At 42.3% G+C, this 57,671-nt stretch carries 56 protein-coding genes, 3 tRNA genes and 2 pseudogenes (2 of these 61 only partly in view); 46 read left to right on the forward strand and 15 right to left on the reverse strand.

What is annotated here, in order from left to right:
* The 12 genes and pseudogenes from parE to J1C81_RS05860 form a co-directional block, all read left to right on the forward strand.
* On the forward strand, window positions 1–988 hold the 3' portion of the coding sequence (gene parE, locus J1C81_RS05805) for a DNA topoisomerase IV subunit B (protein ID WP_002915140.1). It extends 962 nt beyond the left edge of the window; the window shows 988 of its 1,950 coding nt (coding positions 963–1,950); the start codon falls outside the window, past its left edge; the stop codon is at window positions 986–988.
* The gene (locus J1C81_RS05810; RefSeq protein WP_002915141.1) at window positions 989–2,041 is read left to right on the forward strand and encodes a hypothetical protein; all 1,053 of its coding nucleotides are present in this window, start codon (window positions 989–991) and stop codon (window positions 2,039–2,041) included.
* A gap of 91 nt (window positions 2,042–2,132) precedes the next feature.
* Window positions 2,133–2,972 (forward strand): aminoglycoside 6-adenylyltransferase, encoded by an 840-nt coding sequence (locus J1C81_RS05815; RefSeq protein WP_032909713.1) that lies wholly within the window; start codon window positions 2,133–2,135, stop codon window positions 2,970–2,972.
* Window positions 2,953–3,687, forward strand: a complete 735-nt coding sequence (locus J1C81_RS05820) for a CPBP family intramembrane glutamic endopeptidase (RefSeq protein ID WP_032909714.1) — start codon at window positions 2,953–2,955, stop codon at window positions 3,685–3,687. Before J1C81_RS05815 ends, J1C81_RS05820 begins: the two co-directional genes overlap by 20 nt.
* Window positions 3,688–3,740: 53 nt before the next feature.
* The gene (parC, locus tag J1C81_RS05825) at window positions 3,741–6,191 is read left to right on the forward strand and encodes a DNA topoisomerase IV subunit A (RefSeq protein WP_002915144.1); all 2,451 of its coding nucleotides are present in this window, start codon (window positions 3,741–3,743) and stop codon (window positions 6,189–6,191) included.
* 168 nt (window positions 6,192–6,359) lie between these two features.
* A pseudogene (locus J1C81_RS05830) lies at window positions 6,360–7,385 on the forward strand (branched-chain amino acid aminotransferase); the annotation flags it as partial.
* A gap of 106 nt (window positions 7,386–7,491) precedes the next feature.
* Window positions 7,492–7,722 (forward strand): DUF2969 domain-containing protein, encoded by a 231-nt coding sequence (locus tag J1C81_RS05835; RefSeq protein ID WP_002895433.1) that lies wholly within the window; start codon window positions 7,492–7,494, stop codon window positions 7,720–7,722.
* Window positions 7,723–7,771: 49 nt separating this feature from the next.
* Window positions 7,772–7,852 (forward strand) — tRNA-Tyr (locus J1C81_RS05840).
* A gap of 49 nt (window positions 7,853–7,901) precedes the next feature.
* Window positions 7,902–7,973: transfer RNA gene (locus J1C81_RS05845), tRNA-Gln, on the forward strand.
* Window positions 7,974–8,136: 163 nt separating this feature from the next.
* A complete protein-coding gene (gene rpsA, locus J1C81_RS05850; protein ID WP_002897515.1) occupies window positions 8,137–9,339 on the forward strand; it encodes a 30S ribosomal protein S1 in 1,203 nt (400 codons plus the stop codon).
* A gap of 87 nt (window positions 9,340–9,426) precedes the next feature.
* Window positions 9,427–9,498 (forward strand) — tRNA-Arg (locus tag J1C81_RS05855).
* Between the two features lie 59 nt (window positions 9,499–9,557).
* Entirely contained in the window at window positions 9,558–9,974 is a 417-nt protein-coding gene (locus tag J1C81_RS05860; protein WP_002915146.1) for an NUDIX hydrolase, read from the forward strand.
* Window positions 9,975–10,019: 45 nt separating this feature from the next.
* Here J1C81_RS05860 and J1C81_RS05865 read toward each other — a convergent pair whose 3' ends face one another.
* A complete protein-coding gene (locus J1C81_RS05865; protein WP_002895436.1) occupies window positions 10,020–11,006 on the reverse strand; it encodes an L-lactate dehydrogenase in 987 nt (328 codons plus the stop codon).
* A gap of 194 nt (window positions 11,007–11,200) precedes the next feature.
* Here J1C81_RS05865 and gyrA point away from each other — a divergent pair, with 194 nt between their 5' ends.
* From gyrA to radC, 3 genes and pseudogenes are all read left to right on the forward strand, one after another.
* Window positions 11,201–13,660 carry a DNA gyrase subunit A gene (gyrA, locus tag J1C81_RS05870; protein WP_032909715.1) on the forward strand — a complete coding sequence of 820 codons (2,460 nt, stop codon included), beginning with the start codon at window positions 11,201–11,203 and terminating at the stop codon, window positions 13,658–13,660.
* 15 nt (window positions 13,661–13,675) lie between these two features.
* A pseudogene (locus J1C81_RS05875) lies at window positions 13,676–14,431 on the forward strand (class A sortase).
* A 155-nt stretch (window positions 14,432–14,586) separates the two neighbouring features.
* Window positions 14,587–15,270, forward strand: coding sequence for a RadC family protein (gene radC, locus J1C81_RS05880; RefSeq protein ID WP_002915150.1), 684 nt, complete (start codon window positions 14,587–14,589; stop codon window positions 15,268–15,270).
* A 69-nt stretch (window positions 15,271–15,339) separates the two neighbouring features.
* On the opposite strand, the gene J1C81_RS05885 is transcribed toward radC, so the two are convergent.
* The 7 genes from J1C81_RS05885 to J1C81_RS05915 form a co-directional block, all read right to left on the reverse strand.
* A complete protein-coding gene (locus J1C81_RS05885; protein WP_002904536.1) occupies window positions 15,340–16,032 on the reverse strand; it encodes a gamma-glutamyl-gamma-aminobutyrate hydrolase family protein in 693 nt (230 codons plus the stop codon).
* Window positions 16,033–16,056: 24 nt separating this feature from the next.
* Window positions 16,057–16,704 (reverse strand): redox-sensing transcriptional repressor Rex, encoded by a 648-nt coding sequence (locus J1C81_RS05890; RefSeq protein ID WP_002915151.1) that lies wholly within the window; start codon window positions 16,702–16,704, stop codon window positions 16,057–16,059.
* 123 nt (window positions 16,705–16,827) lie between these two features.
* On the reverse strand, window positions 16,828–17,049 hold the full coding sequence (locus J1C81_RS05895; RefSeq protein WP_032909716.1) for a DUF4649 family protein: 222 nt from the start codon (window positions 17,047–17,049) through the stop codon (window positions 16,828–16,830).
* A 123-nt stretch (window positions 17,050–17,172) separates the two neighbouring features.
* Window positions 17,173–17,520: a DUF1831 domain-containing protein gene (locus J1C81_RS05900; RefSeq protein ID WP_002902952.1), complete on the reverse strand. Its 348-nt coding sequence runs from the start codon at window positions 17,518–17,520 to the stop codon at window positions 17,173–17,175.
* 1 nt (window position 17,521) lies between these two features.
* The gene (locus J1C81_RS05905) at window positions 17,522–18,634 is read right to left on the reverse strand and encodes a cysteine desulfurase family protein (protein ID WP_032909802.1); all 1,113 of its coding nucleotides are present in this window, start codon (window positions 18,632–18,634) and stop codon (window positions 17,522–17,524) included.
* Window positions 18,635–18,644: 10 nt separating this feature from the next.
* A complete protein-coding gene (locus J1C81_RS05910) occupies window positions 18,645–19,601 on the reverse strand; it encodes a ribose-phosphate diphosphokinase (protein ID WP_002915154.1) in 957 nt (318 codons plus the stop codon).
* Between the two features lie 136 nt (window positions 19,602–19,737).
* Complete coding sequence (locus J1C81_RS05915; protein WP_032909803.1) at window positions 19,738–20,301, reverse strand: CYTH domain-containing protein; 564 nt, start codon at window positions 20,299–20,301, stop codon at window positions 19,738–19,740.
* A 95-nt stretch (window positions 20,302–20,396) separates the two neighbouring features.
* On the opposite strand from J1C81_RS05915, the gene J1C81_RS05920 reads away from it, so the two are divergent.
* The 5 genes from J1C81_RS05920 to mutY all read left to right on the forward strand — a co-directional run bounded on the left by J1C81_RS05920 (window position 20,397) and on the right by mutY (window position 24,990).
* Window positions 20,397–21,068: a GTP pyrophosphokinase gene (locus tag J1C81_RS05920; protein WP_002915163.1), complete on the forward strand. Its 672-nt coding sequence runs from the start codon at window positions 20,397–20,399 to the stop codon at window positions 21,066–21,068.
* The gene (locus tag J1C81_RS05925; RefSeq protein ID WP_302479835.1) at window positions 21,052–21,870 is read left to right on the forward strand and encodes an NAD kinase; all 819 of its coding nucleotides are present in this window, start codon (window positions 21,052–21,054) and stop codon (window positions 21,868–21,870) included. Before J1C81_RS05920 ends, J1C81_RS05925 begins: the two co-directional genes overlap by 17 nt.
* On the forward strand, window positions 21,867–22,754 hold the full coding sequence (locus tag J1C81_RS05930) for an RluA family pseudouridine synthase (RefSeq protein WP_002915164.1): 888 nt from the start codon (window positions 21,867–21,869) through the stop codon (window positions 22,752–22,754). Before J1C81_RS05925 ends, J1C81_RS05930 begins: the two co-directional genes overlap by 4 nt.
* A gap of 23 nt (window positions 22,755–22,777) precedes the next feature.
* Entirely contained in the window at window positions 22,778–23,755 is a 978-nt protein-coding gene (gene pta / locus J1C81_RS05935; protein ID WP_002909705.1) for a phosphate acetyltransferase, read from the forward strand.
* 65 nt (window positions 23,756–23,820) lie between these two features.
* Complete coding sequence (mutY, locus tag J1C81_RS05940) at window positions 23,821–24,990, forward strand: A/G-specific adenine glycosylase (RefSeq protein ID WP_002915165.1); 1,170 nt, start codon at window positions 23,821–23,823, stop codon at window positions 24,988–24,990.
* A gap of 35 nt (window positions 24,991–25,025) precedes the next feature.
* Here the strand turns inward: mutY and J1C81_RS05945 are convergent, their stop codons facing one another.
* From J1C81_RS05945 to J1C81_RS05965, 5 genes are all read right to left on the reverse strand, one after another.
* Window positions 25,026–25,373, reverse strand: a complete 348-nt coding sequence (locus J1C81_RS05945) for a thiol reductase thioredoxin (protein WP_002915166.1) — start codon at window positions 25,371–25,373, stop codon at window positions 25,026–25,028.
* A gap of 124 nt (window positions 25,374–25,497) precedes the next feature.
* Window positions 25,498–27,216, reverse strand: a complete 1,719-nt coding sequence (locus J1C81_RS05950; RefSeq protein ID WP_002915167.1) for a phospho-sugar mutase — start codon at window positions 27,214–27,216, stop codon at window positions 25,498–25,500.
* 236 nt (window positions 27,217–27,452) lie between these two features.
* A complete protein-coding gene (locus tag J1C81_RS05955; protein ID WP_002915168.1) occupies window positions 27,453–28,016 on the reverse strand; it encodes an ECF transporter S component in 564 nt (187 codons plus the stop codon).
* Window positions 28,000–28,551 carry a phosphopantothenoylcysteine decarboxylase gene (gene coaC, locus J1C81_RS05960; RefSeq protein WP_032909717.1) on the reverse strand — a complete coding sequence of 184 codons (552 nt, stop codon included), beginning with the start codon at window positions 28,549–28,551 and terminating at the stop codon, window positions 28,000–28,002. The genes J1C81_RS05955 and coaC overlap by 17 nt, the downstream gene beginning before the upstream one ends.
* 11 nt (window positions 28,552–28,562) lie before the next feature.
* Window positions 28,563–29,246: a phosphopantothenate--cysteine ligase gene (locus J1C81_RS05965; protein ID WP_002915171.1), complete on the reverse strand. Its 684-nt coding sequence runs from the start codon at window positions 29,244–29,246 to the stop codon at window positions 28,563–28,565.
* A gap of 213 nt (window positions 29,247–29,459) precedes the next feature.
* Here J1C81_RS05965 and J1C81_RS05970 point away from each other — a divergent pair, with 213 nt between their 5' ends.
* The 26 genes from J1C81_RS05970 (at window position 29,460) to J1C81_RS06095 (ending at window position 55,910) form a co-directional block, all read left to right on the forward strand.
* The gene (locus J1C81_RS05970; RefSeq protein WP_002915172.1) at window positions 29,460–31,130 is read left to right on the forward strand and encodes a formate--tetrahydrofolate ligase; all 1,671 of its coding nucleotides are present in this window, start codon (window positions 29,460–29,462) and stop codon (window positions 31,128–31,130) included.
* Window positions 31,131–31,206: 76 nt separating this feature from the next.
* On the forward strand, window positions 31,207–31,740 hold the full coding sequence (locus tag J1C81_RS05975) for a GNAT family N-acetyltransferase (protein ID WP_235787737.1): 534 nt from the start codon (window positions 31,207–31,209) through the stop codon (window positions 31,738–31,740).
* Complete coding sequence (locus J1C81_RS05980; protein WP_002915174.1) at window positions 31,737–32,348, forward strand: DUF5052 family protein; 612 nt, start codon at window positions 31,737–31,739, stop codon at window positions 32,346–32,348. The genes J1C81_RS05975 and J1C81_RS05980 overlap by 4 nt, the downstream gene beginning before the upstream one ends.
* Before the next feature lie 3 nt (window positions 32,349–32,351).
* Window positions 32,352–33,005 carry a DNA alkylation repair protein gene (locus J1C81_RS05985; RefSeq protein WP_002915175.1) on the forward strand — a complete coding sequence of 218 codons (654 nt, stop codon included), beginning with the start codon at window positions 32,352–32,354 and terminating at the stop codon, window positions 33,003–33,005.
* Entirely contained in the window at window positions 33,002–33,526 is a 525-nt protein-coding gene (locus J1C81_RS05990) for a GNAT family N-acetyltransferase (protein WP_002915176.1), read from the forward strand. Before J1C81_RS05985 ends, J1C81_RS05990 begins: the two co-directional genes overlap by 4 nt.
* Before the next feature lie 522 nt (window positions 33,527–34,048).
* On the forward strand, window positions 34,049–35,125 hold the full coding sequence (locus J1C81_RS05995) for an aspartate-semialdehyde dehydrogenase (RefSeq protein WP_002915184.1): 1,077 nt from the start codon (window positions 34,049–34,051) through the stop codon (window positions 35,123–35,125).
* 82 nt (window positions 35,126–35,207) lie between these two features.
* The gene (gene dapA, locus J1C81_RS06000; RefSeq protein WP_002912489.1) at window positions 35,208–36,143 is read left to right on the forward strand and encodes a 4-hydroxy-tetrahydrodipicolinate synthase; all 936 of its coding nucleotides are present in this window, start codon (window positions 35,208–35,210) and stop codon (window positions 36,141–36,143) included.
* 60 nt (window positions 36,144–36,203) lie between these two features.
* The gene (locus J1C81_RS06005) at window positions 36,204–36,803 is read left to right on the forward strand and encodes a hypothetical protein (RefSeq protein ID WP_002900332.1); all 600 of its coding nucleotides are present in this window, start codon (window positions 36,204–36,206) and stop codon (window positions 36,801–36,803) included.
* Window positions 36,804–37,047: 244 nt separating this feature from the next.
* On the forward strand, window positions 37,048–37,386 hold the full coding sequence (locus tag J1C81_RS06010) for an ATP cone domain-containing protein (protein ID WP_002895476.1): 339 nt from the start codon (window positions 37,048–37,050) through the stop codon (window positions 37,384–37,386).
* Between the two features lie 141 nt (window positions 37,387–37,527).
* Window positions 37,528–38,379 carry a ribosome biogenesis GTPase YlqF gene (ylqF, locus tag J1C81_RS06015; RefSeq protein WP_002915185.1) on the forward strand — a complete coding sequence of 284 codons (852 nt, stop codon included), beginning with the start codon at window positions 37,528–37,530 and terminating at the stop codon, window positions 38,377–38,379.
* The gene (locus J1C81_RS06020) at window positions 38,366–39,130 is read left to right on the forward strand and encodes a ribonuclease HII (protein ID WP_002915186.1); all 765 of its coding nucleotides are present in this window, start codon (window positions 38,366–38,368) and stop codon (window positions 39,128–39,130) included. The genes ylqF and J1C81_RS06020 overlap by 14 nt, the downstream gene beginning before the upstream one ends.
* A 17-nt stretch (window positions 39,131–39,147) precedes the next feature.
* Window positions 39,148–39,990, forward strand: a complete 843-nt coding sequence (locus J1C81_RS06025) for a PRD domain-containing protein (protein WP_002915187.1) — start codon at window positions 39,148–39,150, stop codon at window positions 39,988–39,990.
* Complete coding sequence (locus J1C81_RS06030; RefSeq protein WP_002915188.1) at window positions 39,966–40,529, forward strand: sugar O-acetyltransferase; 564 nt, start codon at window positions 39,966–39,968, stop codon at window positions 40,527–40,529. The genes J1C81_RS06025 and J1C81_RS06030 overlap by 25 nt, the downstream gene beginning before the upstream one ends.
* Window positions 40,530–40,651: 122 nt before the next feature.
* Window positions 40,652–41,494, forward strand: coding sequence for a DNA-processing protein DprA (gene dprA, locus J1C81_RS06035; protein WP_002915189.1), 843 nt, complete (start codon window positions 40,652–40,654; stop codon window positions 41,492–41,494).
* 84 nt (window positions 41,495–41,578) lie between these two features.
* Complete coding sequence (topA, locus tag J1C81_RS06040) at window positions 41,579–43,672, forward strand: type I DNA topoisomerase (protein ID WP_002915190.1); 2,094 nt, start codon at window positions 41,579–41,581, stop codon at window positions 43,670–43,672.
* A gap of 58 nt (window positions 43,673–43,730) precedes the next feature.
* Complete coding sequence (locus J1C81_RS06045; protein WP_002915191.1) at window positions 43,731–44,225, forward strand: hypothetical protein; 495 nt, start codon at window positions 43,731–43,733, stop codon at window positions 44,223–44,225.
* 93 nt (window positions 44,226–44,318) lie between these two features.
* A complete protein-coding gene (gene trmFO / locus J1C81_RS06050; RefSeq protein WP_002915192.1) occupies window positions 44,319–45,653 on the forward strand; it encodes a methylenetetrahydrofolate--tRNA-(uracil(54)-C(5))-methyltransferase (FADH(2)-oxidizing) TrmFO in 1,335 nt (444 codons plus the stop codon).
* 115 nt (window positions 45,654–45,768) lie between these two features.
* Window positions 45,769–46,593: an alpha/beta hydrolase gene (locus J1C81_RS06055; protein WP_002915193.1), complete on the forward strand. Its 825-nt coding sequence runs from the start codon at window positions 45,769–45,771 to the stop codon at window positions 46,591–46,593.
* A gap of 32 nt (window positions 46,594–46,625) precedes the next feature.
* Complete coding sequence (locus tag J1C81_RS06060) at window positions 46,626–47,366, forward strand: esterase family protein (RefSeq protein ID WP_002915194.1); 741 nt, start codon at window positions 46,626–46,628, stop codon at window positions 47,364–47,366.
* 12 nt (window positions 47,367–47,378) lie between these two features.
* On the forward strand, window positions 47,379–48,545 hold the full coding sequence (locus J1C81_RS06065; RefSeq protein ID WP_002915196.1) for an ATP-grasp domain-containing protein: 1,167 nt from the start codon (window positions 47,379–47,381) through the stop codon (window positions 48,543–48,545).
* 222 nt (window positions 48,546–48,767) lie between these two features.
* Window positions 48,768–49,736, forward strand: a complete 969-nt coding sequence (locus tag J1C81_RS06070; protein ID WP_002915197.1) for a thiamine pyrophosphate-dependent dehydrogenase E1 component subunit alpha — start codon at window positions 48,768–48,770, stop codon at window positions 49,734–49,736.
* An 18-nt stretch (window positions 49,737–49,754) separates the two neighbouring features.
* Window positions 49,755–50,747 (forward strand): alpha-ketoacid dehydrogenase subunit beta, encoded by a 993-nt coding sequence (locus tag J1C81_RS06075; protein WP_002915198.1) that lies wholly within the window; start codon window positions 49,755–49,757, stop codon window positions 50,745–50,747.
* Window positions 50,748–51,221: 474 nt separating this feature from the next.
* Window positions 51,222–52,265 (forward strand): dihydrolipoamide acetyltransferase, encoded by a 1,044-nt coding sequence (locus J1C81_RS06080; RefSeq protein ID WP_002915199.1) that lies wholly within the window; start codon window positions 51,222–51,224, stop codon window positions 52,263–52,265.
* Window positions 52,266–52,343: 78 nt separating this feature from the next.
* Complete coding sequence (lpdA, locus tag J1C81_RS06085) at window positions 52,344–54,050, forward strand: dihydrolipoyl dehydrogenase (protein ID WP_002915201.1); 1,707 nt, start codon at window positions 52,344–52,346, stop codon at window positions 54,048–54,050.
* 66 nt (window positions 54,051–54,116) lie between these two features.
* Window positions 54,117–55,106: a lipoate--protein ligase gene (locus tag J1C81_RS06090; RefSeq protein ID WP_002895497.1), complete on the forward strand. Its 990-nt coding sequence runs from the start codon at window positions 54,117–54,119 to the stop codon at window positions 55,104–55,106.
* A gap of 165 nt (window positions 55,107–55,271) precedes the next feature.
* Entirely contained in the window at window positions 55,272–55,910 is a 639-nt protein-coding gene (locus J1C81_RS06095; protein WP_002915202.1) for a hypothetical protein, read from the forward strand.
* A gap of 87 nt (window positions 55,911–55,997) precedes the next feature.
* Here J1C81_RS06095 and xerS read toward each other — a convergent pair whose 3' ends face one another.
* Window positions 55,998–57,068, reverse strand: a complete 1,071-nt coding sequence (gene xerS / locus J1C81_RS06100; RefSeq protein WP_002915203.1) for a tyrosine recombinase XerS — start codon at window positions 57,066–57,068, stop codon at window positions 55,998–56,000.
* Between the two features lie 177 nt (window positions 57,069–57,245).
* Window positions 57,246–57,671: the 3' portion of a MepB family protein gene (locus tag J1C81_RS06105; RefSeq protein ID WP_002915204.1), read on the reverse strand. It continues 15 nt past the right edge of the window; 426 of the gene's 441 nt are visible here — the last part of the coding sequence; its start codon lies off the right edge, out of view; it ends in the stop codon at window positions 57,246–57,248.

Here is a 57,671-nt window from a genome sequence, read left to right on the forward strand (position 1 = left end):
CGAAGGTTTGGCTGCTGTCCTGTCCATCCTGGTCCCTGAGGCTCACCTGCAGTTTGAAGGCCAGACCAAGGACAAGCTGGGCAGCCCTTTGGCTCGTCCGGCCGTGGACTCCATTGTCTCTGACAAGCTGACTTTCTTCCTCTTGGAAAATGGTGAGCTGGCTTCCAATCTCATCCGCAAAGCTATCAAGGCCAGAGATGCTAGGGAAGCGGCCCGCAAGGCGCGTGACGAAAGCCGGAACGGCAAGAAGAATAAGAAAGACAAGGGCTTGCTGTCTGGTAAGCTGACTCCGGCCCAGTCCAAGAACCCAGCCAAGAACGAACTCTATCTGGTCGAGGGAGACTCTGCCGGTGGCTCTGCCAAGCAAGGCCGTGACCGTAAGTTCCAAGCCATCCTGCCCCTGCGCGGTAAGGTTGTCAATACTGCTAAAGCTAAGATGGCTGACATTCTCAAGAACGAAGAAATCAACACCATGATTTACACGATTGGAGCGGGTGTTGGTACAGACTTTACCCTTGAGGATGCCAACTATGACAAGATCATCATCATGACCGATGCGGACACCGACGGTGCCCATATCCAGACCTTGCTGCTGACCTTTTTCTATCGCTATATGCGCCCGCTGGTCGAGGCTGGCCGCGTCTATATCGCCCTGCCGCCTCTCTACAAGATGTCCAAGGGCAAGGGCAAGAGCGAAGTCGTCGAGTATGCCTGGACTGATGGCGAGCTGGACGACCTGCGCCGCAAGTTTGGCAAGGGAGCCATGCTTCAGCGTTACAAGGGGCTCGGTGAAATGAACGCTGACCAGCTCTGGGAGACCACCATGAATCCCGACACCCGCACCCTTATCCGCGTCACCATTGAAGACCTGGCCCGCGCCGAACGCCGTGTCAATGTCCTCATGGGCGACAAGGTCGAACCACGCCGCAAGTGGATTGAGGATAACGTCAAGTTTACGCTTGAGGAGAGCGGGGAGATGGTGTTTTAGATGAGAATGATAGAGAACTTTCAGCGCTGGAAGGTTAATCTCTCCGGTTGGATGGATATATCTATAGATAAGATCTATAGATATTCGGAACCTAATTATAGTTATAGAGATTCTAAACGAAAAATAGAGAATTTAGAAGTTTTAAAAATACTTGATAATCAAGATGATATTAATTTAAGACAGAAAAATGATGCAATTAAGTATTTCTTTCGTGTGATACCGACAGCTTTTATACTGTATATATTTTTATTTGTTATATTTCAAAATCTTAAATTTTCTGATAAAGATATCATTTTTTTGAGCGTTTTCGCTTTTGTTATAATTGTTTTATTTTTAATAGTATTATTTGGGACTATCAGATCCATAATTCCTGAACTTGTTATATTTATAGAATGGCTCATTTCTAGGTTTTCTAAACAGTATAGAACAAAGATTAAATGGCTCAGAAAATTACCGTCACTATTGCCGTTGACTATATGGCCACTATTTTTTTCTGATATTCTAAAAAACACATCAAAGCAATATGGTCTTGGAGAGAATTTAGTTCTTACGATAACACTCGTTTCGATATCATCGTTTATTTTATGGTTGTATTTACATGATTTGATTAAAAGTCAACCTGTTTTTCAAGTTGAAGCTTTAATTGTTAGCCCGGCTATGATTTTATCTGTTCTTGCAATCTCTACCCTCATTTTTGATATTGATTGGAAAAATAAGTTACCGTGGACTCTGTCAGTTATTTTTTTCACAATATCAAGTACGTTTTTAGACTTATCAATTAGCAATAGACGTGAAAAAGAATACGCAATAGCTCAAGAAATTTTCCAAGAGCAACTGCTTTTAGAAAAACCAAGATACAAAGAGTTGAAGAAGTGCTACTACCATGGCGGTGAAAAATACAAAGAAAAATTATTAAGTACGGAAAAGTTTTTAAGACTTATAAAAAAACGTGAAAAGTATTTAATTCAAAGGGATAAAAATAATAGATACAGCTATAAATCAGGGTTTAATCCACAAAATAATTTCTCCCCTACCAGACATTATCTTCCATAGGTCTAAAAAAGAAATTTCCAATGAACAATTTCTTATCTAATCGCCAAAACTGAGTGTTTGTATGTACTCCACTGGAAAGGCAGGTATTCCCATGAGAACTGAACCCGAAATGCTAGATTTAATTTTGCAAACCGCAAAAGTGTTACAAGTTGACGCTGTCGCCATGTCCGGCTCGCGGACAAATCCAAATGCTCCCAGGGACGAGTTCCAAGACTATGATGTAGTCTACATTGTAGAGGATTTGGATGGTCTGGTGGCTGACCTTGCTTGGTTGGAAAGGTTTGGCAAGCGCATGATTGAGCAGCATGTCCTACTAGACCATCGCCGCCTCTATCTCATGCTCTTTGAAGATGGCAATCGGATAGATTTGACTCTTTGCCCAAAGGAGCACATCAAAGAGTGGGTGGATAGCGAAGCGGATTTTACAGTGCTGGCTGACCCACAGGGGCTTTTTGACTCTTATGCACCGACACCCAAGCGCTACTGGACGGCACCAGCTAGTGCGACTGACTTTGACAAATCCTGCAATGAATTTTGGTGGGTGTCAGCTTATGTGGTCAAGGGCATTTATCGAAATCACCTTGTCTATGCGACGGATCATTTGTATGGAATCTGCCAGCAAGAATTGCTCAAGCTTTTAGCTTGGCAAGTGGAAGCAGATAAGGGGACGGTCGATGTTGGCAAGAACTATAAGTACCTCTTTCAGTATTTGCCTGCTGAGAAAGAGAAAGAGAAAGAATTTACAGCCTTGCTTGACTTTTCCGACAAGAAAAAAATCACCAAGTCTCTCTTAGCTACCATGCACTTTTTCCACAAAGAAGCCCAAGCCTTCTCTCTCAAAACCGGCTTCCACTATGACAAAGTAACCGCAGAGAAGATGATTGAGTATGCTGAAGAGAGGCTCGAAACAAATGAAACATTTACAAAATAATAAGATAACAAAATTTTTACTGATTAGTTTTCTCATTTCTTGGGGATTTGGTTGGGGATTGCTCGCTTTTCTGACGCAAATGAGCCTCTTAAGTCTAACAAGTCCACTAGGAGTTTTTCTCCATTTACTAGGAGGTTTCGGTCCAACCATTGCAGCTATTTCTTGTTTGCCTCAAAAATCCATTAAAAGCATAGTCTCTTTTATCTTAGGGGACTCAAAGAAATATATTTTGTTATTTCTTTTACTAATTTTCGTGCAGACAGGTGTCATTGCTTTCTCGTCTAAGGAGCTTAATCCAGCTTTTCCACTAGGGAATTTGTTTGTTGTTTTTTTGAGTGCAGTCTGTGTTTATGGTGGCGAAGAAGAATTGGGATGGCGAGGCATCTTGCAACCAACTTTGGAAACTAGATTCTCCTTTTGGATTTCCGGTTTGATAACAGGTTGTATTTGGGCAATATGGCATGTACCTTTATGGTTTGTGATTGGAAGTTCCCAAAGTAGAATGCCTTTTATATTATTCAGTCTATTTGCAATTTATCTCAGTATTCTTCTAGCAGCTGTTTTCAAAAAGACTAAGTCGATTCTTTTTTGCGCCATTTTTCACGGTCTAATTAATACCTTACTTAGCTTATTTGTTATTAAAATTAATCTTTTATTCATTCTAGGATTAGTAGGATTGCTCTTCTTTTCTCACTACCTACAAAGAAACAGTTAAATTTATAAAATATAGATTTACTTTACAATAAAACACTAAAAAAGAGAATTATTATGTCCAACATTCAAAACATGTCCCTTGAGGACATCATGGGAGAGCGTTTTGGTCGCTACTCCAAATACATTATTCAAGAGCGGGCCTTGCCGGACATTCGCGATGGCTTGAAGCCTGTTCAGCGCCGTATTCTTTATTCGATGAACAAGGACGGCAATACCTTTGACAAGGGCTACCGCAAGTCAGCCAAGTCAGTCGGGAACATCATGGGGAATTTCCACCCCCACGGTGACAGCTCCATCTACGATGCCATGGTTCGTATGTCTCAGGATTGGAAAAACCGCGAGATTCTCGTTGAGATGCACGGAAACAACGGTTCCATGGACGGTGATCCGCCGGCGGCTATGCGTTATACTGAGGCGCGGCTGTCTGAGATGGCTGGCTATCTTTTGCAGGATATCGAGAAAGATACCGTTCCTTTTGCTTGGAACTTCGATGATACTGAGAAGGAGCCGACTGTTCTGCCGGCAGCCTTTCCTAACCTTTTAGTCAATGGAGCAACTGGGATTTCCGCTGGTTATGCGACGGATATTCCACCTCATAATCTAGCCGAAGTCATTGACGCGGTTATCTATATGATTGACCATCCGTCTGCCAAGGTGGACAAACTCATGGAGTTTCTGCCTGGTCCAGACTTCCCGACAGGAGCTATTGTCCAAGGCCGTGATGAGATCAAGAAAGCCTATGAGACTGGGAAAGGTCGCGTCGTGGTGCGCTCTAGAACTGAGATTGAAAAGCTGAAGGGCGGAAAAGAGCAAATCGTCATCACCGAGATTCCTTACGAGATTAATAAAGCGGTCTTGGTCAAGAAGATTGACGATGTGCGGGTCAACAATAAGGTGGCCGGCATTGCCGAGGTGCGGGACGAATCAGACCGTGACGGTCTTCGCATTGCCATTGAGCTCAAGAAAGACGCCAATACCGAGCTGATTCTCAACTACCTCTTTAAGTACACTGATTTGCAAGTCAATTACAACTTCAACATGGTAGCTATTGACAATTTCACGCCGTGTTTGGTGGGAATTGTGCCAATCTTGACCAGCTACATTGCTCACCGCAAGGAGATTATTCTGGCTCGCAGCCGCTTTGACAAGGCTAAGGCTGAAAAACGGCTGCATATCGTGGAAGGACTGATTCGGGTTATTTCCATCTTGGACGAGGTGATTGCCCTGATTCGTGCTTCCGAAAACAAAGCAGATGCCAAGGAAAATCTTAAAATCAGCTATGATTTCACTGAGGAGCAGGCTGAGGCTATCGTCACTCTCCAACTCTACCGTTTGACAAATACAGACGTAGTGGTTCTGGAAGAGGAAGAAGCAGAGCTGCGCGAGAAGATTGCCATGCTGGCAGCTATTATCGGCGATGAGCGAACTATGTATAACCTCATGAAGCGGGAGCTCCGCGATGTCAAGAAAAAGTTTGGCAATCCGCGTCTCAGCGAGCTGCAGGATACAGCAAACGCCATCGAGATTGATACAGCTAGTCTCATCGTTGAGGAAGAGACTTATGTCAGCGTGACTCGTTCTGGTTATATCAAGCGGACAAGTCCGCGTTCCTTCTCAGCTTCAACCCTAGAGGAGATGGGCAAGCGTGACGATGACCGACTGATTTTCCTTAGTCCAGCTAAGACGACTCAGCACATGCTGATCTTCACAAGTCTAGGAAATGTTATTTACCGGCCTGTTCATGAGCTGTCAGACATCCGCTGGAAAGAAATCGGAGAACACCTCAGCCAGACCATCAGCAACTTTGATACAAAGGAAGAGGTTATCTATACAGAATTGCTGGATAGCTTTGAGGAGGGCACTTACTTTGCAGCGACCAAGTTAGGTCAGATCAAGCGTGTAGAGCGCAAGGAATTCAGTCCTTGGCGGACCTATAAGTCCAAATCGCTTAAGTTTGCTAAACTGAAAAATGAAGACGACCAGGTTATTGCTCTGGCGCCGATTAAGCTGGATGATGTTATGCTCGTGACCAAGAATGGCTATGCACTGCGCTTCAATATTGAGGAAGTTCCTGTCATCGGAGCTAAGGCGGCTGGGGTTAAAGCCATCAATCTCAAGAAGGACGATGTCCTAGCGGCAGCCTTTATCGCCAATACGGACTCACTTTACCTCCTGACTCAGCGCGGTTCGATCAAGCGTATGGCAGTCGCAGATATTCCTGTTACCAGTCGGGCAAATCGCGGTCTTCAAGTTCTGAGAGAGCTTAAGACCAAGCCGCATCGTGTCTTTGCAGCTGGACCAGTCTTTGGTGAAACAGTGGACTTTGACCTCTTCACAACAGAAGCAGAAGCCAGCGAGGAGCAGATTTTGCAGGTGCTTTCTAATAAAGGAACGGCCTATGAAATCAATCTGGCCGACTTCAGCTTGTCTGAGAGAACTAGCAACGGTAGCTTCATTTCTGATACCATTTCAGACGAAGAAGTCTTCTCAGCTTATATCAAGTAATCATCAAACCAGTTCGCGGGAGCTGGTTTTTTCAATTTCTATGAGTTTGATAGCGGAACAAAAGATCAGATAACAAAATTTTCTGAAAATTGAAAATAATACTTGAAAATATCTCAAAAAGGTGTAAAATAGGGAGTATCTAAAAATGAAGTTTGGAAGAAGAGGAGAAAGACCATGACTGTAAATCTTGACTGGGAAAATCTAGGATTCTCATATATGAAACTGCCTTATCGCTACATAGCATACTATCGCAATGGCCAGTGGGAAGAAGGAACGTTAACAGAGGACGCTACGCTCCATATCTCTGAGTCGTCTCCTAGCCTTCACTACGGCCAGCAGGCTTTTGAAGGTCTAAAGGCCTATCGGACTAAGGATGGCAGTATTCAGCTTTTTCGTCCGGATAAAAATGCAGATCGTCTGCAACGAACAGCTGACCGCTTGCTCATGCCGCAAGTTTCTACAGAAATGTTCGTGGACGCAGTTAAGCAGGTTGTCCGAGCTAATGAAGAATATGTTCCGCCTTACGGAACAGGCGGAACCCTTTATATTCGACCTCTCTTGATTGGTGTCGGCGATATTATCGGCGTGAAACCAGCTGAAGAATACATTTTCACTATCTTTGTAATGCCGGTAGGCAATTACTTCAAAGGCGGTCTGACTCCGACTAACTTCATTGTCTCAGATGACTATGATCGCGCGGCACCGCACGGAACTGGTGCGGCAAAAGTAGGTGGCAATTACGCTGCTAGCTTGCTACCTGGAAAGATTGCCAAGGACAAGCATTTCTCAGATGTGATTTATCTGGATCCGGCAACCCATACCAAGATTGAAGAAGTGGGCTCTGCTAATTTCTTTGGTATTACCAAGAATAATGAGTTTGTAACGCCGCTCAGTCCCTCAATCTTGCCATCCATCACCAAGTATTCTTTACTCTATCTGGCAGAACATAGACTGGGGCTTAAGCCGATTGAAGGGGATGTTCCTCTGGCGGACTTGGGTAAATTCACTGAAGCAGGTGCTTGCGGAACAGCTGCAGTTATCTCTCCTATCGGAGGTATCCAGCACGGCGATGATTTCCATGTCTTTTATAGCGAGACAGAAGTCGGTCCAGTCACTCGCAAGCTGTATGACGAATTAACTGGTATCCAGTTTGGTGATGTTGAAGCGCCAGAAGGTTGGATTGTAAAAGTATAATTTAAAAACTGTCCTTGATTGGGCAGTTTTTTCTGTGATTCTAGCCTAAGATAGCTTGCGAAGTCAGCTATTTTCGTGTACAATAGAAATTTGAAAGAGGTAAGTTATGAGTAAAAAAGACAAAAAGATTGAAATTCAAATCACAGACAGCAAAGTGAAGGTCGGAGCAGACCAATTTGACGGTTATAGTCTTGCTATTGGCAAGAAGGTTATCGGCGAGATTGCTGAACTAGATGGCCAGTTTGCAATCATCAAAAATGGAAATGCTGAAAGTTTTTATAAAAAACTTGAAAGAGCCGTGGAAACTTTAATTGAAACCTATAATTTAAGCAAATAGGGCTTGCATTTTCATTGTATCAATGTTATAATAGATAGCGTTGATTGTCGGAGAGATAGCGAAGAGGCTAAACGCGGCGGACTGTAAATCCGCTCCTTCGGGTTCGGGGGTTCGAATCCCTCTCTCTCCATCAGCGTTCATTGTGACGATGATAAAGTGACTTTTGTCAGCGCTCTTTTTGGGGTATAGCCAAGCGGTAAGGCAAGGGACTTTGACTCCCTCATGCGTTGGTTCGAATCCAGCTACCCCAGTTCTTAGGTAATAGATCTGATAAAATAATAAAATGTCTTCTGGTATTTTATTTCTTTATAGGATGGAAATCGTTAACGATAGATCAATGTCATTTGCGGGTGCTTAGGAAAATAAATAAGTAGTATGTCAAGCGAAAGCTTGATTGTTGGAGGATTTTTTTAGATGAATGAATTTGAAGATTTGCTAAACAGTGTTAGCCAAGTTGAGCCAGGTGACGTCGTTACTGCTGAAGTATTGACTGTTGACGCTAACCAAGCTAATGTTGCAATCGCTGGAACTGGTGTTGAAGGTGTTTTGACTCTTCGTGAGTTGACAAATGACCGCGACGCTGATATCAACGACCTTGTAAAACCAGGTGAAACACTTGAATTGCTTGTTCTTCGTCAAGTAGTGGGTAAAGATACAGACACAGTAACTTACCTGGTATCTAAAAAACGTTTGGAAGCTCGCAAAGCTTGGGACAAATTGGTTGGTCGTGAAGAAGAAGTTGTCACTGTTAAGGGCACTCGTGCTGTTAAAGGTGGACTTTCAGTTGAGTTTGAAGGACTTCGTGGATTTATCCCTGCTTCAATGCTTGATACTCGTTTCGTTCGTAACACTGAGCGTTTTGTAGGTCAAGAGTTTGATGCTAAGATTAAAGAAGTAGATCCAAAAGAAAACCGCTTCATCCTTTCACGTCGTGAAGTTGTAGAAGCTGAAGCTGCAGCAGCACGTGCTGAAGTCTTTGGTAAGTTGAATGTTGGTGATATTGTAACTGGTAAAGTTGCTCGCATCACTAGCTTCGGTGCTTTCATTGACCTTGGCGGAGTTGACGGACTGGTTCACTTGACTGAATTGTCACATGAGCGCAACGTATCACCTAAGTCTGTTGTATCAGTTGGTGATGAAATCGAAGTGAAAGTTCTTGATTTGAACGAAGAAGAAGGACGCGTATCCCTCTCTCTTAAAGCAACTACACCTGGACCATGGGATGGCGTTGAGCAAAAACTTGCTGCAGGCGATGTGATTGAAGGAACTGTAAAACGTTTGACTGATTTCGGTGCTTTCGTTGAAGTATTGCCAGGTATCGATGGATTGGTTCACATCTCACAAATTTCACACAAACGTGTTGAAAGCCCTAAGGATGCCCTTAAGGTTGGTCAAGAAGTAACTGTTAAGGTTCTTGAAGTGAATGCTGCTGATGAGCGTGTATCACTTTCTATCAAGGCTCTTGAAGAACGTCCAGCTCAAGAAGAAGGACAAAAAGATGAGAAACGCCAATCACGTCCTCGTCGTCCAAAACGTCAAGAAAAACGTGACTTTGAACTTCCAGAAACTCAAACTGGATTCTCAATGGCTGATTTGTTTGGCGATATTGAATTGTAATTTGATAAAAGAAGTTGAGATTTCTCAACTTCTTTTTCTGATTTTCACTTGTATTTTCAGAGAAAATCAGTTATAATGAATTAGTTGCCACCCTTAGTGTAATGGATATCACGTAAGATTCCGGTTCTTGAGATGGGAGTTCGATTCTCTCAGGGTGGATGACTTAAAATTGGACTCTTCGCAGTCTTTTTTTGCTCTTTTTTGGAGGAAAATATGCAATGACAGTAAAACTAATCGCTCATACCTTAATTGAGAAAGACGGGAAGTATTTACTTATCAAGCGCTCTAAAATAAAGCTCGGCCTTCCTAATGTCTATCCATCTTATTGGGATATTCCAGGTGGAAGTGTAGAAGAGAATGAACTTCCCAGAGAGGCGGCTCTACGCGAGGCTATGGAGGAGGTTAATCAAAAGATTCGGATTGATAGGATTATCCATGAAGATAGTCAGTTTGATGCTAGCAAAGATACTGTTTTTACACGTTTAGTTTATGTGGGTAGGATTACGGAGCAGCGTGATATTATATTAGATCCAGAAGAGCATTCAGACTTTGTCTGGATTACTTCTCTGAAAGACCTAGAGGATGAGCTCATCGTACCTTATTTGATTGATATTTTTGCTGACAAATCTGTATAAAGCAACAAAAAAACATCCCCTTTTATCAGGAGATGTTTTTTATAATTAGTTTTTAGATGCTTCTTGGAATTCTGGATTCTTCCAAGCTTCATCAATAATTGCTTGCAATTCTTTAGCAGAAGCTTGCATTTTTTGAGTCTCAGCATCGTTAAGTGGTATGTTTACTGGACGTACGATACCGTGAGCACCAACGATAGCAGGTTGACCGATGAAGACATTTTCAACACCATATTGGCCTTCTTGGAAGACTGACAATGGCAATACTGCATTTTCATCGTCAAGGATAGCTTTTGTGATACGAGCCAAAGCAACCGCGATACCGTAGTAAGTTGCTCCTTTTTTATTGATGATTGAGTATGCTGCGTCACGGACGGAGATGAAAAGATCAACCAAGTCTTGTTCGTTCAAGTCGCGGTTAGCTTGCAACCATTGCTCCAATTTCACACCTGCAACGTTAGCGTGTGACCAAACAGCAAACTCAGAGTCACCGTGCTCACCCATGATGTAGGCATGGACAGAACGAGCATCAATACCAATCTTTTCAGCAAGAGCTTGACGGAAGCGAGCTGAGTCAAGTGAAGTACCTGAACCGATAACACGCTCTTTAGGGAAACCAGAGAATTTCCAAGTTGAGTAAGTCAAAACGTCAACTGGGTTAGCAGCAACGAGGAAGATACCGTTGAAGCCTGATTCTACGACTTGAGTAACGATAGATTTGTTGATAGCCAAGTTTTTACCAACAAGGTCAAGACGAGTTTCACCTGGTTTTTGAGGTGCACCTGCAGTGATAACAACGAGGTCAGCATCCGCACAGTCTGCATAAGTAGCAGCGTAGATTTTTTTAGGTGAAGTGAAAGCGAGGGCGTGGCTAAGGTCTTCAGCATCACCGACAGCCTTTTCAAATAATTGAGGGATTTCAATGATACCAAGTTCTTGAGCAATACCTTGGTTTACAAGAGCAAATGCGTAAGATGAACCTACAGCACCGTCACCAACAAGGATGACTTTTTTATGTTGTTTAGTAGCAGTCATTTCTAAACATCTCCTTATTTTTTTAGGGAACATTTCCCGTACACATTCATTCTACCACTTTTGACATATTTTGTCACGGTCAACTTGTATATCTAGTGATGTAAACGTTTTTACAAACGGTTCAAAATACTGAAAAATTAAAGAAAATGTGGTATAATAAAGGGTAGTTTAATATGAAAGAAAGGCATTTTTTAATGCAAGACAGAAACTTAGTAAATGTTAATCTGACTAGTGAAATGAAGACTAGTTTCATTGATTACGCGATGAGCGTTATCGTGGCTCGGGCGCTTCCAGATGTTCGTGATGGTCTAAAGCCAGTTCACCGTCGGATTCTCTATGGTATGAATGAGCTGGGCGTGACACCTGAGAAGCCTCACAAGAAATCAGCTCGTATCACAGGGGATGTCATGGGTAAGTATCACCCGCATGGTGACTCCTCTATTTATGAAGCGATGGTGCGGATGGCTCAATGGTGGAGCTATCGCTATGTGCTCGTAGATGGCCATGGAAACTTCGGTTCTATGGACGGAGATGGGGCCGCTGCTCAGCGTTATACAGAAGCACGAATGAGCAAGATTGCTCTGGAGATGCTTCGTGATATTAATAAAAACACTGTTGATTATATTGACAACTATGATGCTAGCGAGAGAGAGCCCGTAGTTCTTCCTGCTCGCTTCCCTAACTTGCTTGTGAACGGTGCGACAGGGATTGCAGTTGGGATGGCGACCAATATCCCACCTCATAATCTTGGTGAGTCTATTGATGCAGTTAAGCTTGTTATGGACAATCCGGATGCAACAACTCGCGATATCATGGAAGTCCTTCCTGGACCAGATTTTCCTACAGGTGCACTGGTTATGGGTAAGTCTGGTATTCACCGGGCTTATGAAACAGGGAAGGGTTCAATTGTTCTTCGTTCTCGCACTGAAATCGAAGAGATGAAAAATGGCCGTGAGCGAATTGTCGTAACCGAGTTTCCATACATGGTTAATAAGACTAAGGTCCATGAGCATATTGTTCGTCTGGTGCAGGAAAAACGCATTGACGGTATCACTGCTGTTCGTGATGAGTCCAACCGTGAAGGGGTCCGTTTTGTCATTGAGGTACGTCGTGATGCCTCTGCTCATGTTATTCTAAACAATCTTTTCAAGCTGACTCAGATGCAGACCAATTTCAGCTTCAATATGCTGGCTATTCAAAATGGTGTGCCGAAGATTCTGTCTCTGCGTGAGATTTTGTTGGCATATATTGAGCACCAAAAGGAAGTGGTGACTCGACGGACGGCTTTTGATAAAGAAAAGGCAGAAGCTCGAGCTCATATCTTGGCTGGTTTGCTGATTGCTCTTGATCACATTGATGAAGTGATTCGCATTATCCGTAATAGCGAAACGGACGCAGAAGCACAGGCTGAATTGATGGCTAAGTTTGAACTGTCTGAGCGCCAGAGCCAGGCTATCCTTGATATGCGCCTGCGTCGTCTGACTGGCTTGGAACGTGATAAGATTCAGTCAGAGTATGACGAGCTGATTGCCTTGATTGCAGACTTGGCTGATATTTTGGCTAAGCCAGAGCGCGTTATCGCTATTATCAAGGAAGAGTTAGACGAGGTCAAGCGTAAATTTGCGGATGACCGCCGAACTGAGCTGATGGTGGGAGAAGTTCTTTCTCTTGAAGATGAAGATTTGATTGAGGAAGCGGATGTTTTGATTACCCTGTCTAATAAAGGCTATATCAAACGTCTGAATCAGGCAGAATTTACTGCTCAGAAACGCGGAGGCCGCGGTGTTCAAGGAACTGGCGTCAAAGACGATGACTTCGTCAAAGAGCTGGTCTCAACTAGTACTCACGATAGACTGCTCTTCTTTACTAACAAGGGCCGAGTCTATCGTCTCAAAGGATATGAAATCCCTGAGTACGGCCGGACAGCCAAGGGCTTGCCAGTGGTCAATCTCTTGAAACTGGATGAAGGTGAGACTATTCAGACCATTATTAATGTCCAGCAAGATCGCAGTGATGATTCCTATCTCTTCTTTACTACCCGTCATGGGGTGGTCAAACGGACCAGTGTAACAGAATTTGCTAATATTCGTCAGAACGGTCTTAAGGCTTTGAATTTGAAGGATGAAGACGAGTTAATCAATGTCTTTCTGACGGACGGTGCTGCAGACGTTATCATTGGTACTAAGTTTGGTTATTCTGTCCGCTTCAATGAGACAGCTGTCCGGAGCATGAGCCGGATAGCGACTGGTGTTCGCGGAGTCAATCTTCGAGATGGCGATCAGGTTGTTGGAGCTGGTGTGATTGCTGAGGGAGACGAAGTGCTTGTCATTACTGAAAAAGGCTATGGTAAGCGAACTCTTGCCAGTGAGTATCCAACCAAGGGCCGTGGTGGTAAAGGGATTAAAACAGCCAATATCACTGATAAGAACGGACCTCTTGCTGGTCTGATGACTGTTACTGGCGAGGAAGATTTGATGATTATCACTAATACTGGTGTCATCATTCGGACCAGTGTGGCAAATATTTCTCAGACAGGCCGCTCAACCATGGGAGTTAAGGTCATGCGTCTGGACCAAAATGCACAGATTGTCACCTTTACAAGCGTCGAAGCAGACGATAAAGAAGATGTAGCAGAGGAAGAAAACGAATCGTAAAAGAGGACCTCTATTATGGTACAAGGAAAAAGAAGTCGAAAAAGAAAACAAAAAAGCAAAAGAAATATTTTTATCAATATTGTTGCGACATTATTAATTTTTGTGGCCCTTGGCTTGATCTTTAATGCGCAAATCCGAAACATGATTATGGTTTGGCATACCAACCAATATCAGGTCAGCAAGGTTTCCAAAGACTCTATTAGTAAAAATAAAAACGCTGAGACTAGTTTTGATTTTAATAAGGTAGAGTCGCTTTCTACAGAAGCGGTCATCAATGCTCAGTGGAAAGCCCAGCAACTGCCTGTTATCTGAGGCATCTCTATTCCAGAAGTATCCATGAATTTGCCGATTTTCAAAGGGCTGGATAATGCTGGATTGTATTATGGTGCTGGTACGATGAAAGAGACCCAGCAGATGGGGCAGGGGAATTATGCCTTGGCTAGCCACCATGTCTTTGGCATCACAGGGGCTAGCAACATGCTCTTTTCCCCACTGGATCGTGCTAAGACTGGCATGAAGATCTATATCACTGATAAAGAGCATGTCTATACTTATGTAATCACTAGTGTTGAAACGGTAACTCCGGATCGAACGGATTTAATTGAGGATACCGAAGGCGTTACAGAGATTACTTTGGTTACCTGTGAGGATGCTGCGGCAACCAACCGGACTATTGTCAAGGGAACGTTAGAAGGCTCTGTTGAGTATGAAAAGGCTCCTAAGGAAGTTCTTGAATCTTTCAGTAAGTCCTACAATCAAATGCAGATTTAAAGACAAAAAACTAAAAAAATTTCACTCCAAAGGTTAGGAAGAACTCTAATTTTTGGAGTTTTTTTATCTAAAATTTTGTTCTGAGCAAAAGTTTTTTTATATCAATTCTTGCTGATTTTGACTCTTTTTCCGAATAATAAGGTAAGGAGGTTTCTATGTATAGCATTTCATTTCAAGATGATATTAGCATGATGCCACGGGAGCGTTTGATGAGAGAAGGGGCTGAAAAACTCAGTAACCAGGAGCTTCTATCAATCTTTCTCAGAACAGGCAACAAAAAAGAAAGTGTTTTTCAAGTTTCTCAAAGAATTTTATCATCAATTTCCAGTTTGAACGATCTCAAGTATTTAACTTTGCAGGAATTGCAAACTATTTCTGGAATCGGTCCGATTAAGGCTGTGGAGCTGCAGGCCATTATCGAATTGGGGCGTCGGATTAACCGAGCAGAGGTTCTGCAAAAAGAGCAGATTATGGGCAGTCAAAAATTAGCCCAGAAGATGCAGCAGGAATTGGGAGATATGAGGCAGGAGTGCTTGGTTGCTATTTATCTTAATAGTCAAAATCAAATTCTGCACCAGCAGACTATTTTTATGGGGACGGTCAGCAGAAGCATTGCTGAGCCGAGAGAAATTCTCCACTACGCTCTTAAGCATCTGGCGACATCTATCATACTGGTACACAATCATCCGTCAGGCTCAGTCGTTCCTAGCAGAAACGACGATGAAGTGACTCAGCATATGAAAGAAGCATGTGAGATGATGGGTTTAGTTCTTTTGGATCATTTGATTGTGTCTAAGTCCAACTACTATAGCTACCGAGAGGAGACAGATATGATATAATTTGATTTACTTGAATATAAAAAAACTTCTATTCGTGTAGAACAGAAGTTTATCTAGGAATAGAGGCTTCTAAAGAATATTGACAACATAATCAAACAGAGCTAAGTCTCCTTCTCTGGAGCCAAACAAGAACTCTGGGTGCCATTGGACGCCAAGGAAAGGACTACCGTCAGTAGAAGTGATGGCTTCAATAATCTTATCGCGAGGATCATAGGCGATGACTTCTAGGCCAGTCGCTAAATCCTTGATACTTTGGTGGTGGAAGGAGTTGATTTCAGATGCAGGGCCATAGATTTCGTGCAGAATAGAGCCGTTCTTGGTCACCATGCTTTGAGTTGTGTACTCAGCAGAGCTATCTTGCCAATGATCTTCAATATCTTGATGAAGAGTACCGCCTAGGGCTACATTATAAAGTTGGGTTCCGCGGCAGACAGTGAAGATTGGTTTATTTTGGCGGCGAGCTTCTTTTATTAAAGCTAATTCAAAAATATCTCGTTTGAGTAGATAATCATCGCTGTCAATGGTTTTCTCTTCACCATAGAATTGAGGGCATACATTCTGACCGCCTGTGATGATTAATTTATCAACAATGGAAACATACTGTTTAGCCATTTCTTCATCACCGATTGGCAAAATCATTGGAATTCCGCCAACTTCTTTGACACCCTCAACGAATCCTGTCGCTGTATAGCTCATATGGATGAAGTGATCGTCTGGGATTTCTCTTTCATTTCCGGTTATTCCAATAATAGGTTTACTCATAGAGTGTTTAATACCTCTTTCAAATTAATGTTCATTTTTTCTCATGAAGTAGAGCAAAGTCTGCAGTTCACTAGTCAGGTCAACATACTGGACAACCACGTCCTTGGGCAAGGATAGGTTCACTGGTGAGAAGCAAAGAATGCCCTTGACACCTGCTTGAACTAAGATAGATGCGACTTCTTGAGCTTTCACGCTAGGTACAGTTAGGATGGCAGTTTGCACATTTCCTGACTGTATTTTTTCTTTTATTTGGGAAATTCCATAGATAGGAATCCCATCGCTGGTTGTGTTGCCAACTTCTGGATGGTCATCTATGTCAAAAGCCATTACAACCTTCATTTTATTGCGCTCATGAAAACGATAGTGCAGCAGAGCACGTCCCATATTACCAACGCCAACAATCATGACATTGGTAATAGCATTGTCGTTTAAGAGGTCAGCAAAAAAGTTCATTAATTTCTTGACATCGTAACCAAATCCTCTGCGGCCGAGTTCACCGAAATAAGAAAAATCTCGTCTGACAGTAGCAGAGTCAATACCAATGGCTTCTGCAATTTGTTTGGAGTTGGCTTTTTCAATCTTCTCAGCATTAAAACGTTTAAAAATACGATAGTAGAGCGATAGCCTTTTAGCAGTAGCTCGGGGAATTGTAGTATTTTTTTCAGTTTTCACAAAATCACAACCTTTCTAATTCTATTTTATAGGAAGTTTGTGAAAAAATCAACTAATTAAGAGTGTTTGATTCACTAAAAAAGAAAAGAGTGAAAGTTTATGTTATGTTGTAACTGCGAAGGATTAGTCCTGGTAAGGACTTAGGTCTAACTGGTACATCTGGCGGTACAAGTCTCCAATTAGCCCTGTAAAAGGCAGCTGGTGTCCGTTATAAGTGATAGAAAGTACTTTGAGCGAGTCAGGAACCGTGACGCAGCCAGAGAAGGCTAGAAGAAATTCGTCAAAGTCGTCGTAGGTGAGTGTTCGTTGCACCTTATATGAGTCCAAATAGGTCAGTTCAACCATCGTTAATCCTTTCATTTGTTTAAATGTTCATTTTGATATTCTTCAAGTGTTCTAAGTAGAAGTCAAGCTCGTTTGGTTTTTTAAAGAGTCTAAATCAAAAAAGCAAAATTGCGAGAATCTTGCTTATTGTGGTGTCTTTTCAAAAATATTTCTTTCAACCAAGCTATCCATCAAGAAATAAAATTTTTGCTGGATAATGTGATGGTCTTCTGATTTGAAAATATTGACCAAGCGCAGGCCTGATTTGTCAGTGATATTGATTTTGAAACCATTCAAATCTTTATTGACGATGATTTTCAGCAGAAAACCATTTCCGCTGTTGGGAACAGATTCCAGCAGACGAGAGAGTTCATAGTTGCCAACCTTGCTTTCAGCGAATGTATTGTCGCGCAAGGTAAATTTCTTGACATTTGGGTGAAGTGAATATGTATATTCACAGTTTGCTAAGCTAACAGATGTTTGAAAGGCCATCTTATCCTCCTAAAATTTCTTTTAATTTCTTTGTAAATAATTGAATCTCCTGCAGAGTCGTCTGGTCCGAAGTACTGATTCGAATAGACTCATGCAAGCGGTTGGAATCTTTGCCATACATAACCTGCAGGACATGACTGGGTTGTATAGCTCCGGCTGTGCAAGCTGAGCCTGTTGAAATGGAAAAGCCATTTAAATCCATTTGAAGCAGAAGCAGGTCATTTTTTTGATTGGGAAATCCCAAATTGATGACGTAAGGCAAGCTGGGTTGACTTTCATTTAAGTAAAAGTCAATGTCCGATAAGTCAGCAAGTAAGCTGTCTTTTAAGTCTTGCGCATGCGCTAGATTTTCCTCAAGATGTTCCGTGCTATCTGACAGAGCCGCCGCCATACCTGTGATAGAGATTAGATTTTCAGTTCCGGCCCGGTGTTTTTCTTCCTGGTCACCACCATGCATGAAATTGTCAAAATCCATCTTCTTGGCATAGAGGAAGCCAACGCCTTTGGGACCATGAAACTTATGCGCTGAAGCAGAGAGGAAGTCAATCCCTAGCTCGTCAGGGTAGATGGGAAGTTTACCAATTGCTTGGACAGCATCAACGTGAAAAGCAGCAGGATGTTCTTGCAGTAGTTCACCAATTTCCTTAATGGGGAGCATGGCACCCGTCTCGTTATTAACTGCCATGACAGATACAAGAATAGTGTCAGGTCTAAGAGCCTTTTTAATATCCTCCGCTCGAATCTGACCATCCACCGGCTGAACAAAAGTAGCTTCAAAGCCGAATTTGTCTACTAAGTACTCCACCACTTCTAAGACAGCATGGTGTTCAATAGCAGTGGTGACAATATGCTTCCCTCGGTTCTGGTGACGAAGGGCATAGCCTTTGATAGTAGTATTGTTGCTTTCAGTACCGCCTGAAGTAAAAATAATCTTATTGCTTTGAGTATGCAGAGCTTGAGCAATATCCTCACGCGCCTGTCTGAGCAGTTTACTAGCTTCTCGGCCATGACTATGCGTACTGGAAGGATTCCCAAAGACAGTCATCGTATTGGTCATTGCTTGGATTGCAGCGGGCGACAAAGCAGTTGTAGCGGCATTATCTAAATAAATCACTCCGGTTACCTTATTTCTTTTGATAGGCAAAGAGTGGGCTGACTGGTTTCCTCTCTTGAATGCGGACAATAGCATCACCAATCAGTTCACTAGCTGTAATGTAGTGGAGATTCTTAGGTGTTTTTTCTTTGGTATCAACAGAGTCAGTTACAAGAATTTCCCTGATAGGAGAATTATCAAGCAATTCCGCAGCTTTATCCGCAAAGAGACCATGACTGGATACAGCATAGATTTCGACTGCGCCTTCGCGACAGACAATTTTAGCTGCTTCAGAGAAAGTCCGACCGGTATTTAAAATGTCGTCAATAAGAATAGCTTTCTTGCCCTCGACATCTCCAATGATATATCCCTCAGAGCGACCCGCCTCATCTTCGCCATAATCAATGATAGCGATAGGAGCATCCAGATATTCAGCCAGATTGCGTGCGCGTTTTACACCAGAGTTTTTAGGGCTGACGACAACGACATCATCGCCAGTAAGCCCCATGTTGCAGTAGTGTTTGGCAAAGAGTGGGATAGTGAAGAGGTTATCAACTGGGATATCAAAGAATCCTTGGACCTGCACGGCATGAAGATCCAGAGAAATCACACGATCTACTCCAGCTCCAACAAGCATGTTGGCAACCAGTTTAGCTGTGATTGGCTCGCGAGGGGCAGCAGTCCGATCCTGACGGGCATAACCAAAATAAGGCATCACAACATTAATCGTGTTGGCACTTGCACGCTTGCAGGCATCCACCATAATCAAGAGTTCCATCAAGTGATTATTGACAGGGAAGCTAGTAGACTGAATGATGTATATATCATAGCCACGGACACTTTCTTCAATGTTAATCTGAATCTCGCCGTCCGAGAATTGGCGGGAGGAAAGTTTTCCCAAAGGAACCCCAGCAGCCACAGCGATTTTTTCAGCTATGGAATGATTGGAGTTGAGGGAAAAAAGCTTCATATTTTTTTTATCTGACATGAGTTGGACCGTCCTCTTTTTGTGTCATTTCTATAATCTAATGCTCCATGAAATTTATATTTCAATAGTCTTTAGATTGCTACCTTTTATTTTACCAAAAAAATTAGATTATTTCAGCTATTTTGTGGTCGTTGATTTACAAGTTTTCAGAAAATCTTGCTATCTTGCTCTTACTAGGTTTGTAGTCGATGCAGTGCTGTTTTAGGAAGTTGAGGAAATTTTCTTTTCCTTTTTCGAAATCTTCAACTTCGACTTCGAGTTCGAAGTCTGTTTTGCCCAAGTAGTGACTCTCATCCAGAGCAAGCAGACCGATTTCGTCTTCTTTTTCATAGCGGATAGTCTCTAGAGAGCCTAAAACTTTAAAGTCTTGAACGGGAAGTCCTTTTTGAAGCAGCGTCTCTAAAATCTCTCCCGTAGGAAATTCATTGTTCTGCAAAATATTTTCAGTTTCTTCTGGTGTCAAGTTCTGATTGAGTTCCAAGGCTCCGACTTCTTGAGGAATCTTGAGCGTCAGCTCATCTTCGCGATGGTTAAAAGTTCGTACTCGAAAAGCCATGTGGGCGTGTCGGATACTCTGCTGATCTGACTCGATGTAGTAGTTGGTCTGGCTAATAGGCGAAATATCAGCAAATAATTGGAGCAGACGGTCGTGCTCTTCCTTGGTCAGCATGGTTTTGAATTCAATTTCTAAGTGATTCATTTTCATATCCTTTTCTTTTTTTTGAAAGCGATTTATGTTATAATAACAGTTGTGTTTATTTTATACAAAAAATAATGATATGACAAGGTAAGTGTATGACAATAGAATGGGAAGAGTTTTTAGACCCCTATATTCAAGCGGTTGGAGAGCTGAAAATTAAGTTGCGTGGAGTGCGAAAGCAATACCGCAAGCAGCAACGTCATTCTCCGATTGAGTTTGTGACCGGACGTGTTAAGCCGATTGAGAGCATTAAAGAAAAGATGATTCTGCGAGGCATTCGCGAGGAAAATATCGAGCAGGAGATGCAGGATATCGCTGGCTTACGGGTCATGGTCCAGTTTGTCGATGATGTTGATGAAGTTTTAGAAGTCCTGCGAAATCGGACTGATATGCGTATTGTCCAGGAAAGGGATTACATCAAAAACAAAAAAGCCAGTGGCTATCGGAGTTACCATGTGATTGTAGAATATCCAGTTGATACGATTAATGGTCATAGGCTTATTCTGGCTGAGATTCAGATTCGCACCCTTTCGATGAATTTTTGGGCTACGATTGAGCATTCTTTGAATTACAAGTATAAAGGAGAATTTCCCGAGGAAATCAAATGCCGCTTGGAAACCACAGCTAATCTTGCCTATCAGCTGGATGAGGAGATGGGAGAAATCCGTGATGCTATCCAGGAGGCGCAGGCTCTCTTTGATCCTCTTCACCGCAAGTTGAATGACGGTGTGGGAAATAGTGATGATTCAGATGAAGAATACAGATAAAAAAATAGCGATTATCCGCAATCGGAAAAGACAGAGTGAACAAGTTTATCAGGATTTGAAGCAGAAGCTGAAACAGAATGGCTTTATTTTAACTCCTAAGAATCCCGACATCGTGATTTCGGTGGGTGGTGATGGCATGCTGCTATCAGCTTTTCATATGTATGAAGAACAGCTGGATCGGGTCCGCTTTGTCGGTGTGCATACAGGGCATCTCGGCTTTTATACAGACTACCGTGATTTTGAATTGGATAAGCTGGTCGAAAATCTTAAACTGGATACTGGCGCTCAGGTTTCTTATCCAATTTTAAATGTGAAAATCACTTTTGAAAATGGTGATACACGCACCATTCGTGCTTTGAACGAAGCAACAATCAAGCGTTCGGATCGGACTATGGTAGCTGATGTCATTATCAATCGGGTTCATTTCGAGCGTTTCCGAGGAGATGGGATTTCCGTTTCTACTCCGACAGGCAGTACAGCCTATAACAAATCTCTAGGTGGAGCGGTATTGCATCCGACAATCGAAGCCTTGCAGGTGACAGAGATTGCCAGTCTAAACAATCGGGTTTATCGGACGTTGGGCTCGTCGGTCATTGTTCCCAAAAAGGATAAGATTGAGTTAGTGCCGACCCGCAGTGACTATCATACTATCGCAGTTGATAATCAGACTTTCTCTTTTAAAAACATTGTCCGTATTGAGTACCAGATTGACAATCATAAGATACATTTTGTGGCTTCGCCAAGCCATACCAGCTTTTGGAACCGTGTCAGAGACTCCTTTATTGGGGAGTGCCGGGAATGAGGTTTGAGTTTATTGCTGATGAGCATGTCAAGGTAAAGACTTTTTTGAAGCGACACGAAATTTCCAAAGGCCTCTTGGCAAAGATAAAATTTTCCGGCGGAAACATTCTTGTCAACCATCAGCCTCAGAACGCTATTTATCTCTTGGATATTGGCGATAAAGTGACGATTGACATTCCTTCTGAAAAAGGATTTGAGAGTCTGAAAGCTGTTGATAAGGACTTGTCTGTCGTCTACGAGGATGAGCATTTCTTGGTTTTGGATAAACCGGCAGGGGTGGCCAGTATTCCCAGTGTTAATCATTCCAATACTATGGCAAACTTTGTTAAGGCTTACTATATTCGTCATGCCTATGAAAACCAGCAGGTGCATATCGTGACGCGTCTGGATAAGGATACAAGTGGGCTCATGCTCTTTGCCAAGCATGGCTATGCTCATGCCAGATTGGACAAACAGTTGCAGAAGAAGCTGATAGAAAAGCGCTATTACGCTCTAGTTCGGGGGACTGGTGACTTAGAAGAGCAAGGTGAGATTATTGCTCCGATTGGACGCAATCCTGAGAGTATCATTACGAGGCGCGTGACAGAGGATGGCAAGTACGCTCATACCAGTTACAAGGTCATAGAGCGATTTGGAGATGTCTATCTAGTGGATATTCATCTGCATACTGGGCGGACTCATCAAATCCGCGTTCACTTTTCACATATTGGCTTTCCGCTTTTGGGTGACGACCTTTATGGTGGGAGTTTGGAACACGGAATAGAGCGTCAGGCTTTACATTGTCATTCTTTGAAATTTTATAATCCTTTTAGTGGTCAGGAAGTTGAGCGTGCCAGTCCTTTGCCAGAAGATTTTAAACAAGTTATTGAGAAATTAAAAGAATAAGAGATAAAGGAGTTTTAAGAAACATGAAAATTTTTGATTCAATTCGTGAAGCCTTGAAGGATAAGGAAGTAAAGATTGTCTTGCCAGAGGGTGAGGAGCCACGGATTTTGCAAGCAACTAAACGCTTAGTGAAAGAAACCGATATTACTCCAGTTCTTTTAGGGAATCCTGATAAAATCCGCATTTATCTGGAAATTGAGGGAGTAAAAGAAGGATATCAGGTTATTGATCCTTCAAACTGTTCTTGCTTTGAAGAACTGGTAGAAGCTTTCGTTGAACGCCGTAAAGGGAAAATCACTGCAGATGAAGCACGTCAGTTGCTAAAGGAAGACGTTAACTACTTTGGTGTTATGTTGGTTTATCTTGGTAAAGTCCAAGGAATGGTATCTGGCGCGATTCACTCCACTGCAGCGACTGTTCGACCGGCTCTACAAATTATCAAGACTCTGCCTTGGGTTTCTCGCACTTCAGGAGCCTTCCTTATGGTGCGTGATGACGAACGCTATATTTTCAGTGACTGTGCCATCAATATCGATCCAGATGCCAATATCTTGGCAGAGATTGCTGTTAACTCAGCCCTAACAGCACAGATTTTTGGTATCGATCCAAAAGTTGCTATGCTCAGCTATTCGACCAAGGGCTCTGGTTTCGGAGAGAAGGTTGATAAGGTCGTAGAGGCAACTAAGCTAGCTCGGGAAATGCGTCCAGACTTGGTTATCGATGGTGAATTACAGTTTGATGCAGCTTTTGTCCCTGCAACAGCTGAACTGAAAGCACCTGGCAGCCCTGTGGCCGGTCAAGCGACTGTCTTTGTCTTCCCAAGTATCGAAGCTGGGAATATCAGCTACAAAATGGCAGAGCGTTTGGGCGGATTTTCAGCAGTAGGTCCTATCTTGCAGGGCCTTAACCATCCAGTTAACGACCTTTCTCGAGGCTGTAATGCGGATGACGTATACAAGCTGACTTTGATTACAGCCAGTCAGGCTGTTGGTCATTATTAAACGATAGGAAACAATTGGAGGGCATAAGCTCTCCTATTTTTCTTGCCTTATGCTATACTAGATTTATGTTAGATTTGAAAGAATACGGAATTGAGATGTGGGAGGCAGATAAAATTGCCTCTTTTAGAGAGAAATTATTAACTTGGTATGATGAAAACAAACGTGACCTGCCTTGGCGCAGAACAAATAATCCTTATCATATCTGGGTTTCTGAGATTATGCTGCAGCAGACTCGGGTGGATACGGTGATTCCTTACTATGAGCGCTTTCTTGACTGGTTTCCGACTGTAGCTGATTTAGCGCAGGCGCCAGAGGATAGACTCCTCAAGGCTTGGGAAGGGCTGGGGTATTATTCACGGGTGAGAAATATGCAAAAAGCAGCCCAGCAGATAATGACGGATTTCGTTGGAAAATTTCCTGATAGCTATGAAGGAATTGCTAGCCTCAAAGGGATTGGACCTTATACAGCTGGTGCCATTGCTAGTATCGCCTTTGGTCTAGCTGAGCCGGCGGTGGATGGCAATGTCATGCGGGTGCTGAGTCGCTTGTTTGAAGTTGATTTGGATATCGGTCACCCCAGCAATCGAAAGGTATTTCAGGCTATGATGGAGATTCTGATTGATCCAGGCAGACCCGGAGATTTCAATCAGGCACTGATGGATCTGGGGTCAGATATCGAAGCCCCTGTTAATCCTCATCCAGAAGACAGTCCTGTAAAAGAGTTCAGCGCAGCTTATTTGCACGGAACTATGGATAAATATCCAATCAAAGCACCTAAAAAGAAGCCAGTTCCAGTCTATCTGCAAGGCTTGATTATCGAAAATGAACAGGGACAGTTCTTGCTTGAAAAGAATGAGGCTGCTGGCTTGTTATCAGGTTTTTGGCATTTTCCCTTGATTGAAATCGAGGAATTTCAAACTGAAAATCAGATGTCCCTCTTTGAGGTGGCAGAAAATCAGCCAATTCTGTATTTGTCTCCTCAAGAAAGCTTTGAGCAGGATTATGATTTGATTGTTGACTGGCAGCAAGAGTCCTTTTCAAAAGTGCAGCATGTTTTCAGTCATCGCAAGTGGCATATCCAGTTAGCTTATGGCCGTGTTAAAAATAGCCAGCACGCAGCTGATGGAGAGGTCTTGTGGCTTCATCCAGGAGACTTTGGCAATTACCCTTTTGCCAAACCCCAGCAGAAGATGTGGGAGGCTTTTCAAGATGTTAGAAATAAAGAAAAAATCTGAGACTAATTTGGTCTCAGATTTTTTTTGAATCAATTTTACAAGTTTGCAAAAGCTTTAATCTCATCCGCAGTCATAGAAGAATCACAACGAACAGATACATGGCCGTCTTGAACATGAACAAAACCAGGAACCGTCGGAATGCTGTATTCAGAGCGGAAGGCTTGCAGTTTCTCTAATTCGCTGGCTTCTTCGCTATTGATAAAGAAAATATGTGCCTTGGTATCAGCGACAACGCCAGCAAGAGTAGCAGCGAATTTACGGCAGTAAGGGCAAGTTTTACGACCAACGAAGAAAGTTGCAGTTTCTTTATCAGCAATCGCTTGACGAGCGCGGTCAACAGTTGTGACTTCAAGGTCTTTAATATTTTGAGCAAATTGTTCCATAAATAATCCTCATTTCTTTTGATAAAACTAGTATGCCATAAAAAGCAGAAAAATGCTTGATTTGGAAACGAAAAACCAGAGAATGTGAAATTCATCCTCTGGTTGATTGGTTGATAGTGTTATTTTACTTGATAAAGGCATTAATTTCTACTTCAATAGCAGCAATTTTTGCTTGGGCATCTTCATTGCTGTCACCAACCACTGCAATGTAGAACTTGATTTTTGGTTCTGTTCCGGATGGACGAACAGCAATCCATGAACCGTCAGCCAAGGTGTATTTGAGCACGTCGCTTGGAGGAGTCGTCAGAGCTGTAACAGTACCGTCTGCGGCGGTAGAAGTCTGAGCCTTAAAGTCTTCAGTAACAGAAATAGCAGTAGCGTTGAATTCTTTCGGAGCATTGTCACGGAACTTAGCCATGATAGCCTTGATTTGCTCAGCTCCATCAACACCAGACAAGGTTACAGAGATAGTCTTTTCAGCAAAGTAACCGTACTCTTTGTAGATTTCTTCAATACCGTCAGCCAGAGTCAAGCCACGTGAGCGGTAGTAGGCAGCTAGCTCAGCTACAACCAGAACAGCTTGGATAGCGTCTTTATCACGTACAAACGGCTTGATCAGATAGCCGAAGCTTTCTTCAAATCCCATCATGTAGGTGTGGTTGTGCTTTTCTTCGAATTCTTGAATCTTTTCAGCGATAAATTTGAAACCGGTCAAGACATTAAACATGGTTGCGCCATAACTTTCAGCAATCTTGGTCACCAAGTCAGTAGAAACGATAGACTTGCAGAGAGCTGCGTTAGCTGGCAGAGTTCCAGCACTCTTATGAGCTTCCAAGATGTATTTAGCCATAATGGCTCCGATTTGGTTACCTGAAAGGTTGAGGTAGCTTCCGTCTTTTTGCAGAACTTCAACACCGACACGGTCAGCATCTGGGTCAGTTGCGACCAAAACATCTGCACCAACTTTACGGCCTAATTCCTCAGCTAAGGCAAAGGCTGCTTGGCTTTCAGGGTTTGGAGACTTAACAGTAGAGAAGTCTGGATCAGCTACAGCCTGCGCTTCAACAACTTCAACAGAATCAAATCCAGCTTGAGCCAAAGCGCGGCGAGCTAGCATTTCACCAGTACCGTGCAGAGGAGTGTAGACAATCTTCATGTCCTTGCCGTATTCATCAATCAGTTTTTGGTTGATATTGACATCTTTAACTTCCTTGAGGTATTCAGCATCAATAGCATCGCCAATCACTTCAATCAAACCAGAAGCTTTTTCAGCTTCAACGTCAGCTACCTCAATAGCAAAAGGATTTTCAATAGCACGGATGTAGTTAGTCAATGCATCTGCATCATGCGGAGGCATTTGTCCGCCGTCTTCACCATATACCTTGTAGCCGTTAAATGGAGCAGGGTTGTGGCTGGCCGTAATCATGATACCAGCAAAAGTTCCTAAATGACGTACCGCAAATGAAAGTTCTGGAGTTGGGCGCAGGCTTTCAAAAACATAGGACTTGATGCCGTGTTTTGCTAAAACAGCAGCAGATTCAAAGGCAAATTCTGGTGAGAAATGACGGGAGTCGTAAGCAATCGCGACACCGCGTTTTTTGAACTCATCACCTTTTTCTTCAATCAAGCGAGCCAAACCTTCGGTTGCCTGACGGACAACATAAATATTAATACGATTGGTACCAGCGCCAATCAAACCACGCATACCAGCAGTACCAAACTCAAGATTGGTGTAAAAGGCATCTTCCTTAGTTTTTTCGTCCATACTATTCAAGTCTTCACGAAGATAGTCAGGAAGTTCAGCATAATCAAGCCATTTTTTGAAGTTCTCTTGATAAGTCATAGGTGGAGTCTCCTTTATTTTTGAAATGAAGAGTGGGAAATTTTAGTAAAAATTCCTGCTCTTAAATTTTCTTAATCGCTTACATTGTAGCATATTTTCATAAATTTTGAAAGAGGTTACCTAGAAAACGATGAAATACTTTTCAAGACATTGTTTCAAGGATTTCAGAATATTAGAGCTGAATTGCAGTATAAAAAAGACCAAAGCAAGGCTTGGTCCAGAAAACTAAATCATCATCATTTTTTGGCTTTTTCAAGCGCTGGAATGATAGTTGCTGTCAAAATCGCAGAAATGATTAACTCGGCAATGGAATTTGCTGATAGAATCACAGCCAGAAGTGCTTTGATATCACCTTGGTATACATTTGCAAAGAGAAAGAAGATACCGCCCAAGACGAAGATGGTATTGGTAGCAGAACCTACGGAACCAGCTATAATCAAGCCGACCTTATTTTTCATTGCTTTATATACGAAATAAGGAGTGATACCGATGAGAATGCGAGGCACCATGGCAACAAGAAGCGAAGAAAGGCTTCCATTTGGCACAAAAGGGCTAAAGAGATAGCTGGTTGGCAGCAGTACCAAGGTATTGGTAACAACGCTGATACATCCCATAAGGCCGCCTAGAACAGCTCCGACTTTAGGGCCATAGAGGATACTGGCGATAATCACTGGGATGTGAATAATCGTAGGTTTAATCGGTACTGGAAGTAAGTTGAAAATAACCGAGCTGAGCAGGTGCAGTACCAACATAATGGCAAAGAAAATAGCAATTTGAGCAATTTTAGACTGTTTTTTCATAAATAAGTTCCTTTACTGTATTAATAATCGTATCAATTTCAGCTAGAGCACCTGTCCCCTGATCGCCACAGGCTAGAACGGCTTCACGCGGTTGGATAATCTTCCATCCAAAAAGCTGCAGACGCTCCAAATTGTGCTGAGTTAGTGGATTTTCAAACATCTTAGTGTTCATAGCTGGAGCCAAAACTTTCTTCGTATGAGGTGGCAGAGCCAGGGCAGTAGCTGTCACCATATTGTCAGCTAAACCATTGGCTAATTTAGCGATGGTATTGGCTGTAGCTGGCGCAAGCAAAAAGAGGTCAGACTCTTTAGCGATGTCAATGTGATTGACCTTGCTAGGGTCAGGTTCTTGCATAATATCAATTGCAACTGGTCTTTGCGACAAGACTTGCAGGGTCAGTGGTGTGATAAATTCTGTCGCTGCCTCTGTCATGAGGATAGCAACTTCAAAGTTTTCTTTCTTTAGACGACTGGTGATGTCAGCAGCCTTGTAAGATGATATGCTGCCGCTGACGGCTAAGGTAATCTTTGTCATCATTTACCTCCTTATGGACTGTGGATATGCAGGTAGAGGAGCTGAGCAATTTCTTCTTTGGATTGAGCTCGGGTTACAGTATCATTTCCGACAAGATAGGCTTTGTGCCCATGGTTAGAAATCTCTATCAAATCATTGGCAACGATGATTTCTGCCTGATTTATTATGAGACTGGCTCGTGCAGTCTCGAGTAACTCTTCGTTAGAAACATCAACCAAGAGTTTGAAGCCAATCAAGCGAATGTCTGGCTTCCATTTTTTTACCAAGCTGATGATTTTAGGTGTCTGTTTGAGAAAAAGAACTTGAACATCATCCTGAGAAGAAATCTTGCTTTCTGAGTTAGTCTTATTCAGAAATTCATTTATATCAGGGCTAGTTGCTACAGCTTCAAAACCAGTCATGTAGACGGGGGTGTAGTCTGAGACAGCCATTGCATGAATCAGTACATCATGTGTGTGAACGAGCGGCTCCAAGCTTTCAAGCAATTCTGCAACATTTTCGATCTGGACAATGGTAAGATTGGGATGAGCTGCCGGGCGGACAGCCTTGGGAGTCGTCACCAGAGTCACCTGATCGCCCTTGTCTAGGAAAGTTTCAGCTATAATTTTGCCAAGCTGGCCTGTCGAATGATTGGTAATAGAGCGGACACGGTCTATTTTCTCGCTGGTCCCGCCGGAAGTAATCAATATGTTCATAGCACTATTTTACAAGAAAAAAGAAATTTAGTAAAATAATTCTAATTGCAGAGTGTCACAGCGGAAAATAATTCTCTGAAATCTTATATTTTAGAGAATATAATTTTCTTAACTTTCCTTTTTCCCGAACATTAAAATCTTTTTAGAGCTTAATCATGTAGATTTTGCTCTTTTTTGTTATAATCTTTATATTAATTGACAGAGGAGTTCTTGATGAAAACAGATATTGAAATTGCTCAAAGTGTTGAATTGCAGCCTATTGTTGATGTAGTGAAAAAAGTCGGCATCAACTATGATGACTTAGAACTATATGGTAAGTACAAGGCTAAGCTCAGCTTTGATAAAATTCGTGAGGTTGAAAAAAATCCTGTTGGCAAGCTGATTTTGGTAACGGCAATCAATCCGACACCTGCTGGAGAAGGTAAATCTACCATTACAATTGGACTAGCTGATGCGCTCAATAAAATTGGCAAGAAAACTATGATTGCTATCCGGGAACCATCTCTGGGGCCTGTGATGGGCATCAAGGGAGGAGCAGCTGGCGGAGGTCACGCTCAGGTTCTACCGATGGAAGATATCAACTTGCATTTTACTGGAGACATGCACGCCATCACGACAGCCAATAATGCCCTGTCAGCTCTTATCGATAATCATCTTCATCAGGGAAATGCACTGGGAATCGATCAACGCCGTATTATCTGGAAGCGGGTGGTTGACCTAAATGACCGAGCTCTTCGCCATGTGACCGTTGGCTTAGGAAGTCCAGTTAATGGTATTCCGCGAGAAGATGGTTTTGACATTACGGTTGCATCTGAAATTATGGCGATTCTTTGCCTAGCTACGGATATTGAAGATTTGAAAAAGCGCTTGGCTAACATTGTCATCGGTTATCGCTATGACCGCTCACCAGTCTATGTTCGTGACCTTGAGGTAGAAGGAGCCTTGGCTTTAGTTTTGAAAGATGCGATTAAGCCAAATCTAGTTCAGACTATTTACGGGACACCAGCCTTTGTTCATGGCGGTCCTTTTGCCAATATCGCTCATGGCTGTAACTCTGTTTTAGCGACTAGCACAGCGTTGCGCTTGGCCGATTATACAGTGACAGAAGCAGGATTTGGTGCAGATCTTGGTGCTGAAAAATTCTTAGATATTAAAACTCCAAACTTACCGACTTCTCCAGATGCAGTCGTAATCGTTGCAACCTTGCGCGCTCTTAAGATGAATGGTGGAGTAGCTAAGGATGCACTTACAGAAGAGAATGTTGAGGCGATCCGAGCTGGTTTTGCTAATCTCAAGAGGCACGTTGAAAATATTCGTAAGTTCGGTATTCCAGTGGCAGTAGCTATCAATGAATTTGTCTCTGACACGGCTGCTGAAATTACAGCGCTTAAGGAACTTTGTGCAGAAATTAAGGTTCCAGTTGAGTTAGCTAGCGTCTGGGCTGATGGTGCCGAAGGTGGTGTATCTCTGGCTGAGACTGTAGTCAAAACCATTGATGAAGAACCTGCTCATTACACTCGCCTCTATGATAATGATCTTTCTATTGAAGAAAAAATAGAGAAAATTGTCAGAGAAATCTATCGTGGTTCAAAAGTGAACTTTGAGAAAAAAGCGCAGACTCAAATTCGAGAAATCGTCAAAAACGGCTGGGATAAGCTGCCAATCTGCATGGCCAAAACACAGTATAGCTTCTCTGACAATCCTGCTGCTCTGGGGGCGCCAGAAAATTTTGAAATTACCATTCGTGAACTGGTACCAAAACTTGGAGCGGGCTTTATCGTGGCTTTGACAGGAGATGTCATGACCATGCCAGGATTGCCAAAACGTCCTGCAGCACTTAATATGGATGTGGTGGCAGACGGCACAGCGATTGGTCTATTTTGATCTTGGTTTAAAAGGCTCTTTACGAGTCTTTTTTGGTATAATAGTGAAAATAATGAGAGTAGAATATGGAGTCAACATGAACATTAGATTAGCAACTCCATCAGACGCTGCAACCTTGCTTGCTATTTATGCGCCTTATGTAGAAAATACAGCCATCACTTTTGAATATGAAGTTCCAACCATTGAGGATTTTGCAAATAGGATTGAAAAAACGTTGGAAAAATATCCTTATCTGGTAGCAGAAGAAGACGGTTTAATTTTAGGTTATGCCTATGCTTCGACTTATTATGCGCGTGCCTCCTATGATTGGGCGGTGGAATTGTCCGTCTATGTCAGTCAAGATGCTAGAGGAAAAGGAGTTGGCAGTAAGCTTTATGATGAACTTGAAGACTTGTTAGATCAGATGGGATATATGCATTTTCTAGCCTGTATTTCTCTGCCAAATGAAGCTAGCCTGGCTTTACATCGAAAAAGGGGCTACCAGCAGGTGGCGCATTTCCCTAAAATTGGCTATAAATTCGAGCGTTGGCATGACATTGTTTGGCTACAAAAATCCTTAGACAAGCAAGCTGGACCAATTAAACTTTTAAAAGAAATGGAGTGTAAATGATGAAAAAGAAACACCTATTAATAACTCTTCTAAGCATTGCCCTTTTGACTTTGAGCGGCTGTCAGGCCGTTGAAAATTGGTTTAAAAATGCCAAGGAGGAATGGATTGGTTTAGAGATGACAGTTCGCACCTATGATGAAAATTCTCAGCTTATTGACCAGATGTCGGGCAAGTCACTATCCATCTCGCGTAACGAGGAGTTTGACTCAGTTGATGCGGAAGGAAATTCCAAGGAAGATTCTTCTGTGCTCAAAATCACCTTGGGTAAGTATGAGATTGACCATGTGGGCTCTTCCTTGATTGCGGAAGAAAAAGGCTTGAAAGATGTCTTTGCCCAGTATCAAAAAACAGCAGATGTTGAGGAGAATAGCCATTCTGTCCCTGTTCTAAATCGCATGATTTCAGCCTTTAAAAACGACTTTACTGGAAAGAAAAAGGTTATTCTGATTCGTTCTCAAAACGGCACTCCGTTGGCTGCCTATGCTGGCGACCGAGTCTCTCTAGATAAATCCGATGCTCCTAAAACTTCTGAATTACTGATTGACGGTAAGCGTCTCGTGATTTATCGCTGCGACTACACTATTTATGACCGTGAATTGCTGGAGTAAGATATGGATGTAGAGGAATTGGTAAAAGAGTTAAAAGCTGTGGCTAACCCTGATGATGCAGTTGCTATGAAAGCCTATATGAAAAATAAATTTGAGTTTCTAGGAGTCAAGACTCCGGCCAGGCGGAAACTCGCAAAGACTTTTTTCAAACAGCATACTGATTCCGTCATTGACTGGAATTTTATAAATGAAGCTTGGAATAATCCCTATCGAGAACTGCAGTACACTGCGCTAGATTATCTGGAGATTCGCAAGAAACTATTGACACCATCTGACTTTTCACGTTTGAAAAAGCTGGCCCAAACAAAATCTTGGTGGGATACCATTGACTTTTTGGACTGCTTGGTTGGATCAATCATTGCTCGATTTCCAGAAACCAAAGAGATTATTTTAGCTTGGAGTTGTGATGAGGATATCTGGCTGAGGCGCTTGGCTATCAATCATCAGCTGCTGCGAAAAGAGGAAACAGACACAGAGTTGCTAGAGAACATTTTAGTCAATAATCTAGGCCAAACAGAATTCTTTATTAACAAGGCCATCGGCTGGGCGCTGAGAGATTATTCCAAAACCAATCCAGACTGGGTCAGAGATTTTATAGAACGGTATCGAGCAGAAATGGTTGCCCTTAGTATTCGAGAGGGAAGTAAGTATTTATGAAACAGATTTATTTAAAATATCTAGAAGAGAAGGATTACTCTGTTTGGCTGGAAGGATTTTCCAATAGACTGTCTTCTCAATCACCATTTGATGATGGACTTTTAGATATGACAATTTGTACAGAAAGTTGGTTTGCGGATTTGGTGGCTAAGCACCGTGATTTTCGAGAGAAAGACCAACAGTATATTTGGGGAATTTATGATGCAAAAAGCGGAAAACATGTAGGTATGGTTAATTTATTTGTGCTAGCTAGAGACGATTTCCAATGGGCGGAAATAGGCTATACGATACATAATCAATTTTGGCGTCAGGGTTACGCCAGAGCTATGTTAGAAGAACTCAAGAAAGTCAGTCGCGAACTAGGATTTCATCGTTTAGAAGCACATGTTGATCTACAGAATATCCCTTCGCAAAAATTACTAGAGCAAGCTGATTTCTATCGTGAAGGAGTACGGAAACAATTCCAAAAAGAAGGTCAAGAATGGAAAGATAGACAAGTTTTTGTTTATATTTTAGATTAAATACCTTGACAAAACGGAAAAAGATAAGGTAAACTATATTTCGTGCGATGAGTCGATATGCAGATTTTCTGCAAATTGAAGCATGGGAGGTCATAACGCAGGAGCGGACCTTGATCAGTTGTGTGAACCTGCTGATCACACGAAAGTGCCCTTATCCCCAGTCTACGGATTGGGGATTTTTCTATTGCTCTTGATGAAACAACTTCGCAGAAGGCAGTTGAGTCGTAGAGCAATGGATGCAGTTTTGTTCGTGAGAACAAAATCTGTAAACCTTGAAACTTCTCTTAGAGAGGAAAGAAGGTTAGTTGAAGCCGAGCTTAGAGACATTGATACTGAGACGGTCGAAGTCGTGAGTGCTAGTGCTCTTGATGAAACGAGTCCGCAGGAGGAAGTTGAGTTGGTGTGTTTTATCAAAAGATCGCACTTATATTCTTCTATTCTTCAGAAATATTTGCATTTTTTCCTAAAAATAGTATAATACTAACAATACAAAATTTTTTGAAAATTCAGAGAGGTTATCGCATGGGATATACAGTTGCTGTAGTAGGTGCCACTGGTGCCGTTGGATCTCAAATGATTAAAATGCTGGAAGAATCTAGCCTTCCAATTGATAAAATACGCTATCTGGCGTCTGCTCGTTCAGCTGGTAAAGTTCTCCAATTCAAGGGACAAGATATTACTATCGAAGAGACGACTGAGACTGCTTTTGAAGGTGTAGATATTGCTCTCTTCTCAGCTGGTGGTTCTACCTCAGCAAAATTCGCTCCTTACGCAGTTAAATCTGGAGCGGTAGTGGTCGATAACACCTCTTATTTCCGTCAAAATCCTGATGTTCCTCTGGTTGTTCCAGAAGTCAACGCCCATGCCTTAGATCAGCACAAGGGAATTATCGCTTGCCCTAACTGCTCGACAATTCAGATGATGGTGGCTTTGGAGCCTGTTCGTCAGCAATGGGGGTTAGAGCGTATCATCGTATCTACCTATCAAGCAGTTTCTGGTGCAGGTATGGGAGCCATTCTTGAAACCCAAGCTCAATTACGTTCTGTTCTCAATGATGGTGTAAATCCTAAGGATGCGGAAGCCAATATCCTTCCATGTGGCGGTGATAAGAAGCATTATCCTATTGCCTTTAATGCCTTACCTCAGATTGATGTCTTTACAGATAACGACTACACTTATGAAGAGATGAAGATGACCAAGGAAACTAAGAAAATCATGGAAGATGATTCTATTGCTGTTTCTGCGACATGTGTCCGTCTTCCTATTTTGTCTGCTCACTCAGAGTCTGTCTACATCGAGACTAAGGAAGTTGCACCTATTGACCAGGTAAAAGCATCAATCGCAGCTTTCCCAGGTGCAGTTCTGGAAGATGATGTAGCTCATCAGGTTTATCCGCAAGCAATCAATGCGGTTGGTAAGAAAGAAACCTTTGTTGGCCGAATTCGTAAGGATCTTGATGCAGAAAAAGGAATCCACATGTGGGTTGTTTCAGACAATCTTCTTAAAGGAGCAGCTTGGAATTCTGTTCAAATCGCAGAGACACTGCATGAGCGTGGTTTAGTTCGTCCGACAGCAGAAGTTGTTTTTGAATTAAAATAAAGTGACCAAGGAAACTTGACAGCACAGGGTTGAATAATCGTTCTTTCAACCCTCTTTTCGTATAATAAAGAGAGGTAAGTTTATGGCGTATGCGGATTTGAAAAACTGTAAAATCATCACAGCTTTTATCACACCTTTTCATGAAGATGGTTCCATCAATTTTGAAGCTATTCCAGACTTGATTGAGCACCTTTTGGCGCATCATACAGATGGGATTTTGCTGGCTGGAACAACTGCTGAAAGTCCAACTCTGACTCACGATGAAGAGTTGGAATTATTTGCGGCAGTTCAAAAGGTTGTCAAAGGGCGTGTTCCTTTGATTGCCGGTGTCGGTACCAACGAAACGCGTGATTCTATCGAATTCGTCAAAGAAGTAGATGAATTTGGTGGTTTTGCAGCTGGTCTGGCCATCGTACCCTATTACAACAAACCTTCTCAGGAAGGGATGTATCAGCACTTTAAAGCTATTGCGGATGCTTCAAACCTGCCTATCATTATCTACAATATACCAGGAAGGGTAGTAGTTGAGATGACACCTGAGACTATGCTGAGGTTGGCTGAACATCCAAACATTATCGGCGTTAAAGAATGTACCAGTCTGGCGAATATGGCCTATCTGATTGAGCATCGCCCAGAGGAGTTTCTGATTTACACTGGTGAGGATGGCGATGCCTTTCATGCTATGAATCTGGGGGCTGATGGAGTTATTTCTGTTGCTTCTCACACAAACGGTGATGAAATGTTTGAAATGCTGGACGCTATTGAGCACAATGACATCAGAAAAGCAGCAGCTATCCAACGGAAATTCATCCCTAAAGTCAATGCCCTTTTCTCTTACCCAAGCCCTGCCCCTGTCAAGGCAGTCCTTAATTACTTAGGATTTGCAGCTGGGCCAACCCGCTTACCGCTTGTACCTGCACCCGAAGAAGATGCTAAACGCATTATCAAGGTCGTGGTTGATGGTGACTATCAAGCGACCAAAGAGACTGTTAAAGGTGTCCTGAGACCGGATTATTGATTGATAGCAGCAGTTTTAGGATTGACATAGATAAAAACAATAAAGAAAGAATTGAAAATTGTGACAGAAAAACATAGTGAACGAATTGAGGAGTATAAGGATAAGCATAGACTGGAAAAACTTGAGGGCAAAAAAGTTTATGATAAGCCAGTTATCCGAACTGGTGATAAGGCAGGTTGCTATGGTTCAGGATTGATTTTACTTGGATCTGTTTTAGGAATTATTTATTTACTTCTTATACTGATAACGGATTGGGATTTGAAACTTTTCTCTTTCATCTGGGAAACACTTGCTGCGTTAGGGATAGTTTTCAGTCTTTTTGGAGCTTTTAAAATTGGTCAGTTGGAGCTGCACAGTTTGTCAATGGTAGCTGACAAAGAGAAAAATTTTGAAATCGATAAAGCTTTCAATCTTTATAACATCATTCACAAACCAACAAAGAAAATTTTACTTCAATATGATAGTGAGGATGATAGTTTAATTTCTCTGAATGCTGGAGGAGAGTTATTAGTTGAGCTCTTAAAGAGAGTTGAAGAAGAAAAATTGTCCTTTAAGGCTATTAACAAAACATTGAGTTTAGAAGAAGTATCTGAAAATCATTGGAAAATGCACTATCGTTATAAAAGACAGGACATAACATTAGAGAAATCCGATACATAGTGTTTGGCTTGTTATTTTAGTTGTATTGACTTAAACTGAAAAGTGAATTCAGAATCTGATAGTTTTTGAAGAGCATATAAAAAAGAGAGCTTCCTTTGAAAAATATTGGAAAAAATTATATAATGTTAAGGTATGGTCTTGCTTTGAGAATTCTTTTTGAGCAGACTATAGACGACTGGACTGGCAGCAGTCATGTTAGAGTTTTACATTAGATTAGAAATATATAATATAAAAGGAGTTTTTTATGCAAGTTATTAAACGGAGCGGTGAGGTTGTAGAATTTGACCCAGATAAAATCTATCAAGCAGTTTTAAAGGCAGCACAGACTGTCTATGTGTTGACAGATGATTTGCGTCAGAATTTAGCGCAGGTTACAAAGAAAGTTGTTCTGGATTTGGAAGAAGCTAAGGTTGAACGTGCGACGATTAGCATGATTCAGTCCATGGTTGAAAGTCGCCTCTTGGGTGCAGGTTATATTACTATTGCTGAGCATTATATCTCCTATCGCTTGCAGCGCGATTTAGAGCGCAATGGCTATGGAGATCATATAGCTGTGCATCTGCATTTTGAACAGGTAAGATAAAGTTAGAAAGCCCGCTGGGGCTTTTTTTGCTCTTGAGGTAGAGAGTATCACTTTAGAATTCATCCGCTTAAATCCTAGAAATATGTTAAAATAGTTAAAGATATAAAATTTTATCAATGATATTCGTTGAAAGGATAAATTATGGCAACGATTCAATGGTTTCCGGGGCATATGTCCAAGGCACGGAGACAGGTACAGGAAAATATTAAGTTTGTTGATTTTGTGACAATACTGGTTGATGCGCGACTGCCCTTATCTAGTCAGAATCCTATGCTGACTAAGATTGTGGGTGACAAGCCCAAACTTTTGATTTTAAACAAGGCTGATTTAGCTGACCCTGTTCGTATTAAGGAATGGCAGAGTTATTTTGAAAGTCAGGGGATTCCGACTTTATCTATTAATTCCAAAGAGCAATCTGCTGTTAAAAAAGTGACAGACGCAGCTAAGAAGCTTATGGCTGATAAATTGGCGCGTCAGAAAGAAAGAGGAATTCGCATCGAAACCCTGCGTACCATGATAATCGGTATTCCCAATGCTGGCAAATCAACCCTCATGAATCGCTTAGCTGGTAAGAAAATCGCTGTTGTTGGGAATAAGCCAGGTGTGACCAAGGGTCAGCAATGGCTCAAGTCAAATAAAGATTTGGAAATCTTAGATACACCAGGAATACTCTGGCCTAAGTTTGAAGATGAGACGGTTGCTCTCAAGCTTGCTCTAACTGGAGCTATTAAGGATAATCTGCTGCCTATGGATGAGGTGACGATTTTCGGCCTTAATTATTTTAAGGAGCATTATCCTGAGGAGCTGACCGCACGCTTCAAGCAGCTGGATCTAAGTCAGGAAGCACCCGATATGATTATGGATGTGACTCAAAAACTCGGCTTCCGCGATGACTATGACCGTTTTTACAGCCTTTTTGTCAAAGATGTCCGCGATGGCAAGTTAGGTCGTTATTGCTTGGACACGGTTGGAGAACTAGATGGCAACGATTAAAGAAATCCAGCAACGTTTAGAGTTAGTGACAGATTTGTTTGATCCTTTTCTGGCAGAAGCAGCTAATGACCAGAGGAGCGGAGTTCAAAAGGCGATTGAAAAGCGTAAAAGAGCCATTCAGGCGGAATTAGATGAGGATTTGCGTCTGGAGCAGATGTTACAGCATGAAAAAGAACTTTATAAAGCCGGCTATCAGACGATTGCTGGGATTGATGAAGTCGGTCGTGGTCCTCTAGCTGGACCAGTTGTCGCTGCAGCTGTCATCTTACCTCCAGGATGTAAAATTAAAGGGCTCAACGATAGTAAAAAAATTCCCAAGAAAAAACATCAAGAAATCTATCAGGCAGTTCTAGATAAAGCTTTGGCGGTCGGTATTGGCCTGATGGACAATGATATTATTGACAAAGTCAATATCTATGAAGCGACTAAGCTGGCTATGAAAGAGGCTTTGTCTAAGCTTCGTCTCAAGCCAGATTATCTGCTGATTGATGCCATAAAGCTAGATGTCGAGATTCCGCAAGAGTCCATCATCAAGGGCGATGCTAATTCGCTATCTATTGCAGCGGCCAGTATTGTTGCTAAGGTCACTCGGGATAAGCTGATGGCAGACTATGATAAGGAATTTCCTGGCTATGATTTTGCGCAAAATGCTGGTTATGGTACTAAGAGCCATTTGCAGGGCTTGGAGCGACACGGCGTAACTCCTATTCATCGCAAGACATTTGAACCAATAAAATCCATGTATGAATAGGCACGAAGAGGTGAGGCATGCTTATCAGTAAAATCTTAAACAATAATGTGGTGATTTCTGAAGAAAACCAAGAAGAAGTTATTCTCATGGGACGAGGACTGGCCTTTGGTCGAAAAGTTGGCCAGGAGATTCCAGATGAGCTGATTGAGAAAAAGTATGTCTTGTCAGAAAATAGACGACAGCTTCTGATGGAGTTGCCAGCAGAGGTCATGGAAATGTCAGATAAGATTATTTCTTTCGCAAGGGAGAAACTGCAGAAGAAACTCAAAGACACTGCTTTTCTGGCGATGGCAGATCATATCCACGGAGTCTTGCTGCGCTTGGAAGATGATATTTATCTCAAGAATTTTCTCATGTGGGATATTAAACGCTTTTTTCCTATCGAGTTTGAGGTTGGTCAGTATGCAAAACAGCTTTTGAGCGCTTATGTCAGCAAGGAACTTCCAGATGATGAAGCAGCATTTATGGCGCTGACCTTGGTCAATGCAGAGTTGGAAAATGGCGATGGAACTGCGCGTGATTTGACTATGATGATGGAGGAAATCATGACCATTGTCAAGTACAGTTTGGAAATTTCTTTAGATGAAGAAGATATCTACCTAGAGCGCTTCATGACCCATCTGAAATTTTTCTGTGAGCGAGTCCTGACTGATAATGGCCACCGTGACTTGGAGGACAATGAAATGTTTGACTTACTTAAATGTAAGTATCCCTTGGCTTATGAGACAACTAGGAAGATTGCTGAATTTTTAAAGCAAACCAGAAATTACCAAACATCAGAGGATGAACAACTGTACCTGACTATCCATTTGTCACGCATGAAAAGGAGGATGATATGCAAAGCGAATACGAAAAAATGATTGCTGGAGAGATTTACCGACCACAAGACAGTGAATTAAGAGAATTGGCAGCAAGGTCAAAGGAATTTCAATATCGTTTTAACCAAGAACAAGACAGTGTCAAGCGCACGGCTATTATCAAAGAATGGTTTGGCAGCACAGGGGAGAATCTTGCTATGAAGCCTGACTTGGTCTGTGATTATGGAATCAATATTCATCTAGGGGAGAATTTTTATTCTAACTGGAATCTGACTATGTTGGACGTTTGCCCGATTCGCATCGGAGATAATGCTTTGCTTGGTCCAAATTGCCAGCTTCTGACACCTCTTCATCCGCTTGATCCAGTGGAAAGAAATTCCGGTATTGAGTACGGAGCACCAATCACTATTGGTGATAATTTCTGGGCTGGCGGCGGTGTGACGATTCTGCCAGGCGTGACACTAGGAGATAATGTGGTAGTCGGAGCAGGAGCGGTTGTGACCAAGTCTTTTGGTGATAATGTAGTCTTGGCTGGCAATCCTGCTAAAATTATTAAGGAAATTCCTGTTCATAGTGAATAAAAGGTGTGTTAGGCAAGGAGACCAGCTATTGATAACACCAAATTTAATAGAATCGTAAAGAAGGAACTGTATTGCAGTTCTTTTTTTGAACTTTTTTACGAATAAGAAAGTGAGGTGAAAAAATGAATAATTTTGAAATTTATAAAATGAAAAGAGCTGGCTTGACCAATCATCAGGTTTTAAATGTTTTGAGATACGCTGAGAGTAGAGATGGCAAGCTTTCTCTGCGAGATAAGGCTGTCGTATCTGAGTGCCGCAATCCTGCTCTCTTTATTGAGAAATACAAGAGGCTTGATTTACCGGCTTTGAAAGAAGAATTTGAACTTTTTCCGTCCTTTTCTATCTTGGATGATATTTATCCTTGGGATTTATGCGAAATTTACGATGCCCCGACCTTGCTATTTTATCAGGGAAATCTAAATCTACTAGAATTGCCCAAGGCTGCAGTCGTTGGCAGTCGAGACAGCAGTAAGCAAGGAAATGCCTCTGTACAAAAGATTATCAAAGAGCTAAACAATGAATTGGTTATCGTCAGTGGCCTGGCTCGAGGGATTGATACAGCGGCTCATATGGCTGCCCTGCAAAACGGAGGTCAGACCATTGCTGTCATTGGTACTGGTTTGGATGTCTTTTATCCCAAGGCCAACAAAAAATTACAAGCTTACATTGGCAAAAATCATTTATTGCTGACAGAGTATGGTCCGGGTGAACAGCCTTTGAAATTTCACTTTCCAGAGCGGAATCGTATCATCGCCGGTCTCTGTCGAGGCGTCATTGTAGCAGAAGCCAAGATGCGCTCAGGCAGCCTGATTACCTGTGAGCGAGCCATGGAAGAAGGGCGGGATGTCTTTGCTATTCCGGGGTCAATTTTAGATGGAAAATCTGACGGTTGCCATCATTTGATTCAAGAGGGCGCAAAGTGCATCACATCAGGCTCTGACATTCTTTCTGAGTTTGATTTTTAAAACAAGTTTTCCTATAAGAAAAGTTAGCAGTTGACATCTATCAAAAAATAGTTTAAACTCTATGAGATTTATTTCTTATAGAAGGTGTCTAAATTGGTAACAAAAACAAAGAAAAAGTCTACGACCAAGAAAAATCTTGTCATCGTAGAGTCGCCTGCTAAGGCAAAAACAATAGAAAAATATCTAGGACGAAACTATAAGGTTCTAGCCAGTGTCGGGCATATTCGTGACCTGAAAAAGTCTACTATGTCAATTGATTTTGAGAACAACTATGAGCCACAATACATCAATATTCGTGGTAAAGGTCCCTTGATTAATGACTTGAAAAAAGAAGCGAAGAAAGCTAAGCAAGTCTTTCTGGCAAGTGACCCGGATCGCGAAGGAGAAGCTATTTCTTGGCATCTGGCTCACATTCTGAATCTGGATGAGAAAGAGAAAAACCGTGTCGTCTTCAATGAAATCACCAAAGATGCGGTCAAGAATGCTTTTAAAGAGCCACGCCAGATTGATATGGATTTGGTCGATGCGCAGCAGGCTCGCCGAGTTCTGGATCGCTTGGTTGGTTATTCCATTTCTCCTATTCTCTGGAAAAAAGTCAAAAAAGGTTTGTCAGCTGGTCGGGTGCAGTCTGTCGCCCTCAAGCTGATTATCGACCGAGAAAATGAAATCAATGCCTTCAAACCAGAAGAATACTGGACAATTGACGGAACCTTCAAGAAAGGAACTCGTCAGTTTCAGGCCAGCTTCTATGGTATGAATGGCAAAAAGATGAAGCTGACCAACAACGAGGATGTCAAGGAAGTTCTGTCTCACCTCAAGGGTGATGACTTTACAGTCGACAGTGTCGAAAAGAAAGAGCGTCGACGCAATGCTCCGCTGCCCTACACGACTTCCTCTATGCAGCAGGATGCTGCTAATAAGATTAATTTCCGGACTCGTAAGACCATGATGGTGGCCCAGCAGCTCTATGAGGGAATTAATATCGGTTCTGGCGTACAAGGTCTGATTACGTATATGCGTACCGACTCGACTCGCATCAGCCCTGTGGCGCAAAATGAAGCAGCAAGCTTTATAACGGATAAATTTGGCGCCAAATATTCCAAACATGGCAGCAAGCCCAAGAACGCTTCTGGCGCTCAAGATGCCCACGAAGCCATTCGTCCTTCCAGCGTTTTCAATACTCCAGAAAGCATCGCAAAGTATCTGGATAAGGATCAGCTTAAGCTCTATACGCTGATTTGGAACCGTTTTGTAGCCAGTCAAATGACAGCAGCAGTCTTTGATACTATGAATGTTAAGCTGGGGCAAAATGGTGTCCAATTTGCTGCCAACGGCAGTCAGGTCAAGTTTGATGGCTATCTGGCTATTTATAACGACTCTGACAAGAATAAAATGCTGCCAGACATGGAAAAGGGTGATAAAGTCAAGCGTGTCAATACCAATCCAGAACAGCACTTTACCCAGCCACCTGCACGTTATTCTGAAGCGACTCTTATCAAGACTTTAGAAGAAAATGGTGTTGGTCGGCCGTCTACCTATGCGCCTACCATTGAGACTATTCAGAAACGTTATTACGTTAAGCTGGTTTCCAAGCGTTTTGAGCCAACGGAATTAGGTGAGATTGTCAATTCACTGATTGTCGAATTTTTCCCAGGCATTGTAAATGTGAAATTTACAGCCGAAATGGAAGCAAAACTGGATGATGTAGAAGTTGGAAAAGAGCAGTGGCAGAAAGTTATTGACGAGTTTTATCAACCTTTTGAAAAGGAAGTGGCCAAAGCTGAGACTGAAATGGAGAAAATCCAAATCAAGGATGAACCGGCTGGTTTTGACTGCGAGGTCTGCGGCAGTCCCATGGTCATCAAGTTGGGGAGATTTGGCAAGTTCTATGCCTGCAGCAATTTCCCTGACTGCCGTCACACTCAGGCTATCGTCAAGGAAATTGGCGTGACCTGTCCACAGTGCCAGAAAGGTCAAGTTATCGAGCGTAAAACTAAGCGAAATCGCATTTTCTATGGCTGTGATCGTTATCCTGACTGTGATTTTACATCTTGGGACAAGCCAGTCGGTCGGAACTGTCCAAAATGTGACCATTATCTGATTGAAAAGAAAGTACGCGGCGGTGGCAAGCAAGTGGTCTGCAGCAATGGCGATTACGAAGAAGAAAAAGTGAAATAGTTATTTTCACATAATTTATATTACGTAAAATATCTTTCTGAAGAAGAGGTACAGTTTTATGACGGATAAATTTGCAGAATTTCTAAAAATTGCGTATCAACTGAATAAGATGGGAATTGTTCCACTTCTGATGGGTTCTCTAGGTCTGGAGCAAGTTACTGGACAAGACTGGCAGGCGCGTGATATTGATATTCATGTTCATGGAGATGAGCGTGGCTGGGAAGCACCAGATGAAGAACGTATTTACGATATGGACAAGATTGAGCCTATGATGGAGCGCTTGGGCTATTGTTTAGTCGATTTGCACGAGCATGAATTTCAAAAAGAAGGCTTATCAATTGAATTTGGAGTCATGGAAACCTTGGAGGCATTTTCAGGTGTGTCAATAGCGAAGCTATCTCGAAAAGAAGTTGAAGGTGTTCAGTTTCTACTGCCGACAGCAGAGCAATTTTTAGCTATCTACCGCGCTTCTTCCCAAGATTCTTATCGAAATGAAAATAACAATCATAAGGATTTTGCTAAGATTGCTTACTTGGAAAAAATGACAAAATGATAGACATTCAGGAATTCTCCTGTCTGTCTTTTTTACTATCTTTTTGTTATAATGGTCAGAGTGAAAATCTAGAAATATCCAAGGGAGAGTATCATGTCATCATCCTATATCAATGTTATCGGTGCTGGTCTGGCTGGCAGTGAAGCAGCTTACCAGATTGCCAAGCGTGGAATCCCAGTCAAACTCTATGAAATGCGGGGTGTCAAGTCGACGCCTCAACACAAAACTGCGGACTTTGCAGAACTGGTCTGCTCTAACTCTCTGCGAGGAGATGCCTTGACCAATGCAGTTGGCCTGCTTAAGGAAGAAATGCGGCGGTTGGACTCAGTTATCTTAAAGTCAGCAGAAGCGACTCGGGTGCCAGCGGGTGGTGCTCTAGCGGTTGATAGAGAAGGTTTTTCTCAGATGGTAACGGAACTAGTGAGCAACCATCCATTGATTGAGGTCATTCGTGAAGAAATCACCGAAATTCCAGAGGGTGACATCACAGTCATTGCGACAGGACCCTTGACCAGCGATGCTTTGGCAGAAAAAATCCACACACTCAATGGGGGAGACGGTTTTTACTTCTACGATGCAGCTGCACCAATCATCGATGTCAATACCATTGATATGACAAAGGTCTATCTCAAATCCCGCTATGATAAGGGGGAAGCAGCCTATCTCAATGCACCTATGACCAAGCAAGAATTTATGGATTTCCATGATGCTTTGGTCAATGCTGAGGAAGCACCGCTCAATTCCTTTGAGAAGGAAAAATACTTTGAAGGCTGCATGCCTATTGAAGTTATGGCTAAGCGGGGCGTTAAAACCATGCTTTATGGACCGATGAAGCCGGTTGGTTTAGAATATCCAGATGACTACCAAGGGCCTCGTGACGGAGACTTTAAGACCCCATACGCTGTGGTGCAGCTCCGTCAGGATAATGCAGCGGGCACTCTCTACAATATCGTTGGCTTCCAAACCCATCTCAAATGGGGCGAACAAAAGCGGGTCTTTCAGATGATTCCTGGCCTTGAGAATGCAGAATTTGTTCGCTATGGTGTCATGCATCGAAACTCCTATATGGACTCTCCAAATCTGCTGGAACAGACTTTCCGCTCTAAGAAACAGCCAAATCTTTTCTTTGCAGGTCAAATGACTGGAGTTGAAGGGTACGTAGAGTCAGCAGCTTCAGGTCTAGTTGCTGGTATCAATGCCGCTCGACTCTTCAAGGGAGAAGAAGCACTTGTTTTTCCAGAAACAACAGCTATCGGCAGCCTGCCACATTATGTTACCCATGCTGACAGCAAGCATTTCCAACCCATGAATGTCAATTTTGGCATTATCAAAGAGCTGGACGGCCCTCGGATTCGTGACAAGAAAGAGCGCTATGAGAAAATTGCTGAGCGAGCCTTGCAGAATTTACAGCCTTATTTGGATAAATAATCTATTTTCTATCATTATCTAATAAAAATCATTAAAAAGTTAGGAAATTCCTAACTTTTTTGCTTAATTTGTGATATAATAAATAAAAATTTTGAAAATAGAAAGTTTTCTGAAAATGAATAAATCCTATTTTTACCTTGAAATGAAAACACATGAGTTGGTCGTTCCTTATACTAAGCAAAAACGCCGTGTCCGCGTCTTGCTTCCAAAGAACTATAGCCAGGATACAAATAAGACGTATCCGGTCGTTTATTTTCATGACGGCCAAAATGTTCTCTATAGCAAGGAATCTTTCAGCGGCCATTCGTGGAAAGTCATTCCGACAATCAAACGCAATCCTGATATTGAGAAAATGATTGTCGTGGCTGTTGATAACGATGGTCAACGGCGGATGAATGAATACGCAGCTTGGAAGTTCCAAGAGTCCAATATTCCCGGCATTCAGTTTGGCGGCAAGGGAACGGAGTATGCGGAGTTTGTCATGGAAGTCGTCAAGCCTTTTATCGACCAGCATTATCGGACTAAGTCAGATCGGCTGCATACAGCCATGATCGGCTCCTCTCTTGGGGGAAATATCAGCCAGTTTATTGGTGTTGAATACCAAGATCAGATTGGCTGTCTGGGCATCTTTTCATCAGCTAATTGGCTGCATCAGGAAGCTTTTGACCGTTATATTGAGAGAAAGAAACTTCAGTCAGACCAGCGAGTCTACATTTATGTTGGGACAGAAGAGGCTGATGATACAGATAAGACATTGATGGCGGGCAATATCAAGCAGGCCTATATTGATTCATCGCTCAGCTATTTCCGGCAGTTACTTGTATCTGGGGTCGATTTGTCCAATATTCAGATTAAGATCCAGTCTGGAGCTATTCACAACGAAATCGCTTGGGCGGAGCACTTGCCGGACTGTTTCCGTTTTATCGGCGAAAAATGGTAAGCTAGTCAAACACTAAGAAAGAGGTAGAAACTATGCATGTAGAATTTTTAAGTCATTGGAGCGGTAATCTAGGCCGTGAAATGTATGTCAATCGCTATGGGCACGCTGGGCTCCCGATTATAGTCTTCGCATCATCAGGCGGCAGCCACAATGAGTATGCTGACTTTGGCATGATTGAAGCCTGCGCTGGCTTTATTGAGGCCGGTAAGGTCCAGTTTTTCACTCTCAGCAGTGTTGATAGTGAGAGCTGGCTGGCGGACTGGAAGCATCCTCACGACCGAGCAGAAATGCATCGTGCATATGAGCGTTATGTCATAGAGGAAGCTATTCCTTTCGTTAAGCATAAGACAGGCTGGTTTGACCCTATGATGACGACAGGCTGCTCCATGGGAGCTTATCATGCTGTTAATTTCTTCCTGCAGCATCCAGATGTTTTCAATAAAGTGATTGCCCTCAGTGGTGTCTATGATGCACGATTCTTTGTCGGTGACAATTTGAACGACGAAGTCATTTATCAAAACTCGCCAGCTGACTATATTTGGAACCAAAATGATGGCTGGTTTATTGACCGCTATCGACAGGCCGATATTATCGTTTGTACTGGCTTGGGCGACTGGGAGCAAGATGGTCTACCTTCCTTCTACACGCTGAAAGAAGCTTTTGAGCATAAGAATATTCCAGCTTGGTTTGCTGAATGGGGCCATGATGTTTCCCATGACTGGATTTGGTGGCGTAAGCAAATGCCTTATTTCCTTAATGAACTCAATCTTTAAAGGAGGTTTCCTATGAATTATATCGTTATTTCTCCCTACTATCCGCAAAATTTTCAGCAGTTTACCGTGGAACTGGCTAACAAAGGAATTACTGTTCTGGGAATCGGTCAGGAGCCTTATGACCAGCTAGACCAGCCTTTGAAGGATTCATTGACCGAATATTTCAGAGTAGAAAATCTTGAAAATCTTGACGAAGTAAAAAGAGCGGTGGCTTTTCTCTTCTACAAGCATGGACCTATTGATCGGATTGAGTCTCATAATGAATACTGGCTGGAACTGGACGCTGAGTTGCGTGAGCAATTCAATGTCTTTGGAGCAAAACCAAAAGACTTGAAAAAGACCAAGTTCAAATCAGAGATGAAGAAGCTCTTTAAAAAAGCAGGTGTTCCAGTCGTTCCAGGTCAGATTGTTAACACAGAAGCTGGTGCTGATTTGGCTGTCAAGAAACTTGGTCTGCCTTTGATTGCTAAGCCTGATAATGGAGTAGGAGCAGCTGCAACCTTTAAATTAGAAACAGCAGAAGATGTCGAACGATTCAAGCAAGAATGGGATCATCAGACAGCTTATTTCTTTGAAAAGTTTGTCCAATCTGGCGAGATATGTACCTTTGATGGTTTGGTAGATAAGGATGGTCAGATCGTCTTTGCAACCACCTTTGACTATGCTCATACACCGCTGGATTTGATGATCTATAAGATGGACAATTCCTACTACGTTCTCAAGGATATGGATCCAAAACTGCGTGCTTATGGAGAAGCGATTGTCAAAATCTTCGGCATGAAAGAACGCTTTTTCCATATTGAGTTCTTCCGCGAAGGTGATGATTATGTAGCTATTGAGTACAATAACCGTCCAGCTGGCGGCTTTACCATCGATGTCTATAATTTCGCCCACTCAATCGATCTTTACAGAGGCTATGCAGCGATTGTAGCAGGAGAGCCTTTCCCAGCTGCCCACATGGAGCCGTTGTACTGTCTTGCAACCTCGCGCCGTGCATCGACAAACTATGCTTACCCTGAGGATGACTTGCTGGAGAAATACAGAGATAACTTCAAGGTTAAAAAAGACATGCCGGCTGCATTTGCGGAGCTGCAAGGTGATTACCTCTATATGCTGACAACACCAAGCCGTGAGCAAATGGAGCAGATGATTGCAGATTTTGCTAAACAGGCGGACTAATCAAAAGCATGCTCTGCTATTATTTTCGTATAACAGTTTCAAAATAGTAAAAACTACTCTAGCACAAAAAGTTTGTGAAATTTCTATTTTGGTATCGAAAACCAGTTTATCCAATGGATCGACTGGTTTTTCTTTGTGAAATGTAAGTGAGCAAAAGTTTTGACAGTGCTTACAGCTTTAGATAGAATTAAATAGAAGAATTATGCTTAGAAAGGCAAAAAAATGGCAACTTTAGATAAAGATCTTTTGTTAGAGATGTTCCGTAAGATGGAAGAAATTCGTCGAATGGACTTAAAAATTGCTCAACTTGTAAAAAAAGGAAAGGTTCCTGGAATGACTCACTTCTCAGTAGGTGAGGAAGCAGCCAATGTTGGTGCTATGCTGGCTTTGAACGAGGATGATTTGTTGACTTCTAATCACCGGGGACACGGTCAAGCTATCGCCAAAGGAATCAACCTCAACGAAATGATGGCGGAAATCCTAGGGAAATACACCGGTACCTGTAAAGGAAAAGGTGGCTCTATGCACATTGCTGACCTAGATGCCGGAAACCTTGGTGCCAATGGTATTGTGGGCGGTGGCATGGGAATTGCTGTTGGAGCAGCTCTGACCCAGCAAATGCATAAGACAGGTAAGATTGTTGTCTGCTTCTTTGGTGACGGTGCTACCAACGAAGGTGTCTTCCACGAAGCAGTCAACATGGCTTCTATCTGGAACCTTCCAGTAATTTTCTATTGTATCAATAACGGCTATGGTATTTCTGCTGACATCAAGAAAATGACCAATGTAGAGCATATCCACGAGCGCAGCGCAGCTTATGGCATCCCAGGTATGTTCATCGAAGATGGCAATAATGTTCTGGATGTCTATGAAGGATTCCAAAAGGCTGTCGAGCATGTTCGCAGTGGTAAAGGACCTGTCTTAATCGAGAGTGTGACCTATCGTTGGTTGGGACACTCTTCCTCTGACCCAGGTAAATACCGTACTCGTGAAGAGGTAGAAGAATGGAAGAAGAAGGATCCAATCGAAAATCTTCGTAAATACCTGCTGGAAAACAAGATTGCAAGCGAGGAAGAGCTAGAAGCTATCCAAGCTGGAGTCAAAGAAGCAGTAGAAGCATCTGTCAATTTCGCAGAAGAAAGCCCATTCCCGCCGCTTGAATCTGCCTTTGAAGATATTTACGCAGACTAAAGAGAGGAGAAAAAGAAAATGGAAACTAAAACTATGTCTTTTCGTGACACCATTATCCTCGCTATGTCTGAGGAAATGCGTCGCGATGAAAATGTACTCTTGATGGGAGAGGATGTCGGAGTCTTTGGTGGAGATTTCGGAACATCTGTTGGTATGCTGGAAGAGTTTGGACCAGAGCGTGTACGTGACTGTCCGATTTCGGAAGCAGCGATTTCTGGAGCAGCAGCTGGAGCAGCTATGACAGGGCTGCGTCCAATCGTAGACATGACCTTTATGGACTTCTCTGTAATCGCCATGGATGCTATTGTTAATCAAGCCGCTAAAACTCGCTATATGTTTGGCGGAAAAGGCCAAGTACCAATGACTGTCCGCTGTGCAGCAGGTAATGGAGTTGGTTCTGCCGCCCAGCACTCGCAGTCTTTGGAATCTTGGTTTACTCACATTCCAGGGCTTAAGGTAGTCGCTCCAGGAACTCCGGCTGATATGAAGGGGCTTCTCAAGGCTTCTATCCGAGACAACAACCCAGTCATTATCCTGGAATACAAGTCTGAATTTAACCAAAAAGGCGAAGTACCACTAGATCCTGAGTATGTAATCCCACTCGGTGTAGGTGAAATCAAAAAAGAAGGTACCAATGTAACAGTTGTTACCTATGGAAAAATGCTTCGCCGTGTCATGCAGGCAGCTGAAGAATTGGCAGAAGAAGGTATCTCTGTAGAAGTGGTTGACCCACGTACATTGGTGCCGCTTGATAAGGATATTATCATCAATTCTGTTAAGAAGACTGGAAAGGTTGTTCTGGTTAATGACGCCCACAAAACCAGCGGTTTCATTGGTGAAATTTCAGCGATTATTTCTGAGTCTGAAGCATTTGACTATCTAGATGCGCCAATCCGCCGCTGTGCTGGTGAAGACGTGCCAATGCCTTATGCGCAGAACTTAGAAAATGCGATGATTCCGACCGTTGAAAGTATCAAAGACGCTATTCGGAAGACATATCATAAAGAATAAGGTATAATAAAGAAAAGGCTTTCTTATGAATCAGATTACATAAATTATTTTATGTAATCTGATCTTGTGTAGAGGGTCAAAGTAGCTAAAATTTTACTAATTACAGACAATCGTTATTCGGACCGATTTTATCCGATGAGCGAATTAGTAAATCTACAAGGTTAATCGCCGATAGTGACAACCGTAGTAACTTGAGATACGTTTGTATCCAAGTTACTTGTAAAGTTGCAACAGGAGAGAGTCGAATCGATGATATTCGACGAACGACTTAGTAAGTCTACTAGGTTGGTCGCAGATAGCGACAACCGTAGTAACTTGAGATACGTTTCGTATCCAAGTTACTTGTAGAGTTGAACTCGGGCTAAAAGCTTGGGAAAAAGATAAATCTTCTTGGCTTCATCGAAGCCTGCATTGATTTCCTATTTTTCAATCGCTTTTCACGCCCTTAGTATCATAATTAGAATTGGAGAGGTCATGGCTGATGATAAGCTAAGAGCGACTCCTGCAGCCAGAAAGTTAGCGGATGATTTGGGAATCAACCTCTATGATGTTTCTGGCTCAGGTGCAAACGGTCGTGTCCACAAAGAAGACGTGGAAACTTATAAAGATACAAATGTGGTGCGCATTTCACCACTGGCAAAACGAATTGCCCAAGAACACAATATTGCTTGGCAAGAGATTCAAGGAACTGGCCATCGTGGCAAGATTATGAAGAAGGATGTTCTTGCCTTCTTGCCTGAGAATGTTGAGAGCGATACAATCAAATCTCCTGCTCAAATTGAAAAAGTGGAAGAAGTGCCTGATAATGTCACTCCTTACGGTGAAATTGAGCGTATTCCGATGACGCCAATGCGGAAGGTTATCGCTCAGCGAATGGTAGAATCTTACCTGACGGCGCCGACATTCACCCTTAACTATGATGTTGATATGACAGAAATGCTGGCCTTGCGTAAAAAAGTACTGGAGCCAATCATGGAAGCAACTGGCAAGAAAGTAACTGTTACAGACCTGCTTTCGCTGGCTGTTGTGAGAACACTGATGAAGCATCCTTATCTCAACTCAACTTTGACAGAGGATGGCAAGACCATTATCACACACAACTATGTCAACCTTTCAATGGCAGTCGGTATGGATAATGGCCTGATGACGCCGGTTGTCTATAATGCAGAAAAAATGAGCCTATCAGAGCTTGTAGTAGCCTTTAAAGATGTAATCGGACGTACCTTGGAAGGCAAGTTGGCTCCAAGCGAGCTGCAAAATTCAACCTTCACAGTCAGTAACTTAGGTATGTTTGGCGTTCAGTCTTTTGGGCCAATTATCAACCAGCCAAACTCTGCTATCTTGGGTGTGAGCTCAACGGTAGAGAAACCTGTCGTTGTTAATGGCGAAATTGTTATCCGTCCAATTATGAGTCTGGGCTTGACCATTGACCACCGTGTAGTTGATGGAATGGCTGGAGCTAAGTTTATGAAGGATTTGAAGGCTTTGATTGAAGATCCAATTTCAATGTTGGTATAAGATTTTATTTTCTTTGCTATTCTAAAAAGCGAAGAAGCACTCAGCAAATGAAAAATTAAATTAGAAAAGGAAAGAAAAATGGCTTTAGAAGTAATTATGCCAAAAGCCGGTGTGGATATGACCGAAGGGCAAATTGTCCAATGGAATAAGAAAGTCGGCGAATTTGTCAAAGAAGGGGAAATCCTTCTGGAAATCATGACTGACAAGGTCAGCATGGAATTGGAAGCTGAAGAAGACGGCTATCTGATTGCCATTCTCAAAGGTGATGGTGAAACTGTTCCAGTTACGGAAGTCATCGGTTACTTAGGAGAAGAAGGAGAAAACATTCCAACTGCTGGTGGAACTGCACCTGCGGAAGCACCAACTCCTGCAACAGCGGCAGAAAGTACAGATGATGATAAGAGTGATGATGCTTACGATATCGTTGTTATCGGTGGCGGACCTGCTGGTTATGTAGCGGCTATCAAAGCAGCTCAGCTGGGTGGTAAAATTGCCTTGGTAGAGAAGTCTGAGCTAGGCGGAACCTGCTTGAACCGTGGCTGTATTCCTACCAAGACTTACTTGCACAATGCTGAAATCATTGAAAACCTTGGTCACGCTGCTAATCGCGGTATCATCATCGAAAATCCAAGCTTCTCAGTGGACATGGACAAGGTTCTGGAAACCAAAAACAAGGTTGTCAATACGCTTGTCGGCGGTGTTGCCGGTCTTCTCCGCAGCTATGGCGTAGATGTCCATAAGGGAATTGGTACCATTACTAAAGACAAGAATGTTCTTGTAAACGGCAGCGAGCTGCTAGAAACGAAGAAGATTATCTTGGCTGGTGGTTCAAAAGTCAGCAAGATCAATGTCCCAGGTATGGAATCATCTCTTGTTATGACTAGTGATGATATTCTGGAAATGAACGAAGTGCCTGAAAATCTGGTAATTATCGGCGGTGGTGTTGTCGGTATTGAGCTTGGACAAGCCTTCATGACATTTGGCTCAAAAGTTACCGTTATCGAAATGATGGACCGTATCGTACCAGCTATGGATGCGGAAGTTTCTAAAAACCTTCGCCTCATCTTGGAGCGTAAGGGCATGACAATTCTAACTGAAACTAAGTTGGAAGAAATCATCGAAGAAAACGGCAAACTTCGTATCAAAGTTGAAGGAAAGGAAGATATTCTAGCAGATAAGGCCCTGCTTTCTATCGGACGCGTGCCAGACCTAGAAGGCATTGGTGAGGTTGAGTTCGAACTGGATCGTGGCCGTATCAAGGTCAATGAGTACATGGAAACTTCTGTTTCAGGTATTTACGCACCAGGTGATATCAATGGTACTAAGATGCTGGCTCACGCAGCCTTCCGTATGGGTGAAGTTGCTGCTGAAAATGCTCTGAAAGGTAACCACCATGTTGCTAAACTCAATCTGACACCTGCAGCTATCTACACCCTGCCAGAAGTAGCAGCAGTTGGTTTGACAGAAGAGCAAGCTCGTGAGAAATACGATGTAGCAATTGGTAAGTTTAACTTCGCTGCTAACGGCCGTGCTATTGCTTCAGACGCAGCTCAAGGCTTCGTTAAAGTCATTGCTGACAAGAAGTACGGTGAAGTGCTCGGTGTCCATATCATTGGTCCTGCAGCCGCAGAATTGATCAACGAAGCATCAACCATCATCGAAATGGAAATCACCGTAGAAGAAATGCTTAAGACCATACACGGTCACCCAACCTTCTCAGAAGTTATGTACGAAGCATTTGCGGACGTACTGGGATTGGCAGTTCACTCACCTAAGAAAAAATAATTTAAAAGATAGATTAGACTGGGTATAAAACATTGTTCCAGTCTCTATCGTATAAAGAGGTAGCTTATGAAATACATTGTTAACTACTCAAATGATACAGCTTTTAATATTGCTCTGGAAGAATATGCTTTCAAACACCTCTTAGATGAGGATGAAATTTTCCTGCTCTGGATTAACAAACCCTCTATCATAGTGGGGCGTCACCAAAATACCATCGAAGAAATCAACCGTGATTATGTTCGTGAGCATGGCATTGAGGTCGTACGTCGTATCAGCGGCGGTGGAGCTGTTTATCATGATCTGAACAACCTCAACTACACCATTATCTCCAAGGAAAGCGAAGATCGTGCTTTTGACTTCAAGAGTTTTTCTACGCCTGTTATCAACACCTTGGCAGAACTTGGGGTAAAGGCTGAATTCACTGGCCGCAATGACCTAGAGATTGATGGCAAGAAGTTCTGTGGCAATGCGCAGGCCTATATCAATGGCCGTATCATGCACCACGGCTGCCTACTCTTTGATGTTGATTTGTCTGTCTTGGCCAATGCGCTTAAGGTTTCTAAAGACAAGTTCGAATCAAAAGGTGTCAAATCTGTCCGTGCACGCGTGACAAATATCGTCAATGAATTGCCAGAAAAGATTACTGTCGAAGAATTCCGTGACCTGCTTCTGGACTATATGAAGAAAGAATATCCAGAAATGACAGAATATGTCTTCTCTGAGAAAGAACTAGAAGAAATCAAGCAAATCAGAGATAGCAAGTTTGGAACTTGGGACTGGAACTACGGTAAATCGCCTGAATACAATGTGCGCCGTGGCACCAAGTTTACCAGCGGTAAGGTAGAAATCTTTGCCAATGTTGTTGAATCCAAGATTCAGGATATTAAAATCTATGGAGACTTCTTTGGTATTGAGGACGTAGCAGCAGTAGAAGATGTGTTGCGCGGCGTTAAATACGAACGCGAAGATGTTCTGAAAGCTCTTGAAACGATTGATATTAGCCGTTACTTTGCTGGAATCAGCAGAGAAGAGATTGCCGAAGCTATCGTTGGTTAAAATATGACATAAAGAAAACCAAGCTCTCGAAGAGTTTGGTTTTTCATGTAAACGATATATTTCAAATCAACAACATTCTTACGTTTCCTTAACCAGCTAGTTTTCTCTGGGCTTTATCTACTAGATATGATAAAATGATAGGGAATCAGAGAAAGAGGTGTCTTGATGCAGAAAGTCCCAGTAGAAAGCCTTGGTCTGTTTGAGCAGTTGGACCGCACAGTTGTAGCTTTTCTGAAGAAAAAACCATCTCCTAATCCAGACAATTTTTATGTTAGCATATCTGAAGAAGATTATGAGAAAAAGAAAGAAGAATTTGAAAAATCAGGCTATCAAGCCGTGGAATTGCCGCTTGGAATGGCGTTAGATAATGTTATTCAGCAACCTTCTTTTCAAAACCTAGTTATTGGCGGCCTCTACATGGTAGATATCCTCGTTCCCAAAGAAGACCTGATGCCCTTAAAGGATCTTGTTGACAGCTTTTGTATCATGTTTGCAGCAGCTAATAATCGAATAGAAAATATCAAGGCTTACGATCTGATGAAGAGTAAGACAGTTTACTTTATCGGAAAACTCTTCACGGACAATCCTCATCCAGGAGATGAAGTTAGCTTTGAAGGGCTGAATAGAGAAACAGCAGAAGGCTCCTACGAAGCAGTCAAGTGCTTCTTAACTAGAGAAAGCGCCGAAAAGTACAATGCAAAAAATCGACCAGTCACAGCAGCAAATCTGGAACATCTCAAGCACTTCTGGGGCAAGCCACTGATTGTCGAGCCGCATCGGAACTATTGGATTGAGTTTTTATAAAAGAAAGAGCGAAGCATCTAAAATATATTTTTCGCTCTTTTGTTGTTATTGTCACACCGTTTATTACATATTTTAAATTATGTAATATTATAATTTGTCCAAAGCATTCTTTTGCTCGTCATTGACAATGTGGGTGTAGAGGTCTGTTACCTGAGTGCTAGCATGCCCTAGCTGATGACTGACAAGAACTTGAGATTTGGTTGCATCGTATAAACGTGTAGCAAGCGTGTGGCGGAGTTTGTGAGGCGTTACTCGCACCTTGAAGTCCTCAGAATATTTGGCCACCATTTTTTCAACACTGGAAGCATCGATTCGATTAGGAGTGCCGCGGTATTCAGTCAAAAAGAAGGCTGTATCAGTCTTTTCGGCCTTGTATCGCTTGATCCGAATGCTCAGATACTCTTCTAAATAGGGCTTGGCAAAAGCGGCAACATTGACAGAGTCTCTTTTTCCACCTTTCCTTGTCACTTCAATGACCATCATTTTGAGATTGATGTCTTTCAGGTCCAAATTAACAGCTTCAGACAGACGAACACCAGAGGCTAGCAGCAAGGCAATGATGGCTAAATCTCGTTCCTTGTTCTTGTTAAAAGAGGATAGGGCACGGTTAGAGAGCTTCTTGGGGTACTCCCTATCAATATACAGGAGAAATTCTTCTGTCTCATCTCCTAAAAAGAGCTTCTGCTTAATATTCTCTGCACGAGCAGCCAGAGTTTCCTTTTTCTTCTTAGTAGATACCTTTTTCATCACATTTCGATAGAAGTAGGGCTCACCCTGCTCGTTTTCAACTTCCTCGGTTAAATATTTGTAGAGGCTGGACAAAGCCGAAAGAGTCCGGTTAATGGTTGTCTGAGAAACACCGTTTTGAGTTGTATTAGCATTTAGAAGCGGTCGCTCGCGCAGATACAGAATGAAGGCCTCCATGTCTTTCTTGCTCATGTTTTCCAAGACCGAGAGAGGAATCTCAGCAATATGCGAAGCATTTGTTATGCCAGATTCTAGCACCCAGTTAAAAAATCGATCATATTCTTTGAGATATTCGTATAAGGTTGTAAAACTATAAGGCACTGCCAACTTAGACTGGTAATATTCCAGAATGTACCAGGGCATGGTGGCCTTGAGTTTATCAATTCTTTCTAATAACAGTTCACGTCTCATTAAAAATCTCCGTTTTTTCTATAACAGTAGTATAGCATATTCAGATATATTTTTCAAGAAAATTATAGTTTTTCGGAAAGATGTAAGAGGGCATATATAGTCCAACCTTATTACAAAAACGGATAATAAAAACAAGACAGTATTGAGAAATTAGACTCTGTCTTGTTTCACTAAAACTTATTCTTCTAATTCAATTTTTTGAAAATAATCCAGTTGCCATTTTTGTGTTGCCTGAGCTGTTTTATTTAAATTTGTGCACCAGGACGGATAAAACCGCATAGCCATCTTTCCTTTACAATCCTTTGTAGAAAGAATTTTTTTACTGATAGCCACCTCTTTGGGAATGATAAATATACCGCAATGACGGTCGTCGATGACGACAATAACCAGTTCATTACCCAAGTCTTTATCAGTATAAGGAATATTCTTATTGTCTTGGTCTTTTTTCCAAAAGACTGTAAAGTATCCTTCTTTTTTAGGTGTTTTCTTTGCCAAACGGCATCTTTTATATTCTTGATTATCCTTTGGCTTAATCAAAATGTTTTCATAGTATTCATTCCATTTTTCATTTATCAGATCAAAGTCACCATAATAATACCTATA

Origin of the sequence: Streptococcus sanguinis (assembly GCF_050225395.1) — a bacterium.
In the GTDB taxonomy this organism is placed as follows: domain Bacteria; phylum Bacillota; class Bacilli; order Lactobacillales; family Streptococcaceae; genus Streptococcus.

What these genes read in the sequence shown, in the direction of transcription:
- J1C81_RS05920 (WP_002915163.1), top strand. Translation starts at nt 20,397, where the DNA reads ATGACAATAGAATGGGAAGAGTTTTTAGACCCCTATATTCAAGCGGTT.
- J1C81_RS06070 (WP_002915197.1), top strand. Translation starts at nt 48,768, where the DNA reads ATGGCAACTTTAGATAAAGATCTTTTGTTAGAGATGTTCCGTAAGATG.
- trmFO (WP_002915192.1), top strand. Translation starts at nt 44,319, where the DNA reads ATGTCATCATCCTATATCAATGTTATCGGTGCTGGTCTGGCTGGCAGT.
- pta (WP_002909705.1), top strand. Translation starts at nt 22,778, where the DNA reads ATGAAAATTTTTGATTCAATTCGTGAAGCCTTGAAGGATAAGGAAGTA.
- J1C81_RS06065 (WP_002915196.1), top strand. Translation starts at nt 47,379, where the DNA reads ATGAATTATATCGTTATTTCTCCCTACTATCCGCAAAATTTTCAGCAG.
- J1C81_RS05975 (WP_235787737.1), top strand. Translation starts at nt 31,207, where the DNA reads ATGAACATTAGATTAGCAACTCCATCAGACGCTGCAACCTTGCTTGCT.
- J1C81_RS06025 (WP_002915187.1), top strand. Translation starts at nt 39,148, where the DNA reads ATGCTTATCAGTAAAATCTTAAACAATAATGTGGTGATTTCTGAAGAA.
- J1C81_RS06090 (WP_002895497.1), top strand. Translation starts at nt 54,117, where the DNA reads ATGAAATACATTGTTAACTACTCAAATGATACAGCTTTTAATATTGCT.
- J1C81_RS05995 (WP_002915184.1), top strand. Translation starts at nt 34,049, where the DNA reads ATGGGATATACAGTTGCTGTAGTAGGTGCCACTGGTGCCGTTGGATCT.
- dapA (WP_002912489.1), top strand. Translation starts at nt 35,208, where the DNA reads ATGGCGTATGCGGATTTGAAAAACTGTAAAATCATCACAGCTTTTATC.
- J1C81_RS05980 (WP_002915174.1), top strand. Translation starts at nt 31,737, where the DNA reads ATGATGAAAAAGAAACACCTATTAATAACTCTTCTAAGCATTGCCCTT.
- J1C81_RS05925 (WP_302479835.1), top strand. Translation starts at nt 21,052, where the DNA reads ATGAAGAATACAGATAAAAAAATAGCGATTATCCGCAATCGGAAAAGA.
- J1C81_RS05885 (WP_002904536.1), bottom strand. Translation starts at nt 16,032, where the DNA reads ATGAGTAAACCTATTATTGGAATAACCGGAAATGAAAGAGAAATCCCA.
- J1C81_RS05900 (WP_002902952.1), bottom strand. Translation starts at nt 17,520, where the DNA reads ATGGCCTTTCAAACATCTGTTAGCTTAGCAAACTGTGAATATACATAT.
- J1C81_RS05815 (WP_032909713.1), top strand. Translation starts at nt 2,133, where the DNA reads ATGAGAACTGAACCCGAAATGCTAGATTTAATTTTGCAAACCGCAAAA.
- J1C81_RS05860 (WP_002915146.1), top strand. Translation starts at nt 9,558, where the DNA reads ATGACAGTAAAACTAATCGCTCATACCTTAATTGAGAAAGACGGGAAG.
- J1C81_RS05895 (WP_032909716.1), bottom strand. Translation starts at nt 17,049, where the DNA reads ATGGTTGAACTGACCTATTTGGACTCATATAAGGTGCAACGAACACTC.
- J1C81_RS05945 (WP_002915166.1), bottom strand. Translation starts at nt 25,373, where the DNA reads ATGGAACAATTTGCTCAAAATATTAAAGACCTTGAAGTCACAACTGTT.
- xerS (WP_002915203.1), bottom strand. Translation starts at nt 57,068, where the DNA reads ATGAGACGTGAACTGTTATTAGAAAGAATTGATAAACTCAAGGCCACC.
- J1C81_RS05970 (WP_002915172.1), top strand. Translation starts at nt 29,460, where the DNA reads ATGAAAACAGATATTGAAATTGCTCAAAGTGTTGAATTGCAGCCTATT.
- J1C81_RS06075 (WP_002915198.1), top strand. Translation starts at nt 49,755, where the DNA reads ATGGAAACTAAAACTATGTCTTTTCGTGACACCATTATCCTCGCTATG.
- J1C81_RS06060 (WP_002915194.1), top strand. Translation starts at nt 46,626, where the DNA reads ATGCATGTAGAATTTTTAAGTCATTGGAGCGGTAATCTAGGCCGTGAA.
- J1C81_RS06020 (WP_002915186.1), top strand. Translation starts at nt 38,366, where the DNA reads ATGGCAACGATTAAAGAAATCCAGCAACGTTTAGAGTTAGTGACAGAT.
- J1C81_RS05915 (WP_032909803.1), bottom strand. Translation starts at nt 20,301, where the DNA reads ATGAATCACTTAGAAATTGAATTCAAAACCATGCTGACCAAGGAAGAG.
- rpsA (WP_002897515.1), top strand. Translation starts at nt 8,137, where the DNA reads ATGAATGAATTTGAAGATTTGCTAAACAGTGTTAGCCAAGTTGAGCCA.
- coaC (WP_032909717.1), bottom strand. Translation starts at nt 28,551, where the DNA reads ATGACAAAGATTACCTTAGCCGTCAGCGGCAGCATATCATCTTACAAG.
- mutY (WP_002915165.1), top strand. Translation starts at nt 23,821, where the DNA reads ATGTTAGATTTGAAAGAATACGGAATTGAGATGTGGGAGGCAGATAAA.
- ylqF (WP_002915185.1), top strand. Translation starts at nt 37,528, where the DNA reads ATGGCAACGATTCAATGGTTTCCGGGGCATATGTCCAAGGCACGGAGA.
- J1C81_RS06010 (WP_002895476.1), top strand. Translation starts at nt 37,048, where the DNA reads ATGCAAGTTATTAAACGGAGCGGTGAGGTTGTAGAATTTGACCCAGAT.
- J1C81_RS05835 (WP_002895433.1), top strand. Translation starts at nt 7,492, where the DNA reads ATGAGTAAAAAAGACAAAAAGATTGAAATTCAAATCACAGACAGCAAA.
- J1C81_RS05950 (WP_002915167.1), bottom strand. Translation starts at nt 27,216, where the DNA reads ATGACTTATCAAGAGAACTTCAAAAAATGGCTTGATTATGCTGAACTT.
- radC (WP_002915150.1), top strand. Translation starts at nt 14,587, where the DNA reads ATGTATAGCATTTCATTTCAAGATGATATTAGCATGATGCCACGGGAG.
- J1C81_RS06095 (WP_002915202.1), top strand. Translation starts at nt 55,272, where the DNA reads ATGCAGAAAGTCCCAGTAGAAAGCCTTGGTCTGTTTGAGCAGTTGGAC.
- parC (WP_002915144.1), top strand. Translation starts at nt 3,741, where the DNA reads ATGTCCAACATTCAAAACATGTCCCTTGAGGACATCATGGGAGAGCGT.
- J1C81_RS06055 (WP_002915193.1), top strand. Translation starts at nt 45,769, where the DNA reads ATGAATAAATCCTATTTTTACCTTGAAATGAAAACACATGAGTTGGTC.
- dprA (WP_002915189.1), top strand. Translation starts at nt 40,652, where the DNA reads ATGAATAATTTTGAAATTTATAAAATGAAAAGAGCTGGCTTGACCAAT.
- gyrA (WP_032909715.1), top strand. Translation starts at nt 11,201, where the DNA reads ATGCAAGACAGAAACTTAGTAAATGTTAATCTGACTAGTGAAATGAAG.
- J1C81_RS05990 (WP_002915176.1), top strand. Translation starts at nt 33,002, where the DNA reads ATGAAACAGATTTATTTAAAATATCTAGAAGAGAAGGATTACTCTGTT.
- J1C81_RS06080 (WP_002915199.1), top strand. Translation starts at nt 51,222, where the DNA reads ATGGCTGATGATAAGCTAAGAGCGACTCCTGCAGCCAGAAAGTTAGCG.
- J1C81_RS05820 (WP_032909714.1), top strand. Translation starts at nt 2,953, where the DNA reads ATGAAACATTTACAAAATAATAAGATAACAAAATTTTTACTGATTAGT.
- J1C81_RS05985 (WP_002915175.1), top strand. Translation starts at nt 32,352, where the DNA reads ATGGATGTAGAGGAATTGGTAAAAGAGTTAAAAGCTGTGGCTAACCCT.
- J1C81_RS05810 (WP_002915141.1), top strand. Translation starts at nt 989, where the DNA reads ATGAGAATGATAGAGAACTTTCAGCGCTGGAAGGTTAATCTCTCCGGT.
- J1C81_RS06045 (WP_002915191.1), top strand. Translation starts at nt 43,731, where the DNA reads ATGACGGATAAATTTGCAGAATTTCTAAAAATTGCGTATCAACTGAAT.
- J1C81_RS05930 (WP_002915164.1), top strand. Translation starts at nt 21,867, where the DNA reads ATGAGGTTTGAGTTTATTGCTGATGAGCATGTCAAGGTAAAGACTTTT.
- J1C81_RS05865 (WP_002895436.1), bottom strand. Translation starts at nt 11,006, where the DNA reads ATGACTGCTACTAAACAACATAAAAAAGTCATCCTTGTTGGTGACGGT.
- J1C81_RS05910 (WP_002915154.1), bottom strand. Translation starts at nt 19,601, where the DNA reads ATGTCAGATAAAAAAAATATGAAGCTTTTTTCCCTCAACTCCAATCAT.
- J1C81_RS06030 (WP_002915188.1), top strand. Translation starts at nt 39,966, where the DNA reads ATGCAAAGCGAATACGAAAAAATGATTGCTGGAGAGATTTACCGACCA.
- J1C81_RS05965 (WP_002915171.1), bottom strand. Translation starts at nt 29,246, where the DNA reads ATGAACATATTGATTACTTCCGGCGGGACCAGCGAGAAAATAGACCGT.
- lpdA (WP_002915201.1), top strand. Translation starts at nt 52,344, where the DNA reads ATGGCTTTAGAAGTAATTATGCCAAAAGCCGGTGTGGATATGACCGAA.
- J1C81_RS05955 (WP_002915168.1), bottom strand. Translation starts at nt 28,016, where the DNA reads ATGAAAAAACAGTCTAAAATTGCTCAAATTGCTATTTTCTTTGCCATT.